The following is a 41045-nucleotide window of genomic DNA, read 5'->3' as shown; positions in this document are numbered from 1 at the left end:
AAACGCTACGTCGCCCGCGAAATCTACCGACGCTTGGAAAACCCACCCCAACCACTTGACCCGGCATAGGAGCGTCCAACTCGGCGATCCGGGTGAGCGGTTCGGCGTACGCGGGCCAGTCGAGGCCGTCGACGCTGAGTGTGGGGCGGCGGCGTACGCCGTCCACCGCGCCCGCGTGCACGATCGCGGTCAGCAGGTCGTACGACCAGGCGGGCGCCAGCAGTGTCCGAAGCTCGGGCACGTCGGGGCGGAGCAGCGACAGCGCGCCGACGAGGGCGGCGGCGGCCCAGTTGGAGGTGCCGCCGACGAGCAGCGCGTCCGCGCCCACCACGCACCGGATCCGCTCGCCCGAGGCGACCACCCGTCCGATCAGGTCCGCGGGTAGGCGGCCCATGCCGATCTCGTTGCCGCCGTCGCCGATGCCGATCCGGTACGCCGGCCCGGAAGCGTAGAGCCGGTCCAGGGGTGCCGTGTGCGCGCCGATGTCCTCGCCGCGCATGTTGCGGGGCCGACCGTCCACCCCGGGCCCGACCCGTTCGCAGGCGATGAGGTGGGTCAGCCGGCCGTACTCGGGCAGGAGGGCGGCTTCCCACTCCTGGTAGCCCCGCAGCGGCGCGACGTCGACCGGCAGGCCGGGTGCGGCGGCGGCGACGGCCGCCTCGAGCACCGGGGCGCAGGGTTCGTCGGTGACGAGCCGGCATCGGCCACCGAGCAGGCGCAGCGCGGCGGCGATCTGGACCGCGCCGAGCGGGCCGTCGGTCTCCGCGGCGGGCGGCTCGGCGCCGGGGATGAAGAACCCGGTGAACACCGCGGCGTCGGGCGCTTTGGTGGCGGTGAGCGACCGGGCGGCGGTCAGCAGGCCACCCGCCGCGGGCTCGGCCAGCGCCTCGCTACCCCGGCCCACCTCGCGTGCGGCGACGCGCTCCAGCTCGGTGATCGTCTCTTCGATGCGCACCGTGTGCCTCCCCGGCGACAGTGGACCGACCCAGGGTAGCGGTGGACGGCAATGCTACGGATCGAGTGGAGTGACCCCATGAAGGCTGCGGAAACCAGCGGTCAAGAACGATCACAGCATTGGAAATCGTTGACGTGCTGTCAGCCGGTGACGTCCTTGCGCTACAGGCTGACAGTTGTTCGCGTCGGCCGGCGGTGGGAGCGTGCGGTATCCACGAACGCCGCTGAAGGGTTGCCACGATGACCGACGACCTGCTGGCCCGGCACCGGGCCGTGCTCCCGTCCTGGATGCCGTTGTACTACTCCGAGCCGATCGAGCTGGTGTCCGGCTCCGGCCGCCGGGTCACCGACGCGCAGGGTCGCAGCTACCTGGACTTCTTCGGCGGCGTGCTGACCAACATGATCGGGTACGACATCCCGGAGATCCGGGAGGCGGTCGAGCGGCAGCTCGCCACCGGCGTCGTGCACACCTCGACGCTCTACCTGATCCGCCAACAGGTGGAGTTGGCCGAGAAGATCGCCCAGCGCTCCGGCATCCCGGACGCCCGGGTGTTCTTCACCAACTCCGGCACCGAGGCGAACGAGGCGGCGCTGCTGGTCGCCACCAACCACCGCCGCTCGCACCAGATCCTGGCCGTGCGCAACAGCTACCACGGCCGGTCGTACGCGGCGATGGGCGTCACCGGCAACCGCAACTGGTCGGCCAGCGGCCTCAACCCGCTCCAGGTGGCCTGGCTGCACTCCGGTGACCGGGTGCGCGGGCTGCTGGCCCGGCTCAGCGCCGGGGAGCAGGTCGACGCGGCGGTGGAGGATCTGCGCGAGGTGTTGGCCACCCAGACCGCCGGTGACGTGGCCGCGCTGATCGCCGAGCCGATCCAGGGCGTGGGCGGTTTCGTGCACCCACCGGACGGGCTCTTCGCCGGTTGGAAGAAGGTCCTCGACGAGCACGACATCCTCTTCATCGCCGACGAGGTGCAGACCGGCTGGGGGCGTACCGGGGAGCACTTCTGGGGTTACCAGGCGCACGGCGTCACCCCGGACCTGCTCACCTTCGCCAAGGGCATCGGCAACGGGTTCGCCCTCGCCGGGGTGGTCGGCCGGGCCGAGGTGCTGGAGTCGGTGCCGGCCATCAGCTTCTCCACCTTCGGCGGCAACCCGATCTCCACGGCGGCCGGCAACGCGGTGCTCGACTACCTGATCGAGCACGACCTACAGGCGAACGCGGCCCGCGTCGGCGCGATCCTCGCCGACGGCCTGCGGTCCGCCGTGGGCGGGCTCGACTGCGTCGCCGAGGTACGCGGAAAGGGGCTGATGCTCGGCGTCGAGTTCGTCCGGCCGGGCAGCAGCGAACCGGACCCGACGCTGACCAACCGGGTCTTCGAAGCCGCCCGCGAGGGTGGCCTGCTGGCCGGCAAGGGCGGCCTCTACGGCAACGTGCTGCGGATGGGTCCACCGTTGACGCTGACCGAGGAGGAGGCCCGCGAGGGCCTCGCGATCCTCGTCGACGCGATCCGCGCGGCGGCGGGGGTGGCGGCATGAGCATCGGTCACTTCGTCGACGGCAAGCGGGTCGGCGGCACCTCGCAGCGGCGCGGCGACGTGTTCGACCCGGCGACCGGTCGGCGTACCGCCGAGGTCGAGCTGGCCTCGACCGCGGACGTCGACGTCGCCGTGCGGGCCGCCGCCCGCGCGGCGCGGGCCTGGCGGGACGCGTCGCTGGCACGGCGGTCCGCGGTGCTGTTCGCCTTCCGGGAGTTGGTGCACGCCCGCCGGGACCGGCTCGCCGAGGTGATCACCGCCGAGCACGGCAAGGTGCTCGCCGACGCCGCCGGGGAGGTGCAGCGCGGCCTGGAGGTCATCGAGTACGCGTGCGGTCTGCCGTCGGCGTTGCGCGGCGCGTTCAGCGAGAACGTGTCCACCGAGGTCGACTCGTACACCATCCGGCAGCCGCTCGGGGTGGTCGCGGTGATCTCCCCGTTCAACTTCCCGGTGATGGTGCCGCTGTGGTTCGTGCCGGTGGCCGTGGCCTGCGGCAACGCGGTGGTGCTCAAGCCGAGCGAGAAGGACCCGAGCGCGGCGCTGCTGCTGGCCGAGTGGTTCGCCGAGGCGGGGCTGCCCGACGGTGTGTTCAACGTGGTCAACGGCGACAAGGAGGCGGTCGACGCGGTGCTGGAGCACCCGGAGGTGCGGGCGGTGTCGTTCGTCGGCTCCACCCCGATCGCCCGGTACGTCTACCAGCGCGCAACGGCCGCCGGCAAGCGGGTGCAGGCGCTCGGTGGGGCGAAGAACCACATGGTGGTGCTCCCGGACGCCGACCTGGACCTGGCCGCCGACGCGGCGGTCAACGCCGGGTTCGGCTCGGCGGGGGAGCGGTGCATGGCCATCTCGGTGCTGGTGGCGGTGGAGCCGGTGGCGGACCCGCTCGTCGAGCGGATCGCCGCGCGGGTGACCGGGCTGCGTACCGGCGACGGCCGACGCGGCTGCGACATGGGCCCGCTGGTCACCGCCGCGCACGCGGCGAGGGTGCGCTCCTACGTGGAGGCCGGTGTCGCCGCCGGCGCGGTGCCGGTGGTGGACGGGCGGGACGTGACGCCGGACGGCGACCCGGCCGGTTTCTGGCTCGGCCCGACGCTCTTCGACCGGGTGACCCCGGACATGTCGATCTACACCGACGAGATCTTCGGGCCGGTGCTGAGCGTGGTCCGGGTCGGCTCGTACGACGAGGCGGTGGACCTGGTCAACGCCAGCCCGTACGGCAACGGCACGGCGATCTTCACCAACGACGGCGGTGCGGCCCGGCGCTACCAGCACGAGGTGGAGGTGGGCATGGTCGGGATCAACGTGCCCATCCCGGTGCCGATGGCGTACCACTCGTTCGGCGGCTGGAAGTCGTCCCTCTTCGGTGACCTGCACGCGCACGGCGAGGACGGGGTGCGGTTCTTCACCCGGGGCAAGGTCGTCACCAGCCGCTGGTTGGATCCGCGCCACGGCGGGGTCAATCTCGGGTTCCCCACCCAGACCTGAGCAGTCGCAGCACGCCCGCCCCGGCCAGGTACGCCACCAGCGCCGGGACGGGCGTGCCGAGCGGCTCCGGGGCCTGCTTCGGTGTGGTGCTGTTGACCAGCAGCGCGGCCAGCACGGCGGCGTAGCCGGCCGCCGCCAACACCGCCCGGGCCGGGGTGCCCCGAGGGGCCCGACGCCCGGTGCGGTGCCGGCCGCTGCGCGCCTCCACCGGCCCGAAGATGGCGACCAGCACCGCCAGGACGGCGCCGAGCAGCAGCAACCAGGGCACCCGCCAGGCCCACCAGGCGGCGGTGTCGACTGCCGGGGTGGGCAGCGTCCCGACCGCGTCGAGGAACCCGACCAGCAGGATCGCGGCGGTCAGGTGCCAGAGGAAGACTGTCAGCACCACCAGGTTGACCCCGATCACCAGCTGCCACGGCCCGGTGCGGCGCAGCAGCCGCTCCGCCGGGCCGCGCAGCAGCAGGATCAGCCCGAGCTGGGCGGCGGCGACGGCCAGCAACGCGAGGCTGGGCGGCGCGGCGTTGTCGAGCCGTTCGTCGGGCACCTTGAGCATGGCCACCGGCCAGGGGCCGAGCACGGTGAGCAGCAGCACCGCGCCCAGCCCGCCCGCGAGGAAGACCAGGCCGGCCCGGCGGGAGGTGGGCAGCCGCCGTCGGCGTACCCCCGGATGGTCGGGGGTCGACGGCCCGGCGGCGTCGGTCTCGGCCGGCGGTGGCGCGGAGCGGGCGTCGTGCCAGCCGAAGCTGAGTTGGTGGACGGCGAGCCAACCGAACAGGTAGTTGCCGTAGCTCAGCCCCTCCGGCCCGGTGAGCCGGCCGAGGTCGCCGAGGCCGACCAGGGCGACGAGCGCCAGCGGCACGGCCAGGCCGAGGCGGCGGTGCAGCGCGTACATCGGTGGGGTAAGCACGACCGCCGCCAGGTAGGCGACCAGGAACCAGAGCGGAATGGTGGCGAACCAGAACACCTCGCGGATCCGGGTCGGATCGACGCCGCGCACCCAGGCGACCGCCGCCGCGGCGGTGAGCACCAGCAGCAGGGTGCTGGTGGGGCGGACCAGGCGGGCGCTGCGGTCGACCAGCCAGCCGGCGGCGTCCCCGCCGCGGGCCCGCAGCCGGGTCAGCGAGGCCGCGTTGGCGTACCCCCCGACCAGGAAGAAGACCGGCATCACCTGGGCCAGCCAGGTCAGCGGGTACGCCCAGCGCAGGTCGCCGAGCGCGGAGTGCCCGGTGGCCTGCCCGGCGTCGTCGTGCCCGATCACCGTGACGCCCCAGTGTCCGAAAACGACCATGGTGATGGCGAGCGCGCGGAGCAGGTCGACGTACCGCTCCCGCCCAGCCGGGGTGCGCTCGGCCAGCTCGCGCAGACGGCGCATCGCCCCAGGTTAGGCGACCCGGCGGCGGCTGGTGGTGATAACGGTTCGACCGTCAGGACTTGAAGTCCAGGGCTGGCTGTCGTAGAAATTCTTCAGCAATAGAGCATTAACTGAAGAGAACTACCGCCCTCGCGCGACGGACGCCTCCCCCACAGACCGGCGATCCGCCCGACCCGACCCGAGGAGAACCCATGAACAGGCGTGACATCCTGCGGCGCAGCGCCGCCGCCGGCCTCCTGGCCACCCCCGCCGCCGGCCTGCTGTCCGGCTGCGCCACCGGTGGCGGTGACAAGAACGATGCCGAGACCTACCGGGGCACCAAGAGCGAACAGAACCCGCTCGGCGTGAAGGAGGACGCCCCACTCGAGGTGGTGATCTTCGGCGGCGGGTTCGGTGAGGAGTACGCCAAGGCCCACGAGGCCATGTACACCGAGAGGTACCCGAAGGCGAAGATCAAGCACTCCTCCACCCAGGAGATCAGCAAGACCCTTCAGCCGCGCTTCGTCGACGGCACCCCGCCGGACGTGGTCAACAACTCCGGCTCCAGCCAGATCGACTTCAACGGCCTGGTCAGCCAGAACGCCCTCGCCGGCCTCGACGAGCTGCTGGCCGCGCCGAGCCTCGACATCCCCGGCAAGACGGTCAAGGACACCCTGCTGCCCGGCGCGATCGAGGTCGGCTCCTACGACGGCAAGTTCCTGGTGCTCAACTACACCTACACCGCCTACGGCATCTGGCACTCCGCCAAGCTCTTCGCCGACCGCGGCTGGTCGTACGCGAAGAACTGGGACGAGCACATCGCGCTCTGCAAGCAGATCAAGGCCGCCGGCATCGCCCCCTGGACGTACGCCGGCCTGCACCCGCGCTACATGAGCTGGCCGCTGATCTCCACCGCGATCAAGTTCGGCGGCCCGTCCGTGGCGACCGCCATCGACAACCTGGAGCCGAACGCCTGGAAGTCCGACTCCATGCGCGCCGCCGCCGACGCCTGGCACCAGATCGTCAAGGACAAGTACATCCTGGAGGGCTCGCCCGGCCTGGACCACAAGCAGTCGCAGACCGCCTGGTGCCAGGGCAAGGCCGCCTTCATCTCCTGCGGCTCCTGGCTGGAGAGCGAGCAGAAGGACGTCACCCCGGCCGGGTTCAACATGACCATCGCGCCGACGCCGAGCCTGGGCAGCGGCGACAAACTGCCGTTCGAGGCGATCCGGGGCACCGCCGGAGAGCCGTTCATGGTGCCCGCCAAGGCCCGCAACGTCGCCGGCGGCCTGGAGTACTTCCGGACCATGCTCTCCAAGAAGGGCGCACAGGACTTCACGAAGAGGGTCGCCAGCCTCACCGTGGTCGCCGGCGCCACCGAGGGCGTCGAGCTGCCGTACGGGCTGAGCACCGTGGTCAAGGCCCTCGACGCGTCCGGCGCCAACGGCTTCAACTGGGTCTACAACAGCTTCTACCGCAAGTTGGAGCGCAACCTCGTCGACGCCGCGTGCGGCGAGTTCTTCAGCGGCCGGATCGGCCCCGCCGAGTTCCTCGAACAGTGCCAGAAGGGCGCCGACTCGATCGCCCAGGACAGCTCGATCAAGAAGTACAAGCGAGCGGCCTGACCGCCCGGCCGGTGGGGGAGAGGTCCACCCCCACCGGCCGTACCCCATCGGAAGAGGTCTTCTCGTGAAACATGGCAAGTGGCCGTTGATCGTCACGTTCCTGGTGCCGCCGGTGCTGCTGTACGTGTTCTTCGTCGTCTCGCCGTACCTCCAGGCGTTCCAGATCTCCACCACCGACTGGCTCGGCTACTCGGCGGACGCCAACTCGGTCGGCCTGGCCAACTTCAAGACCCTCTGGCACGACGACTACGTGTGGAACGCACTGAAGAACAACGCGATCCTGCTGGGTCTGGTGCCGGTGCTGACCATCGTGCTCGGGCTCTTCTTCGCCACCATGCTCGCCATGGGCGGGCGCAAGGGCAGTGCCGGCGTGACCGGCGTACGCGGCGGGGCGCTCTACCGCACGGTCTACTTCTTCCCCCAGGTGCTCTCCGTGGTGATCATCGCGCTGCTGTGGAAGGAGGTGTACCACCCCAACCAGGGGCTGCTCACCAGCGCCGCGCACGCGGTCGGCCTGCCCGCGCCGACCTGGCTCGGCGACCCGGCCACCGCCTTCTGGTGTGTGCTGGCGGTGATGGTCTGGAGCAACGTCGGCTTCTACGTGGTGCTGTTCGGCGCGGCGATGTCGGCTGTGCCGAAGGAGATCTACGAGGCGGTGCTGCTCGACGGCGCGTCCCGGTTCACCACCCTGCGCCGGGTCACCCTGCCGCTGCTCTGGGACACCGTCCAGGTCGCCTGGGTCTACCTGGCCATCTTCGCCCTGGACGGGTTCATCCTCGTACAGCTGATGACCAACGGTGGGCCGAACTTCTCCACCGATGTGATCGGCGTACGGATGTACGACACCGCCTTCGGCAGCGAGACCAAGTTCGGCTACGCCTCAGCGATCGGCGTGGTGATGTTCTTCCTGACCCTCTCGGTGGCGGTGCTGTCACTGCGGGTCGGCCGGCGCGAACGGATCGAGTACTCGTGACCACTCTGGATCAGCCCACCGCGACCGCCCCGACCCCGGTCGTCAGCCGGGACCGCCCGGTGCGCCGGGAACTGGGCGTGGCCAACGCCCTCTCGCACGGCTTCCTGCTGCTCTGGGGCCTGCTCACCGTACTGCCGCTGCTGTGGATGTTCATCAGCTCGTTCAAGACCAACGGTGAGATCCTCGCTGACCCGTGGGGGCTCCCCGGCGCGCTGCACCTGGACAACTGGGCGCGGGCCTGGACCGAAGCGCACATCGGCCGGTACTTCCTCAACAGCCTGGTGGTGGTGACCGGCTCGGTCAGCCTCACCATGCTGATGGGCGCCACCGCCGCGTACGTCTTCGCCCGCTACGAGTTCCGCGGCCGGCAGGTCGTCTACTACCTGTTCGTCGGCGGCCTGATGTTCCCGGTGTTCCTCGCCCTGGTGCCGCTCTTCTTCGTGGTCCGCAACGCCGGCCTCTTCAACACCTGGCTCGGGCTGATCCTCGTGTACGCGGCCTACTCGCTGCCGTTCACGGTGTTCTTCCTGACCGCGTTCTTCCGGACCCTGCCGACCTCGGTGGCGGAGGCCGCCCTGGTCGACGGCTGCGGTCACTTCCGGCTCTTCTTCCGGGTGATGCTCCCGATGGCGCGTCCGGGACTGATCAGTGTGGCGCTCTTCAACTTCCTCAGCCACTGGAACCAGTTCCTGCTGCCGCAGGTGCTGTTGCAGGGCGACGAGTCCAAGTGGATGCTGGCGCAGGGCCTGTTCGCGCTCTCGGTCAGCCAGGGCTACGCCGGCGACTACGCCCGGCTCTTCGCCGGGCTGAGCATCGCGGTGCTCCCGGTGCTCGCCGTCTACGTGGCGTTCCAACGCCAGGTGCAGGCCGGCCTCACCGCCGGCCAACTCAAGTAGGGCTCGTTCCTGTCTCCTCGCCATCGTGGTCGGCGTGACCGTGTGCAGCCACTCCGTACCGTCGACGACTCGGAACGCCCCGGGTCTGACCGATCCTGATCGGTCGACGGCACGGCTCGACGTGCGTGCTGCCCGACGTACGCCGGCCCTGGGGCTCCGGTCGACGTCGGCTCGCGCAGGCCGGCTCGGCGCCGACGCGCCGAGCCGGCCTGTCCTCAGATCGCGAGGGCCCCGCCGTCCACCGGGAGGAGCACACCGTGGATGTGTGACGCCTCCTCACTGGCGAGGAAGATCACGGCCGCGGCGGTGTCCTGCGCGGTGCCGGTATGCCTGTCCGGGTTGCTCTCGGCGATCTTCTCCAGGAGGGGGCGGAGGTTTTCGTTCCCCTCTGTGATGGTCGGTCCGGGGGCGACGGTGTTCACCCGCACACCGTCAGCGGCCAGCTCCGCGGCCCACGACCTCGTGAGCGAGTGCAGGCCCGCCTTGCTGGCGCCGTACAGCGAGGTGAACTTGATTCCCTCCACGCCGCCGATCGAACCTATGTTGATCACGGAGCCGCCGCCGTGCTCCACCATGGCGGGAACCAGGGTCGCCGTCAGAAGGTACGGGGCCTTGATGTTGACCTCCAGCACCTTGTCGATCTGCTCCTCGGTCGACTCCGTCATGGGGTGAGGCGGCACGAGAAAGGCCGCATTGTTGACCAGGATGTCGATCGGCCGACCCGCCAGGGCCGTCGCCTCCTGTGCCAGGCGGCGGATCTCTGAGCCACCCGCGGAGAGGTCTGCCTCGACGAAGTGGGCGATGCCACCCTCCGCGACGATTCCGTCGACGACCTGAGCACCCTGCTCCGCGCCAAGGCCGGTCACGACGACTGTGGCACCCTCGCGGGCCATCGCCTCCGCCACACCGCGCCCAATTCCGCTGGTCGAGCCTGTGACCAGTGCGGCACGCCCTTCGAGACGATTCATGTCGGTACCTCCGGTTCTTGCGCTGATGTCGATGGCTGCGGGACGGCTGAACCTCTCGTCGAACCCATCTTTAATTGCTTGAACAAGCAAGTATATCGAATGATTCCCTGGCAGGTACGGGCTCTGGTGCAATGCCACCACCAAAGGGCGGGTGCCGAGACCGCATCCCGGTATCGGCCGTCCCAGCCGGGGCCACGGCTTCGACAAGCGCTGTGCGGGGCGCGCGGGGCGCGCGGCGCGGCGCGTGTGCAGCGCCGGGGGCGTCAGGGGGTGGGGAAGAGGCGGGCGTGCAGAGCGGCCGGATCGGTCACCTCGGGTAGGCCGCGGGCGGCGAGCCAGGCTGCGGCGGCGGCCCCGTCTCCGGCGGTACGCAGCGGTGCCTGCGGCCAGTGCCGAGCGATCTCGGCCCGGACGGCGGCGGCGAGCGGGGTGTCCGCGGTGAGCAGGCCGCCGCCGAGCACGATCGGGGTCACCGCCCCGTCGGGGCGGATGCGGCTCACGCTCTCGGTGAGGTGCGCCGCGGCATCGGTGATCAGCTCGGTGGCGACCGGGTCGCCGTGGGTGGCGGCGTCGACGACCAGCGGTGCGAGCCGGGCCAGTTCGATGGGAGGTCGACGGGTCACCGTCTGGATGGTGGCGTCGACGGTGTCCCGGGGGCGGGCGGCGATGTCGGCGCTGCCCAGCAGTTCGGTGAGCACGGTCGTGGCCAGCGCGCCGAGCCCACGCCCCGCGTCGAGGTCGGCGAGCAGTCGGCGTACCGACTCCCGGCCGAGCCAGAAGCCCGAGCCGGCGTCGCCGAGGAGCCAGCCGTGACCGTCGGCGATCCGGTCGAGCCGCAGTTCGTGGACCTGCGCGGTGATCGCCCCGGTGCCGGCGATGAGGATCGTTCCCTCCGGGGCGGCGGTGCCGGAGGCGTACGCGACCAGGGCGTCGCCGTGCACCTCGTACGGGCAGCGCAGGCCGGCGTCGTGCCAGGCCCGGTCGAAGGCGGCCCGCCCGGCCGGGTCGGCGAGCAGCCGGCCCGCTCCGGCCAGCCCGATGGTGCCGGCGGCCACCCGCGTCGGGTCGACGTCGGCGAGCGCCTCGCGGAGCGCGGTGAGCAGTTCGGCGGCGGCGCGTTCGGCGCCGTGGCTGGTGGGGTTGCCACCGCCGGCGCGGCCGGTGCCGACGCGTTGCCCGGTGAGGGTGAGGACGGTCGCCCGGGTCGACGTGCCGCCGACATCGAGACCCACCACGACGGTGTCGGACATCGGCACGGGTCTCCTTGCGCGGATCGGCGATCTGGCTTGTTCATGCTGGTCGGCGGGGTCGCGCGGGGCAAGTTGTGGCGGGCGTGAGGGGCTGTGCAGCAGGTAACAGTTTGAAAACTTCGCCCACAGTCTTGACACAGAGGGCCCTTCAGTAAGAACTTTTACCACTAACAGTTAACAGTCTTTTCGGAAAATGGAGGCGACTCATGGTTGATCATGAGGTGGACACCGCCGCGGGGACCGCGGTGGTCGACGCCGATGTGGTCGACCGAAGGACCTCGGCCTCCGACGGGGTGCTGGCCCGGGTCCGCAACGGGCTCAGCGAGTTGACCGGCGCCCTGCGCCGGGTCGCCGAGCACGTGCTCAGCGACCCGGAGGCCGCCGCCCGCTCGACCATCGTCGAGCTGGCCGAGCGGAGCGGCACCTCACCGGCGACCATCACCCGCTTCTGCCGGGCGATGGGCTTCGAGGGGTACGCCGACCTGCGACTGGGCATCGCCTCCGAGACCGGCCGGGCCCGGTCGGCCGGTTGGACCGTCGACATCGGACGGGAGATCCAACCGAGCGACCCGCTCGCCCGGGTGCTCGACCAGATCATGGCCGCCGACACCCGGGCCATGCACGACACCGCCACCCTGCTCGACCTCGCCGAGGTGGAGCGGGCCGCGGTGGCGATCGCCGGCGCCAGCCGGGTGAACATCTTCGGCGCCAGCGGCAGCGCGCTGGTCGGCGAGGAGATGCAGTTCAGCCTGCATCGCATCGGTGTGGCGGCGTGGGCGTGGAACGACGTGCACGAGGGGCTGGCCAGCGCCGCGTTGCTGCGAGCGGGGGACGTGGCGCTCGGCATCTCGCACACCGGGCAGACCCGGGAGACGATCGAGATGCTCGCCGAGGCGGGCAGCCGGGGCGCCACCACGCTCGCGCTCACCGGTTTCCCCCGTTCACCGTTGGCCGAGCTGGCGGACATCGTGCTGCTCACGGCCAGCCAGGCGACCACCTTCCGGCCGGACGCGCTCTCCGCCCGGCACCCCCAGCTGGTGGTGCTCGACCTGCTCTACATCGCCGTCGCCCAACGCACGCACGACCGCGCGCACGCGGCCTTCCGGCGGACCGCGCAGGCCGTTGACGGGCACAAGGCAGCGAAGGGAACCCTTTCATGATCAGCGCTCAGGGGTACGCGGACGCCGTCCGCCCGGTGCTCGACCGGCTGCTCGACTCGGAGGCCGACGGGATCACCCGGGCCGCCGACCTGATCGCCGACAGCCTGCGCGACGGCGGCGTGCTCCAGGCGTTCGGCGCCGGCCACTCGGAGGCGTTCGCCGCCGAGCTGGTCGCCCGGGCCGGCGGGTTGGTCCCCACCAACCGGCTCTCGGTACGGGACCTGGTGATGCACGGTGACGCCCCGCGCGACGTGCTCGCCGACCCCAAGCTGGAACGTGATCCCTCCATCGCCCACCAGATCTACGCGCTCGCGGCGCCCCAGCCGCGCGACGTGTTCGTGGTGGCGTCCCAGTCCGGCATCAACGGCTCGGTGGTCGAGCTGGCGGCGCTGGTCACCGAGCGCGGTCACCCGTTGATCGCGGTCACCTCGGTCGAGCACACCGCGCGGGTCGCCCCGCGGCACCCGTCCGGGCATCGGCTCGCCGACCTCGCCGACGTCGTGCTGGACAATGGCGCGCCGTACGGCGATGCACTGCTGCCGCTCGAGGGCGGCGGCGCGGTCTGTGCGGTCTCCTCGGTCACCACGGCGCTGCTGGCGCAGCTGCTGACCGCGGAGGTCGTACGACGGTTCCACCAGGCCGGAGAGGTACCCCCTATCTACCTCTCCGCCAACGTCCCCGGCGGGGACGAGCACAACCTCGCCCTCGAGTCGCGGTACGCCGGACGTCTCCGGCGTACCGCATGACCCGAATTTCACAAGGAGAGACGACGATGTCGATTACCCCCGAACACCCGGCCGCACTCGACCGTCGCACGGTGCTGCGTCGCGCCGCCGCCGTGGGCATGCTCGCCACTCCGGCCATCGGCCTGCTCGGCGCCTGCGCCACCAGCGGCAGCGACGGTGACAGCGAGCAGGTCGCCGGCGGCACCAAGAGCGAGAAGAACCCGCTGGGCGTCAAGGAGGACGCCGCGATCGAGGTGGTCATCTTCAACGGTGGCTACGGCGAGAAGTACGCCACCGACGTGCACGAGCCGCTGTACAAGACGGCGTTCCCCAAGGCGGAGGTCAAGCACCAGGCCACCCAGGCCGTCTCCACGGTGCTTCAGCCGCGGTTCGCGTCCGGCAACCCGCCGGAGTTCGTGAACAACTCGGGCGAGAAGCTGATGGACTTCGGCGCGCTCGTCGCCGACGGTCAGCTCCAGGACCTCACCGAGCTGTGGGACGCGCCGTCGGTCGACGACCCGGCCAAGAAGGTCCGCGACACCGTGGTGCCGGGCACCATCGAGGCGGGCTCGTTCAACGGCAAGCCGTACGTGCTGTACTACGTCTCCACCGTCTTCGGCATCTGGTACTCCGGGAAGCTGTTCAAGGACAACGGCTGGGCGCCGGCGAAGAACTGGGAAGAGTTCATGACCCTGCTCACGGCCATCAAGGCCAAGGGCATCACCCCGTACGGGTACGCCGGGGCGAACGCGGCCTACTACCAGTGGAACGTGATCCTCACCCACGCCGCCAAGATCGGCGGTGTGGACGTGCTGAAGAACATCGACAACCTGGAGGACGGCGCCTGGAAGCAGGACGCCGTCAAGCAGGCGGCCACCGCGTGGGCCGAGGTCGGGGCGAAGTTCAGCGACAAGAGCTTCGAGGGCCTCAAGCACACCGACGTGCAGCTGCGGCAGAACCAGTACAAGGTGGCCATGTACCCCAGCGGTGACTGGCTGGAGGGCGAGCAGAAGAAGGACACCCCGGCCGGCTTCGAGTACCAGCTCATGCCGGTGCCGAGCCTGACCGCCTCGGACAAGCTGCCGGCCACCGCGCTGCGCGCGACCGCCGGTGAGGGCTACTTTGTCTCGGCGAAGAGCAAGAACCCCAAGGGCGGCCTGGAGTACATGCGCCAGATGCTGTCGAAGGCGGGCGCGAAGGGCTTCACCGAGGTGGTCAAGGCCCCGACCGTGGTCACCGCCGGCTCGGAGGGCTTCGCCTTCCCGCCCGGTGTGGCCAGCTCGCAGGCCGCGCTCAAGGCGGCCGGTCAGGACGTGTTCAACCTGTACTTCGACGGCTGGTACAAGGAGCTCGACACGGAGGCGCGTACCGCCACCAACGAGCTGATGTTCGGCCGGATCAACGCGGACGCCTTCGTGGAGCGGATCCAGAAGCGCGCCGACGCGATCAAGAAGGACAGCTCGATCGCCAAGTTCAAGCGCTGATCGATCGGAGCTAGGGTCATGCGGCACGGCAAGTATCCATTCGTGATCGGGTTCCTGTTCGCCCCGGTCGCGCTGTACGTGACATTCGTGATCTGGCCGTACGCCCAGGCGTTCCAGATCTCGATGACCAACTGGCGGGGGCTTTCCGCCCCGCAGTGGGTGGGCTTCGACAACTACCGGAGGTTGCTCGACGACGGGGCCTTCTGGAAGGCGGTCCAGCACCACGGCGTACTGCTGCTTGCCCTGCCGCTGATCACCGTTGCCATCGCCCTGTTCTTCGCCTTCCTGCTCAACGTGGGCGGCAAGAGCAGCGGCGGGCAGCGCCAGGGGGTCTGGGGGGCGAAGTTCTACCGGGTGGTGTTCTTCTTCCCCCAGGTCCTCGCGGTGGCCATCATCGCGGTGCTGTTCCAGATGGTGTACCGGCCGAACGAGTCGGGCCTGATCAACGGCGTGCTGATGAAGCTCGGCCTGGAGCCGATCCTCTTCCTGGTCCAGCCGAACCTGGCCCTCTGGTCGATCATCGCGGTGCTGGTCTGGCAGGCGGTCGGTTTCTACGTGGTGCTCTTCTCGGCCGGCATGGCCTCCATTCCCGGTGAGATCTACGAGGCCGCGGAGATGGACGGGGCGACCCGGGTGACGCTGTTCTTCCGGGTCACCCTGCCGCTGCTGTGGGACACCCTCCAGGTGGCCTGGGTGTACCTCGGGATCGCGGCGTTCGACGCGTTCGCCATCGTGGCGGTGCTCTCGGTGGACGGTGGCGGCCCGGACGGCGCCACCACCGTGCTGGCCATGGAGATCTACCGCAACGCGTTCGTCTACTCGAAGTACGGCTACGCCTCGGCGATGGGCGTGGCGTTGTTCTTCCTCACCCTCACGTTCGCGGCGCTGACGCTGCGGCTCACCAAGCGGGAAAGCGTGGAGTACTGATGAATCCGCAGTCGACGCTGCCGCCGACACCGGCGGCGCTGCCGCCGAAGACCGGTGACCCGTCCGCCCCCGCCGGGCCGGGGCCCAAGGGCCCCCGCTCGGAGGTACGGCTCTTCGCCGGCCTGGGGCACGTCGCGCTCGCCGTGTGGGCGGTGATCGTGATCGTGCCGATCCTCTGGACCTTCCTCGCCGCGTTCAAGAACACCACCGAGATCTTCAGCAGCCCATGGACGCTCCCGGCCGAGCTGCGCTGGGAGAACTTCGGGCGGGCCTGGACCAAGGCGAACGTCGGCCGATATTTCCTGAACAGCCTGATCGTCGTGTCGTGCAGCACGTTCCTCACCATGCTGCTCGGCTCGATGGCCGCGTACGTGCTGGCCCGCTACCGGTTCTGGGGCAACCGGGCGGTCTACTACCTCTTCGTCTCGGGGTTGGCCTTCCCGGTCTTCCTGGCCCTGGTGCCGCTCTTCTTCGTGGTGAAGAACCTGGGCCTGCTGGGCACGCATACCGGCGTGGTGCTGGTCTACAGCGCGTACTCGTTGCCGTTCACGGTGTTCTTCCTGGCCGCGTTCTTCAAGACGCTGCCGTCGTCGGTGGCCGAGGCGGGAATGATCGACGGCTGCGGGCACACCCGGCTGTTCTTCCAGGTGATGATGCCGATGGCGAAGCCGGGCCTGATCAGCGTCGCGATCTTCAACATCATCGGTCAGTGGGCGCAGTACCAGCTTCCGTTGGTGCTGCTCTCCAACGCCAAGGACAAGTGGGTGCTCACCCAGGGCATCGCCGACATCTCGGTCAACGCCGGCTACGAGGCGGACTGGTCGGGGTTGTTCGCCGCGCTGACCATCGCCATCCTCCCGATGATCATCGTGTACGCGGTCTTCCAGCGTCAGATCCAGGCCGGCCTCACCTCCGGCGCGGTGAAGTAGGACGCCTCACCGCTCGTCGACCCGGGTGTGCCAGGAGCGCCACAGGGCGGCGTACGCGCCGTCGGCCGCGACCAGCTCGTCGTGGCTGCCGATCTCGGTGATCCGACCGTCCGCCAGCACGGCGACCCGGTCGGCGTCGTGGGCGGTGTTGAGCCGGTGCGCGATCGCGATGACGGTCCGCCCGACCAGCACGGCGGCCAGCGCGCGCTCGGTCCGTCGGGCGGTGGACGGGTCGAGCGCGGCGGTGGCCTCGTCCAGGATCAGCGTGTGCGGGTCGGCGAGCACCAACCGGGCCAGCGCGAGCTGCTGAGCCTCGGCCGCACCGAGCTGACGGGCCCCGTCGCCGAGCTGGGTGTCCAGGTCGTCGGGCAGCTCGGCATACCACTCGGCGCCCACGGTGAGCAGCGCGGCGCGCATCTGCTCGTCGGAGGCGTCGGGCGCGGCGAAGGAGAGGTTGTCGCGCACCGAGCCGATGAAGACGTGGTGCTCCTGGGTGACCAGGGCGATCCGGCGGCGTCGCTCGGCCGGGTCGAGGTCGGTGACCGGGCAACCGCCGATGCTGACGACGCCCTGGCGCGGTGCGTCGATCCCGGCCAGCAGACGGGCCAGGGTGGACTTGCCGGCGCCGGACGGGCCGACGACGGCCAGCCGCTCACCGGGCTGCACCTCCAGGTCGATGCCGTGCAGCACGTCCGGCCCGTCGGCGTAGGAGAACCGCGCGCCACGGACGACGAGCCGCTCACCGCGTGACTCGGCGGTCGTGCCGGGCGGTTCCGGTGGGACCATGCCGACGCCGAGGACCCGGGCGTACGACGCGAAGCCGCGTTGCGCCTGCTCCGTCCACTGCAGCAGCCGGTCCAACGGGTCGATCGCCTGTTGCAGGTAGAGCGCGGCGGCGACCACCGCGCCGAGCGACACCATGTCCTCGGAGAGCAGGTAACCACCGACGAGCAGGACCATGGCGACCGGCAGCGGGTAGCTGGCCTCGACGACCGAGAAGAACACGGTACGCAGCGCGAGGGTCGCCCGACGGGCCCGCCACACCAGGGTGACGCGGGTGGTGCCGTGCCGGATCCGGTCGTCGGCCAGCCGCAGCGCCTCCACCGTGCGGGCGCCCTCGGCGGTGGTGGTCAGCGTCTCGGTCAGCTCGGCCGCCGCCGCGCCCTCGGTGAGGTACGCGGAGCTGGCCCGGCGCAGGTACCAGCGGGTCACCGCCACGATCGACGGGAGCCCGGCCAGCGCGGCCAGCCCGAGTAGCGGGTGCAGCAGGAAGACCGCGCCGAACAGCAACGTCAACTGCACCGTGGCGATGACGATGGTGGGCACCACGTCCCGGACGGTGGTGCCCACCGTCGACACGTCGACCGAGCTGCGGGTGGCCAGGTCACCGGCGCCGGCGCGTTCGACCACCGAGACGGGCAGCCCGAGAGTCCGGGAGACGAACTGCTCGCGCAGCTCGGCGACGGCCCGTTCGCCGAAGCGGTGGCCGGCGTACTGGGCGTACCGGGAGAGCAGGGCGCTGACCAGGACGCAGCCGGCGATGGCCAGTGCCAGCCGGTCCACCGTGGCCACGCCCGCACCCGCGGTGACCCGGTCGACGATGGTGCCCAGCAGCCACGGCGGGGCGAGCCCGGCGACCGCGGCGGCGCTGTGCAGCGCCAGTACGACCCCGACGGCGCGCCGGTGCCGGCTGATCATGTCCCGCAGGGCCCGGCGTACGGTGCCGCGGTCGGCGACCGGCAGCCCGCTCACCGGTACGCCTCCTCGCTGCCGCGGGCCACCAGGTGCCGGTAGGCCGGGTCGCCGTCGAGCAGGTCGGCGTGGCTGCCGGTGGCGGTGATCCGGCCGGCGCTCAGGTGCGCGACCAGGTCGGCCCGGCCGAGCAGCAGTGGCGAGGTGGCGATCACCACGGTGGTCCGCCCGGCCCGCGCGGCCCGCAGCCGTTCGGCGATCCGTGCCTCGGTGTGCGCGTCCACCGCCGACGTCGGGTCGACGAGGATCAGCACCTCCGGCTCGCTGCTCAGCGCCCGGGCCAGGCGGAGCCGTTGGCGTTGACCGCCGGAGAGCGTCCGGGCCCGGGCGTCGATCGAAGTGTCCAGCCTGGCGGGCAGGGCGTCGACGACGTCCTGCGCCGAGGCGGTCCGCAGCGCCGAGCTGAGCCGTTCGTCATCGTCGTCGGCCCCGGCGCGCAGGATGTCGCGCAGCGTCCCGGCGAAGAGGTAGGAGTCGTGGTCGGCGACGAGGATCCGCGCGCGGACCTCGTCCAGGGCGACCTCGCGCAGCGGCACGCCGCCCCAGGTGACGCCGCTAACGACGTACCGGCCGAGCCGGTCGGCCAACGCCACGGCCGCCGCCGGGTCGTCTGCCGCCACCCCGGTCAGCTGGCCGGCGCGCACGGTCAGGCCGGTCACCGGGTCGTGCAGGTCGGCCGGGCCGTCCGGCGCGCCCGGGCCATCCGGCCGGCGGGTCTCGGGCACGGCGCCCGGCCACCGCCGACCCGGGCCGCCGACGTCGTCCGGTGTCACGCTGAGCAGGTCGGCGATCCGCCGGGCGGCGACCCGACCGCGGATGAGCTGGTAACTGCCCTCCAGCAGAAACCAGACCGGCACGATCAGGGTGGCCACGTAGCCGTAGACGGCGACCAGCTCGCCGATCGTGACCTCACCGGCCACCGCCATCCGGGCCGTCAGCCACACCACGGCCGCCAAGAACAAGCCGGGGATGGCGACTGTCGCCGCGTCGATCCAGCTGTTGACCGCGCCGACCCGGTAGCCCTCGGCGCGCAGCTCCTGGGACCGGGCCGCGTACCGCCGGGCGAACAGGTCCCGGCCGCCCACCCCGGCGAGCACCCGCAGCCCGGCCACGATGTCGCCGGATCGGGCGGTGAGCGCGCCCTGTTGCCGGCGGTAGACCGATTCGACCCGCTCCAGGCGGCGCAGCAGCGGCCCGACGACCAGACCGACCGCCGGCACCCCCACCAGCACGCAGAGCGCGAGCATCGGGGAGATCGACCAGAGCACCACGGCGATCACCCCGTACGCGACGACCGCCCCGACGCCCGGCCCGGTCAGCGTCAGCACCTGCGCCGTCCAGTCGATGTCGGAGCCACCGATGGTGGACACCTCGCCCGCCCCGACCCGGCGGGGCAGCACCGCGCCGATGCGGGACAGGTGGCGCAGCAGGACCTCCGCCGAGCGGGCCTTGGCGTCCTCCCGGATGAAGGTCATCGTGCGGTGCCGCATGATGCCCAGGTAGGACAGGGCCACGCCCGCGACGACGATCGCCGCGACCCAGAGCGCCAGGGCCTGGGTGTCGCGTTGACGCAGCCCGTCATCGACGGCGCGGGCGATCAGGTAGGGCCGGGCCGAGAGGCCGATCATCCAGGCCGTCCCGATCAGGCTGCCGCGCAGCACCCGCCAGGGTTGGCAGCGGACCAGCCACCAGAGGTATCGCATCGGACCACGGGTGTCGGGGGTGCCAGGATCGGGATGCGGGATCTGCGGAGGCACCTGGTCACGCTACCGACCGGCCCCGACACCCCACCGGCCCGACCATGGTGAAGTGCGCCTCCGTTTCTGTCGCACGGGACAGGCAGAATCGCGTTCGTGCTGGTGGCGGTGGCGTCCGACGAGCGGGGTGGGGGAGTGCTGTGCCCGCTGGACGCCACCGGCCGACCGTCCGGTCCGGCCGAGGCCGTCGCCGACCTGGTCGCCGCGGTCGCCGCCCGCGAGGCCGCCGGGCACCCGCGCTGGGTCTGGTCGAGCGCCGCGGCGGTCTACCCGGCGCTGCTGCGCGCCGGCGTGCGGGTCGACCGGTGTCACGACGTGGAGTTGACCGAGGCGTTGCTGCTCGGGCACGCGGGCCGCTGGGGCGAGCCCCGCTCGCTGGCCGCCGCCTGGGCCCGGCTGACCGGCGCGGCGGTGCCGCCGGACCCGCCGCCGCGCGCCGCCGCACCACCCGGGCACGGGCAGGGCGCGCTCTTCGACACCCTGCCCGGTCCGCCGGGCCCGGGCATCGAGGCACTGACCCGGGTGTACGCCGACCAACTCGTTCGCGTCGCGGCGACCGAGCACCCCGGCCGGTTCCGGTTGCTGGTGGCCGCCGAGTCGGCCGGCGCGCTGATCGCGGTGGAGATGGGCGTCGCCGGGCTGCCCTGGCGAGCCGACGTGCACAACGAGATCCTGCACGAGCTGCTCGGTGAGGCGTCCCCGGTCGGTGGGCCGCCACGCCGCCTTGCCGAGTTGGCCGCCCGGATCGCCGACGCGCTCGGCGTACGCGGCCTGCACACCGACTCCCCGGCGGAGCTGCTGAAGGCGTTCGCCCGGGTCGGGGTGGAGCTGCCCAACACCCGGGCCTGGGTGCTGCGCGGGGTGGATCATCCGGCGGTGCCACTGGTGCTCGAATACAAGGAGCTCTACCGGATCTGGACGGCGCACGGCTGGGCCTGGCTCGATCAGTGGGTGCGGGGCGGCCGGTTCCAACCGGAGTACGTGCCCGGTGGTGTCGTGTCCGGCCGGTGGGCCACCCGGGGTGGCGGCGCGTTGCAGATCCCCAAGGTGATCCGGCGGGCGGTGGTGGCCGATCCGGGCTGGCGGTTGGTGGTCGCCGACGCCGGCCAGTTGGAGCCCCGGGTGCTGGCCGCGGTCTCCGGCGACGCGCGGTTGGCGGCGGCGGGTGGCGCCGGCGACCTCTACGCGGCCCTGGCCCGGGACTCGTTCGGTGGCGACCGGGCCAAGGCCAAGGTGGCGCTGCTCGGCGCGATGTACGGGCAGACCGGCGGGGCCGCGGTGCCCGCGTTGGCGGTGCTGAAGCGCAGCTACCCGACGGCGTTCGGTTACGTCGAGGCGGCCGCGCGCACCGGTGAGACGGGTGGTCTGGTGCGGTCGTGGCTGGGGCGGACATGCCCGCCCGGCTCGGCCGGGTTCGGCGATCTCGACGACGAGCCCTCCGATCCGGAGGGGGCGGCCGATCCGCGCAGTCCACGGGCGCGGGCCGCACGGTCCCGGGGGCGCTTCACCCGCAACTTCGTCATCCAGGCCACCGCCGCGGAGTGGGCCTCCACGTTGTTGGCCACGCTGCGCACGGAGTTGGCCGGCACCGACGCCGAGCTGGTCTTCTTCCAGCACGACGAGGTGGTCGTGCACGCGCCCGCCGGTCAGGCGGACGCGGTCGCCGAGGCTGTCAATCGGTCGGGCGAGCGCGCCTCCGCGCTGCTCTTCGGTGCGACGCCGGTCCGGTTCCCACTGGACCTGTCCATCGTCGACTGCTACGCCGACGCGGCCTGACCGACGGAGTGTCCGGGATGGCGGATGCCGGTCGTGTAACGGTTGTGCTATTTCTCCTTTTCGCCCCGCCACCCGGGGCTGGCCGTCCTCGTTGCAGTGTCCGTAGGAGGGGACGGATCTGTCACGGTCCGTCCCGTGCTGGAGGGGGCGCAGCTGAACCGGATCGCAGGAATGATCATCGCCGCAGGCGGGGGACGACGGATCGGTGGTCCCGAGGCGCTGCTGCACCAGGGCGACAAGCCCCTGGTGAATCAGATGATCGACACGATGACCGAGGCGGGCTGCGAGCAGATCGTGGTCGTCCTGGGTGCCGCCGCCGAGCAGGTCCAGGAGACCGCCGACCTGGGCAAGGCCACCGTTGTGATCAACAAGGCGTGGGGCACCGGAGTCGGCTCGTCCATCCGGGCCGGCCTGGCCGCCATGGACGACGAGGGGATCGAGGCGGTGGTGGTGGTCCCGGTCGACATGCCGGGCCTGACCGCCGAGGCGGTCAGCCGGGTGGCCGCGCTGCCGTACCCGGACGTGCTGGTCTGCGCCACCTACGACGGGTTGCGCGGCTACCCGATGCTGTTCGGCCGCCGGCACTGGCCCGGCATCGCCACGCTGGCCAGCGCGGACGTGGGCGCCCGGCCGTACCTGTTGGCGCACAAGGACCAGATCGTCGACATCGCCTGCGACTCGGTGGCCGACGGCAGCCGGGTCGACACCCCGGAGCTGATGCAGATGTACGGGCTCACCGTCCCGCCGCAGCGCGTCGGGGTCTAGGCGGTCGAGGGGGCGGGCCACGCCACGTGGTCGATCGCGAGCCACGGCGCGGCGGCCACCGCCGTGGGCGTCTGCCCGGCGAACTCCCTGACGTCGCGGTGCAGGTGTGACTGGTCGACGTAGCCGCCCTCGGTGGCGGCAGTGGCGGCGGAGTGACCTGCGGCGAGAAGGTGCACGGCGTGGTCGAACCGCACCAGGCGGGCGGCGCGTTTGGGTGTGATGCCCAGCTGGGACCGGAAGCGGGACAGCAGGCGCTTGCGGCTCCAGCCGACCTCGTCGGCCAGGCTGTCGACGCGTACCCGGCCTCGGCTGGTGCGGGTCCGCCGCCAGGCGTGGGCGACCTCCGGATCGGCCGGTCGACGGGTGTCCAGCCGACGGCCGAGGATCTCCGTGACGATGGCGAACCGTTCGTCCCAGGACGCGGTGGCGCGCAGCCTGGTCTCCGCGCGTTCGGCGTGACGACCCCAGACGTCGTCGAGGGAAACCACCGCCCCGCAGATCTCCGTCGACGCGCCGAGCACGGCGGCCGCGGCGACCGGCTCCAGCCGGATCTGAAGGCACTCGCCGAACCCCCGGCCCGTCGCCCGGAGGTCGCCGGGAAGCAGGCCGACGACGGCACTGCCACTTCTGTGCTGGCCGTCCACGGCGTAGGTGAGGCCCGTTTCCTCGCTGAGGTCGACGAGCAGGGTGATCGACGGGTGCGCGACCATGGCGATGTCCACCGGTGCGCAGGCGCGGTGCCGGAACCCGGCCATGCGGACCCCCGGCAACCGGGCCGACGGGCGCGGGACCACCACGTCCACCAACGACCAGTCGAGCGGGCTCGTCCCCATCGGCCGCATCTGCCGAGTCTAGACAGTCGGGGTCGCCGGTGGGGTGCCCGCGGCCGTTGCCGTGAAGCCCAGCAGCAGCCTGCCGGTTGCCTCGGGCGCTTCCAACATGGGTACGTGTCCGACGCCGGGCAGCAGCTCGACCCGCGCCTTCGGCACCACGTCGTACTGGTGCGCCGACGACGGCTCCCAGCGGGGGTCGTCGCCGCCGAAGACCACCAGCACCGGGACGTCGAGAGCGGTGAGGCGCTCGGGCACGTTCCGCTCCTCGAGGTACGCGTGGTGAGCGCGCAGCACCGACCTCAGCGTGCGGTATGTGATGTGTCGGACGTCGCTGACCAGATCGTCCGGAACGTCGACCGGACGCGCGCAGGTGACGCTGATCCCCCTGCGGATCATGGCGTCCGAGCGTCGCGCCCAGAGAAGCGGACCGAGCGGCGGGGCCAACAGGGCCCGGAGCAGGGCCGGCTGTGGAAGCAGAGCGTCGGGACTCGGGCCGGTGCTGACCAGTGCGAGCGAGCGCACCAGGTCCGGGCGTCGTTCGGCGAGCGCGGTGGCGGTGTAGCCGCCGCTGGAGTGCCCGAGTGCGACGACGGACCGGACGCCGAGCTTGTCGAGCACCGCCGCCACCCGGTCCGCCTGGTCGGGCACCGCGTACGACGGCGGGGCCGGAGACCGGCCGCAGCCCGGGAGGTCCACCCGGATGACGTGGTGGTGGCCGGCGAGCGCCGGCACCACCGGACTCCAGGAGGCGCCCGACATCCCCGATCCGTGGATCAGCAACAGCGGCGGCGCCTCCCGCGGACCGTCGTGCACCACGTGCATTCCCTGCGACTGCGCAACGTCGTACTCGCCCATGGGAACGACGATGCCCGGGCCCCTGGTCGTCCGTCTTGGACAAATGTCACCGCGGGGTTCCGCCGGTGGCCGCGCTGCCGTACCCGGACGCGCTGGGGAGCGGACGTCGCGCTGCCGAGGTCAGCGTGGACGGCGGGTGGTGGCGCGAGTCACGATGTGCCACCGATGCTGCGGCGAGGTCTGGGTGGGACGTCCGAGCGCCACACGTGCGCAGTGGGCCCCCTGGTCGCGCAGGGACTGGGCCAGGGTGGTCAGTCCGGCGTCCGCAGCCGCGTCCGAATCGTCCCAGCCGGTCAGGGTCAGGTCGTCGGGTAGGTGCAGGCCGGCTCGTGCGGCGGCGCGCAGGGCCCCGAGGGCCAGCTCGTCACTCATCGCGGCGATGGCGTCCGGTGGCTCGGCACCCTGTAGTAGCTCGAGAGCGAAGGTCTCCCCTTCGGTGCTGTGGTTGACCGGGCAGACGGCCAGCCGCAGCTGTGTGGCCGGGTGACCCGCCTGCGTCCAGGCGTCGAGGAAGCCCTCCCATCGGTGGCGGGTGACCGGGTACTTCATGTCGACCACGTCGCCGCCGGTGAGTAGGTGGCGGGTGCGCCTCCGGTCCAGCGGGAAGCCGAGCACGAGCGGGCGGCGGGCTTCGGCGAACGCGGTCTGACCGATCGCGGCGGCGGCGGCTCGGTCATCGATGCCGATCACCGGCATTCCCCTCCCGTGCGGGCCGGCGTGCACCACCGCGGGCAGGCCGGTGTCGGCGACGGCGTCCAGGACCGGGTCATCGTCGCTGGTGGTCCAGACGACGAAGCCGTCCACGGCTGCCTGCGCGACGCGCTCCGCGTCGGTGGGTGCGCCGGTGATCGGGACCAGGGTGAGTCCGACGCCTTCGGCGGCGCACACGTCGGAGACCCCCGCGAGGAAGCGCGTCGCCTGCGGATCGTCGAAGGCGTAGCTCAACCGCTCGCCGAGTACGACGCCGAGCGTGCCGACCCGCCCACGGCGCAACCCGCGGGCGGCCGGGTGTGGCCCGGGGTAGCCCAGCTTCTGCGCCGCCGCGCGCACCTTCGCCGCAGCCTCGGCGGAAACCCTTGAAGGCTGGGAGTAGGTATAGGAAACCGTCATCGGCGAGACGCCGGCAGCGCTCGCCACCTGTCGCAGCGTCGGCCGCTTGGGGTTGCCCGCGGGGCGGTTCATGGCACAGACTCTAACTGTGTATCGATACACAACGCGGCAGCGGACCGAGACCGAGACCGAGACGTTCGTACGGGATTCGCCGACAGTGCTCTCGTACGCCGCCCTGGGCTGCTGGACGTTCTGGCTGTACGCCTTCGGACCGGCACTGACCCTCCTGCGCGAGGAGTGGGGGTTCTCCTACACGCTGCTCGGCGTCTATGAACTGCTCCTGGCGGCGGGCGCGGCCCTCGCCGCGATTGGGTTCGTGTGGGCGGCTCGCCGTCTGGCCCGGGGTGTGCTGTTGTGGTCCTCGGCCCTCGCCACGGTCATCGGTGCGGGTCTGTTCACCCTCGGCGGGGGCGTACCGGCCACCCTGCTCGGCGCCGTGGTGCTCGGTCTGGCCGGGACCACCATGCTCACCGTGGTTCAGGCGGTTCTGTCCGACCGACACGGTGATCGGCGGGACCGGGCGTTGACCGAGGCCAACGTGGGCGCCGGCGCCTCCGCGGTGTTCGCCCCGCTGATCCTCGGCGTGCTGGCGGCCAGCGCGGTGGGCTGGCGCGCCGCGTTCGCGTTGCCGGCCGCCGTCCTCCTGGTGCTGTACCTGCGCTACCGCCGCCAGCCGCTACCGGCGGTGCCTCAGCCCGCCGTGGCGAAGGGAGCCCGAGGTTTGCCGCTGGCCTGCTGGCTGTTCGCCGTGCTGACCGCGGTCAGTTCGGCGATCGAGTTCTGTCTGGTGTACTTCGGACCCCAGTTGCTCATCCACGCCGGCATGTCCGCCACCGCCGCCAGCACCGCGCTGAGCAGCAACTACCTCGGTATCCTGATCGGGCGTCTGCTCGGCGCGCGGCTCACCCGCCGTCCCGGCCGCGGCGTCGCGTTGCTGTACGCCTCATTGGCGGTCACCGGCCCCAGTTTCGTGCTGTTCTGGCTGACCGACCAGCCGATTCTCGCCGTCCTCGGGCTGTTCCTGTGCGGGGTGGGCATCGCGAACCTCTATCCGCTCGCGCTCGCGCTCACCCTCGGCGCGGCCGGCGGACAGGAGGACCGGGCCAACGCCCGCTCGCAACTGATCCTCGGCGTGGTCGCTGGCGTCTCCCCGTTCCTGCTCGGCAGCCTGGCGGACCGGTACGGGCTGGTCACCGCCTTCGCCCTCGAACCGGTACTGATCGGCGTCTGCCTTCTGATGCTGTGGGGCGGCCTTCGTGCCCGCCGCACCAACGCCTGAGACGGACGCCGCTCCCTGCGGCAGGCCGGGCGGCGGAGTGCAGGTCAGGGTGCCGAGACGACGTCGCCGCCACCAGCCCTCGACGGGCGGGTGACGGCGACGCGCCAACGGTCGGTCAGTCCTGCGCCTGGTCCAGCTGCCCGGTGGCGGCGAGCCGCTGGTACCAGTGGGCGCTGTCCTTCCAGGTGCGGACCTGGGTGTCGTAGTCGACCCGGATGATGCCGAAGCGACGGTCGTAGCCGTAGCCCCACTCGAAGTTGTCCAGCAACGACCAGACGAAGTAGCCGCGCACGTCCGCGCCCTGCGCGCGGGCGTCGGCCATCGCGCCGATGTGTCGACGCAGGTAGTCGATCCGCCGGTCGTCGTGGATCCGGCCGTCGGCGGAGACCACGTCGTCGAACGCCGCGCCGTTCTCGGTGATCATCATGGGCTGGTTCGGGTATTCGTGCGTGAGGCGCAGCAGCAGTTCGGTCAGCGCCGGCGGGTCGATGTTCCAACCCATCGCCGTGTACGGGCCGGGCTGCGGCAGGAAGTCGACGTTCTCCGCGGCGACCCACGGCGTGGACGTCGACGCGCCGTGCCCGTCGGCGTCGGAGCGGGCCGACACCCCGTCCCAGGCCCGGACCAGGGTGCTGGAGTAGTAGTTGACCCCGAGCACGTCCAGCGGCACCGCGATCACCTTCTCGTCGCCCTCGCGCACGAACGACCAGTCGGTGACGGCGGCGGTGTCGGCCAGCAGGTCGGCCGGGTACTCCCCGTCCAGCATCGGGCCGAGGAACGCCCGGTTCGCCAACGCGTCGATCCGCCGGACCGCGTCCTGGTCGGCCGCCGAGTCGGACGCGCCCCGCACGACGTGCAGGTTCAACGTCACCGACAGCTCCGCGGACGGGGCCAGTTCCCGGACCACCCGGCCGGCCAGGCCGTGCGCCAGGTTCAGGTGGTGCACCGCGGCCAGCGCCGCCGCCGGCTCGGTCCGACCCGGCGCGTGCACGCCGGAGGCGTAGCCCAGGTACGCGGAGCACCACGGCTCGTTGAGCGTCGTCCAGGTGTGCACCCGGTCGCCCAGCGCACCGACGATGCCCGCCGCGTACTCCTGGAAGCGCAACGCGGTCTCCCGCGCCGCCCACCCGCCGGCGTTCTCCAACTCCTGCGGCAGGTCCCAGTGGTACATGGTGGCCACCGGGCGGACGCCCCGCTCCAACAACCCGTCCACCAGCCGCGAGTAGAAGTCGATGCCCGGCTGGTTGAACCGGCCCGAGCCGCCCGGCTGCACCCGGGGCCAGGAGATGGAGAACCGGTACGCGCCGAGCCCCAGGTTGGTGATGTGCCCGAGGTCGTCGGCCCACCGGTGGTAGTGGTCGGCGGCCACGTCACCGGTGTCGCCGTTGAGGGTCCGGCCGGGCGTGTGGCTGTAGGTGTCCCAGATGGACGGCCCCCGCCCGTCCTCGGTGACCGCGCCCTCGATCTGGTACGCGGCCGTCGCCGAGCCCCAGACGAAGCTCTCCGGGAAGTGGTGTTGCGTCATCGTTCCGTCCCCTGGATCTCGCAGATGTAGCCCGTCGAGGTGCCGGCGACCAGTTCGGCACTGGCCTTCCCACCCTCGTAGCGCACGTCGAACTCGGCGCCCGGCCCGTTGCCGGGTGACGGTACCCGTACCCGGGTCCGCTGCCCCTCGGTCGGTGCGTACATGCGCAGCCGCACATCGTCGGCCCACTCGTAGTCCGGTCGGTCGGTGCGGGAGCCGAACGGGATGACCGCGCCCGGTCGGGCCAGCACCGGCAGGCTGTCGAAGCCGTGCTTCTCGGTCAGCCAGGCCGGGCCGGTGACCTGCGCGCCGGTGACCAGGTGCGTCCAGGTGCCGCCGGGAACGTAGTACGTGACGTCGCCGTCGGCGCTGAACACCGGGGCGACAAGCACGTCCGGGCCGAGCATGTACTGCCGATCCAGGTGCGCCGTCGCCGGGTCGTCCGGGAATTCCAGGAACATCGGCCGCATCACCGGCGTCCCGTCGCGGTGTGCCTCCTCGGCGGCGGCCGCCAGGTACGGCATCAGGCCGAGCTTGAGGTGGGTGAAGTGCCGCAGCACATCGACCGCCTCGTCGTCGAACGCCCACGGCACCCGGTACGAGCCGGACCCGTGCAGCCGGGAGTGCGAGGAGAGTAGCCCGAAGGCGACCCACCGCTTGAACACCGCCGGGTCGGGCGTGCCCTCGAAACCGCCGATGTCGTGGCTCCAGTAGCCGAAGCCGGACGCCGCCAGGGACAACCCGCCGCGCAGCGACTCGGCCATCGCGACGAACGTCGACTCGCAGTCGCCGCCCCAGTGCACCGGGAACTGCTGCCCACCGGTGGTGGCCGAGCGGGCGAACAGCACCGCCTCGCCCTTGCCGCGCTCGGCCTCCAGCAGCTCGAAGACCGCCTTGTTGTAGAGGTACGAGTAGTAGTTGTGCATCCGCTGCGGGTCCGAGCCGTCGTGCCACACCACGTCGGTCGGGATGCGCTCACCGAAGTCGGTCTTGAAGGAGTCGACGCCCATGTCCAGCAGCGCCTTGAGCTTGCCGGTGAACCAGCGGACCGCGTCCGGGTTGGTGAAGTCGACGAGCGCCATCCCGGCCTGCCACTTGTCCCACTGCCAGACCGAGCCGTCCGGGTTGCGCACCAGGTAACCGGCCTCGCGGCCCTCCTCGAAGAGGTACGAGCGCTGCGCGATGTACGGGTTGATCCACACGCACACCTTCAGGTCGCGCTCGTGCAGCCGGCGCAGCATCCCCTCCGGGTCGGGGAAGGTCGCCGGGTCCCAGATGAAGTCGACCCAGTGGAACTGACGCATCCAGAAGCAGTCGAAGTGGAACACCGACAGCGGCAGCCCGCGCTCGGCCATCCCGTCGACGAACTCGGTCACCGTCTTCTCGTCGTACGCGGTGGTGAACGACGTGGACAGCCAGAGGCCGTACGACCAGGCGGGGATCCGGGCCGGGCGGCCGGTGAGCGCGGTGTAGCGGCGCAGCACGTCCTTGGGGTGGGGCCCGTCGATGACGTAGTAGGTGAGCGACTGGCCCTCGACGCTGAACTGGGTCTGTGAGACGACCTCGGAGCCGACCTCGAACGACACATGCTCCGGGTGGTCCACGAAGACCCCGTAGCCGGCGCTGCTGAGGTAGAACGGCACGTTCTTGTACGCCTGTTCGCTGGCGGTGCCACCGTCGGCGTTCCAGATGTCGACGGTCTGCCCGTTCTTGACGAACGGGCCGAAGCGCTCGCCCAGCCCGTACACCGTCTCTCCGACACCGAGGGCGAGCCGTTCGTGCACGTGCCGGCGGCCCTCGGCGTCGGTGACGACGCCGATGCTGCGCGCGGTGGACGCGGTGACCAGCCGGTCGCCGTGCAGGAAGTCGACCCGCCACCCGTCGATGAGCGCGACCCGCGCGGTCAGCTCACCGGTGGTCAGCGTCGCGCTGAGCCCGGTGACGTCGACGGTGACCGGGTGGGTGTCGTCGGTGCTCAGCCCGAAGTGCGGCTCGCGGGGCAGCCCTCCGGTGTGGTGGGCGATGGTCACCCCGATGACGCCGGGGGCGGGGGAGAAGAACCGGACGGTGACCAGGGGGCGGTTGAGGGTGTCGCCGCGTCCGGTGATCTGACCGGTGGGTGCGAAGACGGTGAAGCCGCGCTCGTCCGGCTCCACCGACTCCACGGTGCCAGGGCGCAGGACGCTGACGCCGGGGCGCAGCTGCCAGTACCCGTCGGTGAACTTCACTTCTCGGCTCCTGCCGTGATGCCGCGCGCCAGAGTGCGCTGGAAGATGAGGAAGAAGAGGATGGCCGGCACCAGGCTGATCAGTGCGCCGGCGTTGGTGGTCGGAGCGTCCATCAGCCGGTCGCCCTGCAACGACGCGAGCGCGACCGGAATGGTCTGCGTCTGGTTGTCGATCAGCATGACCAGCGGGATGAGGAACTCGTTCCACGTCCAGATGAAGAAGAAGATGAGCAGCACCGCGAGGGTGGGCCGCAGGTTGGGGAAGACCACCCGCCACAGCACCGTCCACTTGCCGGCACCGTCCAGCGCGGCGGCCTCCAGCAGCGAGCGCGGGAACGTACCCATCACCGAGGCGAGCAGGTAGGTGCCGAAGGCGCTCTGGATCACGGTGAAGATGATGATCACCGAGAGCTGGGTGTTGTAGAGGCCGACCTGCTTCGCCACGTAGTACAGCGGGTAGATCAGCGCCTCCTGCGGCAGCATGTTGGCCAGCAGGAACAGACCGACGATCCACAGCCGGCCGCGGACCCGGCCGATGCCCAGCGCGTACGCGTTGAGCAGTGACACGGCGACGCCGAGCACGGCCACGGCACCGGCGATGACCGCCGAGTTCCAGAACTTGAGCGGGAAGTTCACCTCGGTCCAGTACGTGCGCAGACCCTTGGTGTAGAACTCCGTCGGCCAGCTCAGTGGGCCGCCCGACGAGTAGTCACCGGGCGACTTGAACGCGTTGAGCAGCATGAACGCGAACGGCACCAGCATGACGAGCGCGCCGAGGGTGACCAGGGTGAGCACCACCCAGCGGCTGACGCCGCGGTGGTGTCGATCGCGTACCGGCCGGGCCGGCGTCACCGGCGCGGTGCTTGGCGTGAGCGTGACGGCCATGTCAGAACCCCCGGTCCCGGCGCTCGCTGCGGGCCTGCATCCAGATGAAGATCCCGGCCACCACCACGATGATCAGCGTCAGCACCATGGAGATCGCGGAGCCGTAGCCGACCTGCAGCTTCTTGAAGAACGTGTAGTAGGCGAAGTACGACGGCACGTTCGTCGCGTTGTCCGGGCCTCCCCGGGTCAGGGCGAAGATCGGCCCAAACACCTTCAACGCGGCGATGGTGCAGGTCAGGGCCACCACGAAGGTCTCCGGCCGGATCTGCGGGAGAGTGATCGCCCGGAACCGGTGCAGCCAGTTCGCGCCGTCGACCTCGGCCGCCTCGTAAAGTTCGGGGTCGACCCGCTGTAGCGCCGCCATGAAGACGACCACCGGGTAACCGATCTGCACCCAGATCATCACGGCCATCACGGCCGGCAGTGCGGTGCCCGGGTCGCCCAGCCAGTCATGGCGTAGCGCGCCGAGACCGACCGCGTCGAGGAGGCTGTTGAACGCGCCGTCGGGACGGAGGATCCAACCCCAGACGATGCCGGCCACCACGACGGGCAGCACCTGCGGGAGGTAGAACGCGGCCCGCAGAGCGGCGGCGGTGCGGGGCTTGAACCGGCGGCCGATCACGTCGAAGAGCACCGCGGCGAGCAGCAGCCCGAGCAGGGTGGGCACCACCACCATCGCGACGAGCATCCAGATGGTGTTGCGGAACGACGCCCAGAACACGTCGTCGTGCAGCAACTGCTGGTAGTTGTCCAGGCCGACCCACCGGGGGTCGCCGATGCCGGACCACTTGGTCAGCGACAGGTAGAGGGTGCCGACCAGCGGTGCGCCGATGACCAGGAGGAAGAGCGCCGCTCCCGGGAGCAGGTAGAGCCAGTACGCCGCGTTGCGGCCGCGGCGTCTGCGGCTGGGCGCGGGCGGGGTGGGGGTCGCGGCCGGCGGTGTGGCGGCGACCGTCTCGGAGACTGCCATGGAAGATCCTTCCCGGCGGGGCGGGCGGGCGCGCCGGTCGTGCCGGTCGCGCCCGCCGCTCGCCGTGTCACTTGCCGGTGATCTCCTTGACGCCATCGGCGTACGGCTTGGCGATCGTGTCGAGGACCTGGTCGGGCGTCTTCGAGCCGTTGATCAGACCCTGGAAGCCGGAGACCAGCACGTCGTAGTAGCCGGGGACCGGCCAGTCCGGGTAGAAGGCGAGCCCGTCGGACTTGCTGACCGTGTTGAAGTCCTCGATCAGCTTGCGGTCCTTCGGGTCGCTGATCTTCGACGCGTCAGCGGCGACCGGAACACCACCGTTGTTGCCGATCAGGTCCTGGATCTCCGGCCGCAGGGTGATGTCGATGAAGTCGTACGCCAGGCTCTTGGCCTTGCTGGTCTCCGGGACCACCCAGAGGTTGCCGGAGGAGCCGGCCTGCAGGGTGTTGCCGGGGAAGAGGAAGGTGTCCCAGTTGGCCTTCATCTCGGTCTTGAAGCGGCCGTACCACCAGCTACCCGAGACGATCATCGGAACCTTGCCGGCGATGAAGGCGGTGCCCATGTCCTCGGCCTTGAGGCTGGCCGAGTTCTTCGCGACGTAGCCCTTCTGCACCCACTGGGCGAAGGTGTCCGCGCCGTACTTGAGCGGGTCGGCCTTGAAGTCGACAGGGTTCTTGTAGAGCTGGTAGTTGTCGACGAACTGCCGGTCGCCCTTGGAGAGGGCGAGCTGGTAGAAGAGCTGCCCGGCCGGGTACTCGGCGCCGGCCATGCCCAGCGGGGTGACGCCCTTGCCGACGAAGGTGTCCATCGCGGCGGTCATCTCGGCGAGGGTGGTCGGGACCTTGACGCCGTTGCTCTGGAACAGGTCCTTGTTGTAGTAGACCGTGACGTACTCGCCGTAGTTCGGCACACCGAACCACTTGCCGGAGCCCATCACGCCCTTGTCGCTGTACCGGGCGGTGGTCTGCAGGCTGGGGCTGAGCTTGCCGGCCCAGCCGCGCTTGTCGGCCTCGCTGCTCAGGTCGGCCAGCAGGCCCTGGGAGGAGAGCAGCCCGGCGGTGGCGTTGCCCTTGTTGTACTCCATGATGTCCGGGCCCTCGGACGAATTGATGATCATGCCGGCGTTCTGCTGGATCTGCTCGAACGCCTTGCGCTCGAAGCGCACCTCGACGCCCGGGTGCTCGGACTTGAAGATCTCGATCGCCCGGTCCCAGCCGACCCCCATGGCGCTGTTCTCGCTCTCGTAGTGCCAGAGCTTGAGGGTCTTGGCGTCGCTGCTGTCCCCGTTGTCACCACCGCCGCAGGCGGCCACGGTGGTCGTCGCGGTCGCCGCCAGGGCGATCGCGGCGACGAGCCGGTGGAATCGCTGCATTACTATCCTCCTCGTTGAGTACTAGCCGGTACTTCACGAGGCCCGTCGTCGCGTTGCAGCGCGATGGCGGGCCGTTTTCGCTGGTCAGCCGCCGTCGTCCGGCGATGGGCCAGAGGTACGCAGTGCCGCCCGCCGGGGCGCGGCGGTCGACCCCCGGATCTCCAACGCGCACGGCAGCAGCTGCTGGTGACGAAGGTCCGCGGGGCCATCCAGGTGGCGCGTCAGCGCCTCGATCGCGATCCGGCCGAGCGCCGAACCGGGTGACGTCATCGCGGTCAGCGCCGGGGTGGCCAGTTCGGCGACCTGTGGCGAGGTGACCATCGAGACGACGGAGACGTCGTCGGGCACCGACAACCCGCGGCCGGTCAACTCGCCGAGGATGCCGAAGATCGCCGTCTCGTTCATGGCCAGCACCGCGGTCAGCTCCGGGGCCTGCGCGAACGCGGCGGCCAGGGCGGCCCGCCCGCCGGCGGCGCTGTCCTCGGCCGCGATCATCACCGGCTCCAGGCCGTGCCCGGTCATCGCCGCGCTGAAAGCGTCACGGGTACGCAACGCGGGCCCGTAACCGCTGGCCAGCGTGGCGGCCGAGTGGTTGACGTAGACGATCCGCCGGTGCCCGAGGCCGACCAGGTGCGCGACGGCCTCCCGGACGGTCTGGTCGAAGTCGATGTCGACGTAGGAGAGCGTGCTGGTGTCGCCGGTACGGCCGATCAGCACCAGCGGCACCCCCGCCTCCTGGAGCACGGTGACCCGCTCGTCGGCCAGCTGGACCTCCATCAGCACGACCCCGTCGAGCATCCGCTGGCTGGCCAGCCGACGCAGGTCGTCGAGGTTGCCCCCACCGACCGGTGAGAGCACCAGGTGGTAGCCGGCGACGCTGGCCGCGGCGGCGGCACCGGTGACGAAGGCGGTCTCGGTGGCGCCGAGGCCGCGTTCGTCCATCGGCATCAGCAGGCCGAGGATGCGGCTGCGGCGACTGGCCAGCCCTCGGGCCATCGCGTTGGGCTGGTAGTCGAGCTGCGCCATCGCGGCGAGCACCTTGTTGCGGGTGGCCTGCGAGATCGGCCGGGTGCCGGTGAGCACGTACGAGACGGTGCTGACCGAGACCTGTGCGAGGCGGGCGACGTCGTGCATGGTGGCCACCGCATACCTCCTCCGGCCTGGGATGGGACCGCTCCCGAACTTCGTCGAAGCGTTTCGACGAAGCGGTTCGACAGGACGCTAGGCCACCTGTTACGGCGACGTCAATAGCCGATGTCGAAAAGAATTCAACCGTCGTACGGCACCCCGCACCCGGTCCTCCTCGGCGCGCGGGTGCCCGGGGTCAGGGCAGGTTGAACAGGGCGGCGGCGCTGTGCCAGCAGACGGCGCGCAACCAGTCGTCGCCCAGGTCCAGGCGGGCCAGCCCGGTCACCTGGTCGGCGTACGGGTACGGGATGTTCGGGAAGTCGCTGCCCAGCAGCACCTTGCCGGCCAGCCCCAACTCGCGCAACCGGGGCAACTCGTCGGTGGGGAAGGGGACGAACTGGTCGAAGAACGGCGTGAAGGCCATGGTGGTGTCCAGCCGGACCCGCTCGTACGTCTCGGCCAGGTCCAGGAAGGCCCGATAGTCCGGGGCGCCCAGGTGCGCTACCACGGCGGTCAGCCGAGGGTGGCGGGCGAGCAGGGCGGCGAACGGGTCCGGGCCGGTGTGGGCGGTCCCCACCGGGGCGTGCCCGGCGTGCACCACCACCGGCACCCCCGCGTCGGACAGCATCCCCCACACCCGGTCCAGCGCCGGATCGGTCGGTGCGAACCCGCCCACCTGTAGGTGCAGCTTGAACAGTCGAGCACCTTCGGCGAGGGCCGCCTCGACGTACCCGGGGGCGTCCGGCTCCGGGTAGAAGGTGGCCGAGGCCAGGCACCCGGGGGTGTCGCGGGCGAAGTCCAGCGTCCAGCGGTTGAGTTCCGCCGCCATGCCCGGCCGGTGGGCGTACGCCAACGCGCTGAACGCCTGCACCCCGAGCCGGCGCAGGTGCGCGACCCGGTCGGCGTCGCTCCACCGGTAGAGGATGGGCCATTCGGTGCCGACCAGCGGCCCGGCGGCGTCGAAGTAGGCCCACACCCGACGCAGCAGTCGCGGCGGCAGGAAGTGCACGTGCACGTCGGCGAGGCCGGGCAGCCCCAGGGCGCGGCAGAACTCCGGTACGCGTTCGTCCGCGGCCGGCGGGGCTGCCGTCGCCGGATCGGTCATATGTCGATGTCGAACCGGCTCAGCACCGAGGGCGCGATCAGGCCGACGGTCGCGAGCGCCGAGACGACGGTCAGTGCGATGCGCATCCCGACCACTTCGGCCTTGCTGCCGACGCGCAGGGCGATGCTGTTCGGCAGGCCGATCATCATCCACATGCGCCGCTTGATCGGGATCGGCCAGAGGATCGGCACACCGGCTCGGGTGATCATGTCGCCGAGGATGTGCACGAAGCAGCCCACCCCCAGCGCGGTGCCGATCAGCGGATAGCCGCGTCCGCCCGGCAGGTGGGCGAAGGTGAACCAGGCCGCGCCGGCCGACGCGAGAGTGATGATCACCCACCCGGCCCGCTCGGCCCAGTCGTCGAACAGCCCGCGCAGCGCCAGGCCGAACATGAAGAACAGGATGGTGATGACCGCCCACTTGCCGTACGCGGCGCAGAGCGCGGTGGTGCCCCAGCCGACCAGCACGGTGAACGGCAGCGTGTGGGTCAGCGTCCGGTGCCCGTTGTTGCGGCGGGGGTCCTTGCTGAGCTTCGTGGCGTAGTAGACCCCGAGAGAGACCTTCTCCATCACCTCGGCGGCGAAGAGCGAGAAGACTCCGAAGGTGCGGGCCACCGTGGCCCCACCCTGGTTCCTGGTCACCTTGCCCGACATGTCGAGGTCGGGAAAGAGCGCGCCACCGGCGCACACCGCGGTGCCCACCGCCAACGCGAGCGGCGACTGGTGGTAGTCGGCGAACTGCTCCAGTGCCCAGGAGCCAGCCAGCCACACCGCCGCGCCAGACAGCGCGTGTTGCGGTCCCATCATCTCGGCTCACCCTCCCCAGGGATCTTGAGCGCCAAAACTACGCCACTGTAGTCAGCGTCGGCGCCGCAGGGGCATCACCCGGAAGGTCCACATCGGACCGCCTCACAGGGTGGGGGTGAAGCTCTGCCGGATCATCGGCAAGTATGCCGCGTTGACCTGCCAGTCGAACTCTTCTGTCAACCACGAGACGGTGTAGGAACGGTCGGCCGAGGTGTTGGCCAGCAGCCGGAAGCTGTGTACCGGAACGCCGAGGGCGTTCTGCCAGCCGCACTCCCACACCGCGCCACCCTCGAAGATGTCCATGGCGGAGATGTCCACCTTGCGATAGCCCGGCAGCGCCTCGCTCGCGGTCAGCCGAGCCTCCTCGGCCTTCCAGTGCGCCACCGGATCCGCGTGGGCCGGCCCCGCCTCGACGCTGAGCACCCGGGACCCGCCCGGTTTGCGGAAGCAGGTCACCGGGCCCTCGGTCCAGCGCGCCCACCCCACCGGCGCGGCGATCCGAAACCCGGTCGGGTCGTCGTACCAGGTCCAACCCTCGCGTAGCCGGTACTTCACGTCGGCGGGTGGTGACGCCGACACCACCGGGGTCGCCGACGGTGGCGGAGACGACGCGCAGGCGAACGCCGCCGGCCGGGAGGTCAGCGCGCCACCACCCGTGCCGGACGGTGGAGTCCGCTCATCGTGCCGGTTGATCAGGGCCAGCGTGACGCCTCCCGCGACGAGCAGGGCGGTGGCGGCACCGCCCAGGGCGATCAGCCGACGTCGCCGGCCGGGTCGGCGCGGCGGGCGCGGGCTTGGGGTCCGCGGCTCGTCCGACGGGGCCACCGGTTCGACCGGGTGGGGCGCGATGGCCCGGCCGGCGCTGCGGACCGCCGCGACCGCCGAGGACCGGGCCGGCTCGGCGGGCTCGTCGTGGCTGGTCGCTGCGCTGCGCAGCAGCGGCTCCGCCTCGACGGCGGTCAACCGTCGCCAGGGGTCGCGCTGCAGCAGGCCGGTGATGACGGGACGCAACGGGCCGGCCCGGTGCATCGGGTCCGGTGGTTCGGTGGCCAGCGCGCTGAGCGTCGCCATCGCGCTCGACCTCGCGTACGGGGACTGCCCCTCGACGGTCGCGTAGAGCGTCGCGCCCAGCGACCACATGTCGGTGCGGGCGTCGGACACCCCTTCGCGGGCCCGCTCGGGGGCGACGAACTGGGGTGAGCCGAGCACCGTGCCGGGACCGGTCATCACACCGTCGCCGCCGTCGAAGGTGGCCAGCCCGAAGTCGGTGAGCACCACCCGCCCGTCGTCGGCCACCAGCACGTTGTGCGGCTTCACATCGCGGTGCAGCACCCCGGCGGCGTGCGCGGCCCGCAACGCGGCGAGCACCGCCAGCCCGATTCGGGCGGTGCGCTGAGGGCTCAGCGGCCCCTCGGCGCTGATGATCTCCTGCACCGACCGGGACGGCACGTACTCCATCACGATCCAGGGGCTCTCCCGGTCGTGCACCACGTCGTAGAGGCGGACCACGTTGGGATGGTTGAGCCGGGCGGCGGTACGTGCCTCGCGCAGGGTGCGAAGCCGTAGCTCCTCGCGCTCGGTCTCGGCCAGCCAGGACGGCGGAACGACCTCCTTCACCGCCACGTCGCGATGCAGCATCTCGTCGCGAGCGAGCCACACCCGGCCCATTCCGCCGGTGCCGACCAGGTCGAGCAGCCGGTACCGACCCGCGATCAGCAACTGATGCACGGTCGCTCCCCCTCGGTCACCCCGGGATCCACGATAGCCACCAATGCCGGCTTTCTCATCCACTGAGCGGCCTCGATCCACGCCGGACGGTGGTCCGGATCATGGCCGTACGGTGCAGGTCAGCGGGGTGGTCGGAAACTCTTTCGCACCAGTTCCCAGTCGGCTGCGGCCCCGGCCCAGTCCCCGTCGTGGGTGATCCAACCCAGCGTCCAGCGGTTGGCGTCGAGGATCTGTTGCCGGGCGCGCAGCCACGACCCGTGCGGTGTCTGCCAGCGGCACTCCCACTCGGCCGCACCGTCGCCCGCGGCGAGCCGGATCTCGTCGTACCCCGGCAGAGCGCCCATTCCGGCTGCGGCGTCGCGGGCGGTCCGCAGCCGCTCCAGGGGATCGACGGCGCCGCCCTCGGCGACGCTGAAGGCCCGGCCGGTCGCCGGGTCCTGGAAACACGCCACCGTGCCGTCGCGGGAGGTCAGCCACGTCGCCGGTACGGAGACCCGGAAGCCGGCGGTGTCGGCGTGCCAGACCCAGCCGGGTGGTGGTCGGAAGCGGTCTTCCGGGGCCGGTCTGCCGGCCCGGACCGGCGCGCCGGACACCTCCGGGCGGACACAGGCGAACGGGGGCGGGGGGACGTTCCGTCCATCCGGTCGCGGGCCGGGTGGCGGGCCGGGGCCGAACGGCCCGCCGTTGGGCGGACGGTCCGGCGGCGGGGAGGACCAGCCGGTGGTGTCGCGGGGCTTGTCACCGGTGACGGTCAGCGCGGTGCCGACGCCGGCCACCACGGCCACCAGCAGCGCCACGGCGACCACCGCCACCCGGCGCGCGGTACGCCCGGCGGCCGCCGGATCCGGGGCCGGCGTGGGGGAGGCGTCGCGGGCTGCGGCCGGGGCGTCCGGGCTGGCCGACGGGTCGGGCAGCGGAACGGTGGGCTCCTGGCCGTCGGCGTCGTCGGCGGCGGCGGGCTGGCCAACCAGCCCTGGCGTCGGCCGGTCGGCCGACGGCGGGTCGGCGCGGCCGATCGCGGCCGCTGTCAGCAACCGGCGGGCCGTGTCGTGGTCGAGGCGGTCGGCGGGGTCGCGGCGCAGCAGGCCGTCGAGCACCGGCGCGAGCGCCCCGGCGTGCGGGGCAGGGTCCGGCGGGCCGGCGGCCAGTGCGCTCAGGGTGGCCATCGCGGTGCTGCGGGCGTACGGGGACTGTCCCTCGACGGCGGCGTGCAGGGTCGCCCCGAGCGACCACAGGTCGGCGGCCACCGTGGACACCCCCTCGGCGGCCCGCTCCGGGGCCACGTACTGCGGGGAGCCGAGGACCATGCCGGGGCGGGTCATCGCACCGTCGCCACCGTCGAAGGTGGCCAGCCCGAAGTCGGTGAGCATCACCCGCCCGTCGTGCGCCACGAGCACGTTCTGCGGCTTGATGTCGCGGTGCAGCACCCCGGCGGCGTGCGCGGCCCGCAGCGCGTCGAGCACGGCCAGGCCGATCCGGGCCGCGCGGGCCGGCTCCAGGGGCCCCTCGGCGTCCACGACGTCCTGAAGGGTGCGGGACGGGACGTACTCCATGACGATCCAGGGGCTGCCGTCGACCGCGACGACGTCGTAGAGCCGGACCACGGCGGGGTGGTTGAGTCGGGCCGCGGCGCGCGCCTCCCGCATGGTGCGCGAGCGCACCTCGGCCCGTTCACGATCGTCCAACCAAGCGGGTGGAACGATCTCCTTGACCGCTACCTCGCGGTGCAGCATCTCGTCGCGGGCGCGCCACACCCGACCCATGCCCCCGCGACCCACCAGGTCGAGCAGCCGGTACCGACCGGCGATCAGCACCTGTGCACGCTCCTCCTCAGCCGCTGTCCGGGCTACACCCTAACCAGCGGATCGGAAGTCACCTATCGGTCGTCCGACTCAGCTCAGCAGGCGGCGTGGTCGACGGTGGCGGCGAGCAGGTTCCCCTCCGGGATGGCGATCCGGGTCCGCCCGCCGGCCAGGCGGGCGGCGGCGCGTCGGGCCTGCACGGGGCCGTGTTCGCGACGGGCGGTGGCGTAGCTGGCCGCGGTGCGGGCCGCGATGGTGGCCCAGCCGTACCGCTCGCCGACCATCGTGCGGGCCCGCCGGGCCAACCGCCGGGCGAAGACCTCGTCGCCGAGCAGTTGGCCGACCGCGCCGGCGAGCGCGTCCGGGTCGCTGTGCGGGAACGTCACCCCGGTCACGCCGGGTTCGACGATCTCGGCGAGGCCGCCGGTACGGGCCACCGCCAGCGGCGCTCCGGCGGCCGCCGCCTCCAGCGCCACCATGCCGAACGGCTCGTAGAGGCTGGGGACCACCGTCGCGTCGGTGGCGCCGAGCATGGCCGGCAGTTGGGTGGAGTCGAGGAACCCGGTGAACCGGACGGTCGAGCTGAGCGCCAGCCGCCGGGCCTCCGCCTCCAACTCGGTGCGGTACGGGCCGTCGCCGGCGATCACCACGCGCAACCCGGGGTGCCGTTCGCGCAGCCGGGGTACGGCGTGCACCAGGTGTTGGACGCCCTTCTCGTAGACCAGCCGTCCGGCGTACCCGACCAAGGGGCCGTCCCCGGCGAACCGTGCCCGGGCCGACGCGACCGCTCGCGGGCGGGCCCGCCAGGCCCGGTCGTCGACCCCGTTGGGCACCACGTCGACCTGGCTGGCCGGTACGTCGAACAGCGCGGTCACCTGGTCGCGCATGTACCCCGAGCAGGTAATCACCCGAATGGAGGAGCCGCTGAGCCAGTGCTCGACGCCGTGGATGGTGCGGTTCATCTCCTCCGGCAGCCAGCCCTGGTGCCGACCGGCCTCGGTGGCGTGCATGGTGGTGACCAGCGGGAGGTCCAGGTGGTCGCGCAACGTCATCGCGGTGTGGGCGACGAGCCAGTCGTGGGCGTGGATGACGTCGTAGGCGCCGG

The 41045-nt window shown here is 71.5% G+C and carries 33 protein-coding genes; 13 read left to right on the top strand and 20 right to left on the bottom strand.

Annotated features, from left to right (window positions below; all coding sequences use genetic code 11):
* On the bottom strand, positions 1-955 hold a 955-nt coding region (locus AC5L30_RS32160), incomplete at its 3' end, for a glutamate cyclase domain-containing protein (RefSeq protein WP_494871959.1).
* Positions 956-1194: 239 nt separating this feature from the next.
* On the opposite strand from AC5L30_RS32160, the gene AC5L30_RS32155 reads away from it, so the two are divergent.
* Both AC5L30_RS32155 and AC5L30_RS32150 read left to right on the top strand, forming a co-directional pair.
* Entirely contained in the window at positions 1195-2493 is a 1299-nt protein-coding gene (locus AC5L30_RS32155; protein WP_494871958.1) for an aspartate aminotransferase family protein, read from the top strand.
* Positions 2490-3977, top strand: coding sequence for a CoA-acylating methylmalonate-semialdehyde dehydrogenase (locus AC5L30_RS32150; protein ID WP_494871957.1), 1488 nt, complete (start codon positions 2490-2492; stop codon positions 3975-3977). The genes AC5L30_RS32155 and AC5L30_RS32150 overlap by 4 nt, the downstream gene beginning before the upstream one ends.
* Here AC5L30_RS32150 and AC5L30_RS32145 read toward each other — a convergent pair.
* Complete coding sequence (locus tag AC5L30_RS32145; protein ID WP_494871956.1) at positions 3949-5349, bottom strand: acyltransferase family protein; 1401 nt, start codon at positions 5347-5349, stop codon at positions 3949-3951. The genes AC5L30_RS32150 and AC5L30_RS32145 overlap by 29 nt on opposite strands.
* A 191-nt stretch (positions 5350-5540) precedes the next feature.
* Between AC5L30_RS32145 and ngcE (AC5L30_RS32140) the strand changes: the two genes are divergently transcribed.
* From ngcE (AC5L30_RS32140) to AC5L30_RS32130, 3 genes are all read left to right on the top strand, one after another.
* Positions 5541-6953 (top strand): N-acetylglucosamine/diacetylchitobiose ABC transporter substrate-binding protein, encoded by a 1413-nt coding sequence (gene ngcE, locus AC5L30_RS32140; protein WP_494871955.1) that lies wholly within the window; start codon positions 5541-5543, stop codon positions 6951-6953.
* A gap of 64 nt (positions 6954-7017) precedes the next feature.
* Positions 7018-7926 (top strand): carbohydrate ABC transporter permease, encoded by a 909-nt coding sequence (locus AC5L30_RS32135; RefSeq protein WP_238687073.1) that lies wholly within the window; start codon positions 7018-7020, stop codon positions 7924-7926.
* Complete coding sequence (locus AC5L30_RS32130; RefSeq protein ID WP_494871954.1) at positions 7923-8822, top strand: carbohydrate ABC transporter permease; 900 nt, start codon at positions 7923-7925, stop codon at positions 8820-8822. Before AC5L30_RS32135 ends, AC5L30_RS32130 begins: the two co-directional genes overlap by 4 nt.
* Positions 8823-9037: 215 nt before the next feature.
* Here AC5L30_RS32130 and AC5L30_RS32125 read toward each other — a convergent pair whose 3' ends face one another.
* Positions 9038-9928, bottom strand: coding sequence for an SDR family NAD(P)-dependent oxidoreductase (locus AC5L30_RS32125; protein WP_494871953.1), 891 nt, complete (start codon positions 9926-9928; stop codon positions 9038-9040).
* Positions 9929-10053: 125 nt separating this feature from the next.
* A complete protein-coding gene (locus AC5L30_RS32120) occupies positions 10054-11040 on the bottom strand; it encodes an N-acetylglucosamine kinase (RefSeq protein WP_494871951.1) in 987 nt (328 codons plus the stop codon).
* 206 nt (positions 11041-11246) lie between these two features.
* Between AC5L30_RS32120 and AC5L30_RS32115 the strand changes: the two genes are divergently transcribed.
* Genes AC5L30_RS32115 through AC5L30_RS32095 form a run of 5 tightly spaced genes read left to right on the top strand, consistent with a single transcriptional unit; the run spans position 11247 to position 16265 of the window.
* Complete coding sequence (locus tag AC5L30_RS32115) at positions 11247-12200, top strand: MurR/RpiR family transcriptional regulator (RefSeq protein ID WP_494871950.1); 954 nt, start codon at positions 11247-11249, stop codon at positions 12198-12200.
* On the top strand, positions 12197-12946 hold the full coding sequence (locus AC5L30_RS32110) for a sugar isomerase domain-containing protein (protein WP_091403970.1): 750 nt from the start codon (positions 12197-12199) through the stop codon (positions 12944-12946). The genes AC5L30_RS32115 and AC5L30_RS32110 overlap by 4 nt, the downstream gene beginning before the upstream one ends.
* Positions 12947-12972: 26 nt before the next feature.
* A complete protein-coding gene (gene ngcE / locus AC5L30_RS32105; RefSeq protein ID WP_494871948.1) occupies positions 12973-14409 on the top strand; it encodes an N-acetylglucosamine/diacetylchitobiose ABC transporter substrate-binding protein in 1437 nt (478 codons plus the stop codon).
* Positions 14410-14427: 18 nt separating this feature from the next.
* Positions 14428-15336 carry a carbohydrate ABC transporter permease gene (locus AC5L30_RS32100; protein WP_494871947.1) on the top strand — a complete coding sequence of 303 codons (909 nt, stop codon included), beginning with the start codon at positions 14428-14430 and terminating at the stop codon, positions 15334-15336.
* Entirely contained in the window at positions 15336-16265 is a 930-nt protein-coding gene (locus tag AC5L30_RS32095; protein ID WP_494871945.1) for a carbohydrate ABC transporter permease, read from the top strand. The genes AC5L30_RS32100 and AC5L30_RS32095 overlap by 1 nt, the downstream gene beginning before the upstream one ends.
* A gap of 6 nt (positions 16266-16271) precedes the next feature.
* Here the strand turns inward: AC5L30_RS32095 and AC5L30_RS32090 are convergent, their stop codons facing one another.
* Positions 16272-17963 (bottom strand): ABC transporter ATP-binding protein, encoded by a 1692-nt coding sequence (locus AC5L30_RS32090; protein WP_494871968.1) that lies wholly within the window; start codon positions 17961-17963, stop codon positions 16272-16274.
* Between the two features lie 50 nt (positions 17964-18013).
* Positions 18014-19720: an ABC transporter ATP-binding protein gene (locus AC5L30_RS32085; RefSeq protein WP_494871966.1), complete on the bottom strand. Its 1707-nt coding sequence runs from the start codon at positions 19718-19720 to the stop codon at positions 18014-18016.
* A gap of 120 nt (positions 19721-19840) precedes the next feature.
* Here AC5L30_RS32085 and AC5L30_RS32080 point away from each other — a divergent pair, with 120 nt between their 5' ends.
* Positions 19841-21550 (top strand): bifunctional 3'-5' exonuclease/DNA polymerase, encoded by a 1710-nt coding sequence (locus AC5L30_RS32080; protein WP_494871965.1) that lies wholly within the window; start codon positions 19841-19843, stop codon positions 21548-21550.
* Positions 21551-21721: 171 nt separating this feature from the next.
* A complete protein-coding gene (locus tag AC5L30_RS32075; RefSeq protein ID WP_494871963.1) occupies positions 21722-22315 on the top strand; it encodes a nucleotidyltransferase family protein in 594 nt (197 codons plus the stop codon).
* Here AC5L30_RS32075 and AC5L30_RS32070 read toward each other — a convergent pair.
* The 3 genes from AC5L30_RS32070 to AC5L30_RS32060 all read right to left on the bottom strand — a co-directional run bounded on the left by AC5L30_RS32070 (position 22312) and on the right by AC5L30_RS32060 (position 25185).
* Positions 22312-23157, bottom strand: a complete 846-nt coding sequence (locus AC5L30_RS32070; RefSeq protein ID WP_494871944.1) for a helix-turn-helix domain-containing protein — start codon at positions 23155-23157, stop codon at positions 22312-22314. The genes AC5L30_RS32075 and AC5L30_RS32070 overlap by 4 nt on opposite strands.
* A 9-nt stretch (positions 23158-23166) precedes the next feature.
* A complete protein-coding gene (locus tag AC5L30_RS32065) occupies positions 23167-24003 on the bottom strand; it encodes an alpha/beta fold hydrolase (RefSeq protein ID WP_494871943.1) in 837 nt (278 codons plus the stop codon).
* 120 nt (positions 24004-24123) lie between these two features.
* Positions 24124-25185, bottom strand: a complete 1062-nt coding sequence (locus AC5L30_RS32060; protein WP_494871942.1) for a LacI family DNA-binding transcriptional regulator — start codon at positions 25183-25185, stop codon at positions 24124-24126.
* 16 nt (positions 25186-25201) lie between these two features.
* Here AC5L30_RS32060 and AC5L30_RS32055 point away from each other — a divergent pair, with 16 nt between their 5' ends.
* Positions 25202-26392 carry an MFS transporter gene (locus AC5L30_RS32055; RefSeq protein WP_494871940.1) on the top strand — a complete coding sequence of 397 codons (1191 nt, stop codon included), beginning with the start codon at positions 25202-25204 and terminating at the stop codon, positions 26390-26392.
* Between the two features lie 115 nt (positions 26393-26507).
* On the opposite strand, the gene AC5L30_RS32050 is transcribed toward AC5L30_RS32055, so the two are convergent.
* The 11 genes from AC5L30_RS32050 to AC5L30_RS32000 all read right to left on the bottom strand — a co-directional run.
* On the bottom strand, positions 26508-27917 hold the full coding sequence (locus AC5L30_RS32050; protein WP_494871939.1) for a GH1 family beta-glucosidase: 1410 nt from the start codon (positions 27915-27917) through the stop codon (positions 26508-26510).
* Positions 27914-30145 (bottom strand): alpha-xylosidase, encoded by a 2232-nt coding sequence (gene yicI / locus AC5L30_RS32045; RefSeq protein ID WP_494871938.1) that lies wholly within the window; start codon positions 30143-30145, stop codon positions 27914-27916. Before yicI ends, AC5L30_RS32050 begins: the two co-directional genes overlap by 4 nt.
* Positions 30142-31029, bottom strand: coding sequence for a carbohydrate ABC transporter permease (locus tag AC5L30_RS32040; RefSeq protein WP_494871937.1), 888 nt, complete (start codon positions 31027-31029; stop codon positions 30142-30144). Before AC5L30_RS32040 ends, yicI begins: the two co-directional genes overlap by 4 nt.
* Position 31030: 1 nt before the next feature.
* Positions 31031-31999, bottom strand: coding sequence for a carbohydrate ABC transporter permease (locus AC5L30_RS32035; protein WP_494871936.1), 969 nt, complete (start codon positions 31997-31999; stop codon positions 31031-31033).
* A 67-nt stretch (positions 32000-32066) separates the two neighbouring features.
* The gene (locus AC5L30_RS32030; protein WP_494871935.1) at positions 32067-33371 is read right to left on the bottom strand and encodes an ABC transporter substrate-binding protein; all 1305 of its coding nucleotides are present in this window, start codon (positions 33369-33371) and stop codon (positions 32067-32069) included.
* Positions 33372-33455: 84 nt separating this feature from the next.
* Positions 33456-34505 (bottom strand): LacI family DNA-binding transcriptional regulator, encoded by a 1050-nt coding sequence (locus AC5L30_RS32025; RefSeq protein WP_494871961.1) that lies wholly within the window; start codon positions 34503-34505, stop codon positions 33456-33458.
* Positions 34506-34695: 190 nt separating this feature from the next.
* Positions 34696-35604 carry an amidohydrolase family protein gene (locus AC5L30_RS32020; protein ID WP_494871934.1) on the bottom strand — a complete coding sequence of 303 codons (909 nt, stop codon included), beginning with the start codon at positions 35602-35604 and terminating at the stop codon, positions 34696-34698.
* Positions 35601-36410, bottom strand: a complete 810-nt coding sequence (locus AC5L30_RS32015; protein WP_494871933.1) for a metal-dependent hydrolase — start codon at positions 36408-36410, stop codon at positions 35601-35603. Before AC5L30_RS32015 ends, AC5L30_RS32020 begins: the two co-directional genes overlap by 4 nt.
* Before the next feature lie 102 nt (positions 36411-36512).
* On the bottom strand, positions 36513-38138 hold the full coding sequence (locus AC5L30_RS32010) for a serine/threonine-protein kinase (RefSeq protein ID WP_494871932.1): 1626 nt from the start codon (positions 38136-38138) through the stop codon (positions 36513-36515).
* 119 nt (positions 38139-38257) lie between these two features.
* Complete coding sequence (locus AC5L30_RS32005; RefSeq protein WP_494871930.1) at positions 38258-39952, bottom strand: serine/threonine-protein kinase; 1695 nt, start codon at positions 39950-39952, stop codon at positions 38258-38260.
* 83 nt (positions 39953-40035) lie between these two features.
* Positions 40036-41045, bottom strand: a 1010-nt coding sequence (locus AC5L30_RS32000) for a glycosyltransferase family 4 protein (protein WP_494871929.1), incomplete at its 5' end; no start/stop codon positions are given.

This window comes from Micromonospora sp. BQ32, from assembly GCF_059358895.1.
This window is presented reverse-complemented; position numbering and strand designations above follow the sequence as displayed.

Coding starts and splice junctions, on each gene's coding strand:
- AC5L30_RS32155 (WP_494871958.1), top strand. CDS start 1,195: ATGACCGACGACCTGCTGGCCCGGCACCGGGCCGTGCTCCCGTCCTGG.
- AC5L30_RS32150 (WP_494871957.1), top strand. CDS start 2,490: ATGAGCATCGGTCACTTCGTCGACGGCAAGCGGGTCGGCGGCACCTCG.
- AC5L30_RS32145 (WP_494871956.1), bottom strand. CDS start 5,349: ATGCGCCGTCTGCGCGAGCTGGCCGAGCGCACCCCGGCTGGGCGGGAG.
- ngcE (WP_494871955.1), top strand. CDS start 5,541: ATGAACAGGCGTGACATCCTGCGGCGCAGCGCCGCCGCCGGCCTCCTG.
- AC5L30_RS32120 (WP_494871951.1), bottom strand. CDS start 11,040: ATGTCCGACACCGTCGTGGTGGGTCTCGATGTCGGCGGCACGTCGACC.
- AC5L30_RS32115 (WP_494871950.1), top strand. CDS start 11,247: ATGGTTGATCATGAGGTGGACACCGCCGCGGGGACCGCGGTGGTCGAC.
- AC5L30_RS32110 (WP_091403970.1), top strand. CDS start 12,197: ATGATCAGCGCTCAGGGGTACGCGGACGCCGTCCGCCCGGTGCTCGAC.
- ngcE (WP_494871948.1), top strand. CDS start 12,973: ATGTCGATTACCCCCGAACACCCGGCCGCACTCGACCGTCGCACGGTG.
- AC5L30_RS32100 (WP_494871947.1), top strand. CDS start 14,428: ATGCGGCACGGCAAGTATCCATTCGTGATCGGGTTCCTGTTCGCCCCG.
- AC5L30_RS32095 (WP_494871945.1), top strand. CDS start 15,336: ATGAATCCGCAGTCGACGCTGCCGCCGACACCGGCGGCGCTGCCGCCG.
- AC5L30_RS32090 (WP_494871968.1), bottom strand. CDS start 17,963: ATGATCAGCCGGCACCGGCGCGCCGTCGGGGTCGTACTGGCGCTGCAC.
- AC5L30_RS32085 (WP_494871966.1), bottom strand. CDS start 19,720: ATGCGATACCTCTGGTGGCTGGTCCGCTGCCAACCCTGGCGGGTGCTG.
- AC5L30_RS32075 (WP_494871963.1), top strand. CDS start 21,722: ATGATCATCGCCGCAGGCGGGGGACGACGGATCGGTGGTCCCGAGGCG.
- AC5L30_RS32070 (WP_494871944.1), bottom strand. CDS start 23,157: ATGCGGCCGATGGGGACGAGCCCGCTCGACTGGTCGTTGGTGGACGTG.
- AC5L30_RS32065 (WP_494871943.1), bottom strand. CDS start 24,003: ATGGGCGAGTACGACGTTGCGCAGTCGCAGGGAATGCACGTGGTGCAC.
- AC5L30_RS32060 (WP_494871942.1), bottom strand. CDS start 25,185: ATGAACCGCCCCGCGGGCAACCCCAAGCGGCCGACGCTGCGACAGGTG.
- AC5L30_RS32050 (WP_494871939.1), bottom strand. CDS start 27,917: ATGACGCAACACCACTTCCCGGAGAGCTTCGTCTGGGGCTCGGCGACG.
- AC5L30_RS32040 (WP_494871937.1), bottom strand. CDS start 31,029: ATGGCCGTCACGCTCACGCCAAGCACCGCGCCGGTGACGCCGGCCCGG.
- AC5L30_RS32035 (WP_494871936.1), bottom strand. CDS start 31,999: ATGGCAGTCTCCGAGACGGTCGCCGCCACACCGCCGGCCGCGACCCCC.
- AC5L30_RS32030 (WP_494871935.1), bottom strand. CDS start 33,371: ATGCAGCGATTCCACCGGCTCGTCGCCGCGATCGCCCTGGCGGCGACC.
- AC5L30_RS32025 (WP_494871961.1), bottom strand. CDS start 34,505: ATGCACGACGTCGCCCGCCTCGCACAGGTCTCGGTCAGCACCGTCTCG.
- AC5L30_RS32020 (WP_494871934.1), bottom strand. CDS start 35,604: ATGACCGATCCGGCGACGGCAGCCCCGCCGGCCGCGGACGAACGCGTA.
- AC5L30_RS32015 (WP_494871933.1), bottom strand. CDS start 36,410: ATGATGGGACCGCAACACGCGCTGTCTGGCGCGGCGGTGTGGCTGGCT.